Raw genomic sequence first — 46,150 nt, forward strand, 5'->3', positions numbered from 1 at the left:
AGTGTCGCGCAGCACGTCGAGCTTGCCGGCGACCAGCGCGAACAGGTAGGACGGCTTGCGGAAGGGGTCGCTCCACTTTACCCAGTGGCGACCGTTCGCTTCCTCGCCGCTGGCCACCGGATTGCCGTTGGCGAGCAGCACCGGGAAGGTCGCGCGGTCGGCGTGCAGCGTCACGGTGTAGGTGGACATCACGTCCGGCCGGTCCTGGAACCAGGTGATGCGGCGGAAACCCTGTGCCTCGCATTGCGTGAAATAACCGTCCTTGGAGCGGTACATGCCGGACAGGCGGGTGTTGTTGTCGGGCTGGATGCGCACGACCGTGCGCAGCGTGAAGGCTTCGGGCAGGTCGCTCAGGGTCAGTGAAGTGGCGCTGGCGAGGTAGGGGTGCTCGCGACCATCGACCGATACCGCCAGCGTCTCCAGTTCCTCGCCGTCGAGGACCAGCGGCTGGGCAGCCACCGCCGGGTTGCGGTGCAAGGTCTGCGTGGCGCTGACGAGGGTGCCCCCGGCTTCGATCGAAACGTCGAGGACGACGCTGTCGACCAGCCAGGCGGGCGGGGTGTAATCCTTCAGGTAGATCGTTTGGGGGGTGTCAGTTTTCATTGTCTGGTGGGCGTGAAATCAGGTGGCTGATGATACGTGAAATCGGGAGCCGGGCTTGCCGGCGATCTTTGCTCCATGCCATGGAAGTATGAGAAAGCCCTTTTCAATCATCGTGGTGCGTCAATTTGTCACATTCCGGTTTGCGTCCTGATTCCGTACATTCGCGTCCTGTTGCGCGGGGCGGGGGGCCTTGTCGCCATCTCGAAACGGAACATGCATGTTCGAACGCACCAGAACTTCTCTCAGCTTGGCGACTGTTTTCGCTTGCGCATTTCCTGCCACGCTTCTGGCCGCCGAGCTTGATCCGGTCGTCGTCACGGCAACCAAGACCGCGCAGAGCATCCGCGAAGTACCGGCGGCAGTTTCGGTGATTACCCGGGAACAGATCGAAAGATCGCCAGCCAGCACGGTGGACCAACTGCTGTCCGGTGTGCCCGGTCTTTACGCAGCACGGATGGACGCCTCGTCGCCAAACCGCATCGCCCAGACCTATACCCGCGGCCTGCCCGGCAACAGCCGGACCCTGGTGCTGCTCGACGGCATTCCGATGAACGTGCTTTACGACGGCCAGGTCGACTGGTCGCAACTAAGCAGCCAGGACGTCGAGCGGGTCGAGGTGGTGCGCGGCGCCAGTTCCGGCCTGCACGGCGCCAACGCCATGGGCGGCGTGATCAACGTGCTGTCGCGGGCGCCGGAACCCGGTGTCGTGACCCGCGTCGGTGCCGAGTACGGGAGCATGGACAGCAAGCGCTTGAGCGCCTCGCATTCGCATAATTTTGGCCGGACAGCGCTGCGCGTTTCGGCCAGCCACTTCACCAGCGACGGCTACGATATGTGGCGTCCGGACACCACCGTACCGCTCGCCAACCGGGACAAGATCGGCACGGTGAAGGACAATGCCACGCTCCGGTTGACGCATGAAATCGATACCGCCTCCTTTGTCGAAGGCGGCCTCAGTTACATGAAGGACGAGGCGACCGGCTTCTACAAACCTGGCGCCAGTGGCTACCAGCCGTCTACCCGCGAACAGTGGGTGCCGACCCTGCGCTACGTCCGCGACGACGGCGGCGCCCAGAGCAGCGTCACCGCCTACGGTCGCCTCGGCAAGCAATGGGCCGACACGCTCAATCCGGCGAACTACCGGACCATCTCCGAAGAAGGTGTCTACGAGGACCGGACCTTCGGCATGAGCGCCCAGCATTCTCGTGAAATTCTCGTCGGGCACCGTCTTACGGTCGGTATCGATTACATCGACGGCAGCATCCGTAACCATTTCGACTACCCGGGAACAACCCGGCAACGCGACACCCAGGGTGACCTGAGCCGTTACGCCCTGTTCGTACAGGACGAAATCAGTCTGACCGGGCGCTGGAAGCTGAATCTTGCCGGCCGCTACGATCGCTGGAAAACCGGCGGCAACCAGACCGATACCGGCGTCGGGCAACCCAACAGCGCTTACCGGAGCCAGTCGGACGGCATGTTCTCGCCCAAGCTGGCGACGTTGTTCAAGCTCAGCGACAGCGTCAACCTGCGCGCCAGCGCCGGCAAGGCCTTCAACCTGCCCGACATGTTCAATCTCTACGCCAACACCCGTCGCGGGGCCACCACCTATTGGGCCAATCCCAACCTGACGCCGGAGCGGGTCAAGGCCTACGACGCCGGGGTCGATGTCTATTTCGGCCGCCGGGGATCGGTCAAGGCGACGCTCTATTACAACGATGCCGAGGACTTCATCTATTCGGTGCAGCGCAACGCGACCAATGTCGACAAGATCAACGTCGGTGCGGTGACCACCCGTGGCCTGGAACTGGAAGCGGTCTACCGGCCGATCGTCCCGCTGTCCCTGGCGGCGAGCTACACCCTCAATCGTTCGCGGATCGAGGAGAACAAGCGCAATACGGCACTGGAAGGCAAGGACTTGACCAATGTGCCGCGCCAGCACGCGTCGTTGCGGGCCGACTATCAGTTTCCGGCCGGGGCTACCTTGTTCGCAGCGCTCAGGTATGTCGGCAAACGCTATGGCAACGATCTGAATACGACGGTTTACAAAGCCTATACAACGGGGGACATCGGTGGCACTTATCCGATCAGCAAATCGGTCAGTGCGCGACTGACCGTGGCGAATGTCGCCGACAAACGTTATGACGGCATTGGCTACATTGCGCCTGGGCGGACGGTGACCGCCGGAATCGGCGCCAGTTTCTGACGGGAGTGGTGATGCGGCTCTCTCATTGCGTGACTGCCCTTTTCCTGGGTTTGGGCGTGGCAGTGTTCTCGGATACGGTTCAGGCACAGGAACATGCAGAGCACGGTCGCGCCAGGTCAAGCCTGCCAGTCCAGTGGTCCGCCCTACCGTTGCTGCAGTCGCAGGGGCGGCCAAGCGAGCGGGGGGCTGTGGCCTTTCGCGTTGCCGGGATGCCAGAGGCCGAACTGCGGGTGTTTGCACCGGAAAGCCCCGGTCATTCGGTGCTGGCGGACAAGCAGGGGGATGGCTGGCAGCTGGCGGCATTGCCGGGCAGCCAGGGGGGCTATCACTGGCTGCTGGCCGAGCGGGTCGAATCCGGGAAAGTGCTGCGGGCGGCGACGATCTGGTCCTTCCCGGGCAAGGGTTCGTCGCCGCAGGGGCTGTTGCAGACGCCGCTGGCCGGGCTGGACTTGAGGCCGGTACGCGTACCTGACAAGGGCGCGTTTCGCGAGAATTCATCCTGGACGTTCCGTGTTACCTGGGAGGGACTGCCCTTGCCGGGGCAAGAAGTGCTCTTGGAAACGGAAAACGGCAGCCACCAGCGTTTCGTCAGCGGCAGCGACGGCGTGGTCAAGGTGCTGTTCCCGGCCGATTACCCTGCCGACGCCATCGATCCAGCACTCGGCGCGGTGCGTACCCGCAAGGCCTATCTGCTGTCGGTCGCCCATGAACACGAAGGCGTGCAGCACCTGAGCACCTTCAGCCAGTTCTACTCGCCGGCACTGTTGCGCGAGCGCAGTCTGATGTGGGGGGCGGTGTTTGCCGGTGTCGGCATGCTCCTGGCCGTGCCCCTGATTCGTCGTCGGGAGAAAAAGCATGCTTGAGCGTCTGCCTTCGTCCTGGAACCTGGCGCGACTGCGCTTGGTGGTCCAGTTGTTCACGTTCTTCCTGACCGTCTGGGGCAGCACCGTGCTCGGCTACTACGCGGCGGACAAGATATCGACCGCCCTGCCGGCGCTGTCCTGCGCCTACGATCAGCAGAACGGCGGCTACTGCGTGCTGATTCCCCTGCAGCACCAGATGCATCACCGGATCGGCGAGGCCCTGGTGAAGGCGCAGCAGATCTCGCAGCAGGTGCTGTTGCCGACGCTGATTTCGCTGGGCAGCTTCGCCCTGTTCTTCTTCGTGCTCGGCAAGGCCTTCTGCGCCTGGGTCTGTCCGCTGGGCACGGTGCAGGAATGGCTGAACCGCCTCGGCCGGCGCCTGAGCTTGCAGCAGAATGCCATCGCCCCGCGGGCGACGGCCCGGGTGCGCCCATGGAAATGGCTGATCCTGCTGTCGCTGGTGTTCGCCGTGCCGCTCGCCGCCGGCATGGGGGTCGCACCGCACAGCCTGGGCAATCCGTATTGCGACGTCTGTCCCTCGCGCGTGGTGACCACCCTGCTTAGCGGCAACGTCGATGAGTTCGCGGTCAACGAATCGAGCTGGCTGAAGTTCGCGCTCGGGGCAGTGGCAAACACCTTGTTTGGTTTCGTCGTCATCGCTGCCCTGGCGCTGCGCCAGCCCTTCTGTCGCATCTGCCCGATGCTGGCGATGAACGCCATGCTCCGGCACGCTTCGTTGACCCGCCTGGTCAAACGCCAGAGCGACAAGTGCGAAAAATGCGGCATCTGCCACAAGGCCTGCCCGATGGACATCCACGAAATCCATACCGAGCACGGCCGCAAGGCCTTCCACGAGGATTGCACCCTGTGCGGGCGCTGTGTCGAATACTGTCCGGACGATGGCGTGATCAGCATCCGTTTCGGCCCGTGGGCGGTGTTCCAGTCGTCGCGCAACTACTACAAGCAGCGGGTGAAAAACGAGTCGCCCAACGGCGACCCGAAACCGATCCGCTTCGTGCGCAAGAAGGACGTGGCGGATCTTGCCTGACTCGCCGGTAGATCTCTTCTCCGTCTGGCTGCTCGGTCTGGCGCTCGGCCTGACCGCGTGCACCGTCACCTGTCTGCCGTTCATGGCGACGTGGACGCTGGGGCGCGGCGGCAAGCTGCGCGACAACCTGGTCGACACGCTGTTGTTCCTGTCCGGCCGGTTGACGGCCTACAGCGCCCTGGGCGCGATCGCCGGGGCCAGCGGCGGCTGGCTGCTGGCGACCCTGGCCAGCGGTATCGGCAATTTCGTCATCGGCGTGGCCAGCCTGGGTGCCGCCGTCTGGCTGGCGGTGGCGCGCGATGCCAGTGGCACCGGGGGGTGTGCGCTGCGCCGACGAGGGGCGGGGGCTTCGCCTTTCCTGCTCGGGGTGTCTCTGACCCTGATCCCCTGCCTGCCGCTGGCGACGTTGCTGGCGAGTTGTGCGGCAGCGGGCTCGGGCTTGCAGGGTGGCGTCCATGGTGCCGTTTTCGGCCTAGGGGCGCTGATCTCGCCGATGCTGGTACTGATTCCCGCCTGCGGCGGCCTGGGACGGATGCTGCGCGAGCAGGTCGGCTGGATCGTCCCCTGGCTACGCTACTGTGCGGCGGCAGTGCTGCTGTTGCTGGGCGCCCGCCGCCTGCTTCTTGTCGATCTGTCTGTCGCGCTGGGCATGTCGCTGATTGCATTGCTGTGGTTGCTGCTACTCGAGCACCGTCGCACAATGCGGGCTGCGCGCGTGATCGTACTCAGGCAATTGGCTTGATCCGGGTTGAGCGCCGTGTCTTTTTCCGCTGCTTTCCCTTATCCGACAGAGATTCCCCTGGTGCGTCGTTCATCCGCTCCTTCTCCCGTTTCCCGCCCGCTGACCCGCTGGCTAGGCATTGCCTTCGTCCTGATCGCGCACGTTCTGGTCATTGGGTGGCTGATGGCGCAGCGGCTGTTGCCGATGCCTGACGAAGCGGTGACGCTGATGGTCAATTTCATCGCGCCGCCGGCTCTGCAGCAGGCGGCGCCCAAACCGGCGCCGAAGCCGCCTGAACCGAAGCCACTGCCCAAACAGCCGGCACAGCAACTGGTGGCGCAGGCGCCGGTGCTCAGTCCGGCCGAGCCGGTGGCGCCGCCGCTGCCCGAAGTGCCGGTTGTCGAATCGGCGCCGGCAGCACCGGTGATGCCCTTGCCGGTCGGACCGGTGGCCTTGGGCGGCGAGTTGTCGGTGGTCTGTCCCGAGCGCCGGGCGCCGGCTTACCCGCCGATGTCGCGGCGTCTGGGCGAAACCGGCAAGGTGGTGTTGCGGGTGACCTTGAATGCCCAGGGGCGGGTGGCCAAGGCGACGGTCAATCAAAGCAGCGGTTTCAACCGCCTCGACGAGGCGGCGCTGGCGGCGGTGCGCGAATGGCGGTGCACGCCGGCGCAACGCAATGGTCAGGCGGTCGAGTCGACCGCTTTGCAACCTTTCAATTTCGTACTTGAAGGATAGGGTTCATGGAGCAGTCGGTGGTGGTGGAAGGTCTGGGCTTCGCCCATTTTCTCGGGCATCTCGATGGCGTCGGGCGGGTCGTGCTCGGCCTGTTGCTGCTGATGTCGGTGGCCAGCTGGTACCTGATCGTCACCCGCTGGCTGGGAAATTTCCTGGCCCAGCGGCAGGCCGAGGCCTTTCTCCAGCGGTTCTGGCAGGGCGGTTCGCGCAGCGAACTGGCGGCGCGCCTGCACGCCGAGAAGATCGACAATGCCTTCGCCCGGCTGGCGCTCGACGCGGTCGATGCGGCCGAGGAAGCGGCGCGGGGTGAGGACAGCCTGAAGACAGCCGGCGGTCTGGCCGAATACCTGACGCGCACGCTGAACAATTCGATCGACCAGGAAGCCGCTGCCGCCGAGCATGGGCTGACGGTGCTTGCTTCGGCCGGATCGGCGGCGCCCTACATCGGCCTGTTCGGCACCGTCTGGAGCATCTATCACGCGCTGGTGCAGATCGGCCTGTCCGGCCAGGGCACGCTCGACAAGGTCGCCGGGCCGGTCGGCGAGGCGCTGATCATGACCGCACTCGGTCTGGCCGTGGCGATTCCGGCGGTGCTCGCCTACAACGCCTTCAGCCGGCGCAACCGCCTGTGGCTGGCGCGCCTGGAGGGCTTTGCCCACGATCTCTACGTGCTGCTCACCGTCCGCAACGACGGGACGGGCAGGGGCGCCTGATGGCCGGGGGCGATTTCCGCCGCTATCGCGGTCAGGCGCACGACACGCCGAAAGCCGAGATGAACGTCGTTCCGCTGGTCGATGTGATGCTCGTGCTGCTGGTCATCTTCATCGTCACCGCACCGCTGCTCACGCATGCGGTCAAGATCGACCTGCCCAAGGCATCCAGCGCGGTCAACCTGACCAAGCCCGAGCACATCGAGTTCGGGTTGCGCGAGAACGGCGAAATGTTCTGGAACGGCGAGCCGGTGACGCTGGCCGAATTGCCGGCGCGCTGCGCCGCCGCGGCCGGCCAGGAAGTGGCGCCGGAACTGCACATCCGCGCCGACCGGCTGGTGCCCTACGAGCAGGTGGCGCAAGTGATGGCAATCGCTGCGCGTTCCGGGCTGAGCAGGATCGGTTTCGTCAGCGATCCTTCCCACTAGGGGATATTCACCCTTGTGTCCGGCGGCCAGGGCCGGATAATCGGAACAACTCGGTTCGTGGATGAGGTGATGGATGGGCGAACGGCGACACATCGTTGCCCTGGTATTGCTGCCGACTTTGGTGTCGCTGGCGCTGCTCCTGTTTTTCCTGCGCGGTTCGCTGCACGAAAGGGCCGTCGAGCGTTGGGCCGAAGACAACCAGGCTTTTGTCGATGCGCTGGCGGCCAGGTTGGACGCGGAAATCGAACAGCCGCTGCAAATGCTCAAGCTGGCGGCCGGCAATCGGGCTTTCCGGCATCTGGCCGAGCGCCAGGCGATCGACCTGGCCCTGAACGGCATTCCCGAACATCTTGATCCCGAGAAACACGAGATTCTGGAGAGCCTGCGCAAGTCGGGCGGTTTCTCGGTGCTTTTCGTGCTGACGCCGGAAGGCGATCACTACATTTCGCACCCCTACAGCGTGCAATTGGCACTGCGCAAATACAATCTGGCCGACCGTCCTTATTTCCAGCGGGCAACGGCATTCAAGGAAGCCGTGGTGTCCGGCGGCTTCGTCGGTGCCGACGGCGTGCCCGCCGTGGCCATCGACGTGCCGGTGCTCGATGCCGACGGGAAGATCATCCTGCACCTGGGCGGTGTCCTGCATCTGTCCCGGCTGAGCGGTCTGCTGATCGCCGACAAGATCAATCCGTTCGAGCGGGCCGTTTTGTATGACCGGGAAGGCCGGCGGGTGGCGGACTCGCTGCATGGTACGGCGCAGGAACTGATTGTCCAGGACTTGCCGCCGGTGGCGCCGGGCATGGTCCGGGTGAACGATGCCGATGGTGAAACCTGGCTGCGGTTTACGGTCGGGCTGCGCCACGGCTGGGTGCTGTCGCTGGAACGTAGCGAGGCTTCGCTGAACGCGGCCATCGGGCCGCAGGTCTATCGGGTGATGCAACTGGTGGCGTTGATGGTGCTGGTGCCCAGCCTGATCGGCATGCTGCTCGCCTTCAGTTTCAGCCGTCGCTGGCGGCGTGCCGACCGAGCCCTGATCCTGGCCAACCAGGAGCTCGAGCAGCGTGTCAGTGAACGGACGCGAGCCTTGCAGTTGTCCGAGGCGCGTTTCCGGACCTTGTTCGAGTCCACCGGAGAGACGGTGCTGATCCTTGACGGTTTGAGGATCGTCGACTGCAATCCCGCGGCGGTGACTTTGTTTGGCGCCAACGATCAGAGCAGCTTGCTGGGCTGCACGCCGCTCGATTTCTCCCCGGAAAATCAGCCCGACGGCCAATCGTCATTAACGCTTGCCGGGGCGCTGATTGCCCGCGCGCTGGCCGGGGAAAGTCCGCGTTTCGAATGGACGCACCGGCGCATCGACAATCGCCAGCCCTTCATCGCCGAAGTCATGCTGGGGCGCATCAAGCTGGACGAGCGAGTGCTGATCCAGTGCAGCCTGCGCGACATGACGGAGCGTCGGCGCATCGATGCCGAACTCGCGGCGCACCGCGAGCGTCTTGAACAACTTGTCGAGCAGCGCACGGCCGAACTGGCGCAAGCCAAGCAGCAGGCAGAAAGTGCCAGTGTCGCCAAGAGTGCGTTCCTGGCCAACATGAGCCATGAAATCCGCACGCCGATGAACGCCATCCTGGGTATGGCCCGCTTGATCCGCAAGGGGGGGCTGAACGACGAGCAACTCGGGCAGATGAGTAAACTCGAGGCGGCCAGCGACCATCTGCTCGAAATCATCAACGCCGTGCTCGATCTGTCCAAGATCGAGGCCGGGCGGTTTACGCTGGATTCGGCGCCGCTGCGGGTGTCGGCGCTGGTTGCCAACGTGGTGTCGATGATGCAGGAGCGGGCGCGCAGCAAAGGTCTCGTGCTCGATGCCGAGGTCGCCGAAATACCCGGCAACCTGCTTGGCGACGCCACGCGGTTACAGCAAGCCCTGCTCAATTACGTCAGCAATTCGGTCAAATTCACCGAGCGCGGCAGGGTCACTATCCGGGTCGTCGTCGAGGACGACAACGGGGTGGTGGTGCGCTTGCGTTTCGAAGTCGAGGATAGCGGCGTCGGGATCAGCGAAGAGGCGCTGGGCCGACTCTTTTCTGCCTTCGAGCAGGCCGATGCCTCGATCACCCGCCATTACGGCGGTACCGGCCTGGGGCTGGCGATTACCCGCAAGCTGGCCGTGCTCATGGGGGGCGACGCCGGTGCCCGCAGTACGCCGGGGGTCGGCAGCCTGTTCTGGTTCACCGTCAGCCTGCAACGTGACCAGGCTGCCGAGGTGCAGGCCGATCTGCCGGTCGACGACGCGGAGGAAATCCTGCGTCGGGACTTTGCCGGCCGTCGCGTGCTGCTGGTCGAGGACGAGCCGATCAACCGCGAAATTGCCCTGCTGATGCTCGAAGATGCCGGCCTGGCGGTCGATCAGGCCGAGGACGGCGGGCAGGCGGTGGCCATGGCGGCGAACGGCGGCTACGACCTGATCCTGATGGATATGCAGATGCCGACCATGGACGGCATCGAGGCGACCCGGCGGATCCGCGAGTTGCCGGCGTGCCGGGAGGTGCCGATCCTGGCGATGACCGCCAACGCCTTTGCCGAAGATCGTGCCCGCTGCCTGGCAGCGGGGATGGACGATTTCATGGCCAAACCGGTCGTACCCGAGCGGCTGTACGCGATGCTGCTGCGTTACCTGTCCGCGGCTCGCTCGTCCTGACGCCGGCGCCATACCTGCCAGCGTTCGCGGCCGGCGAAGACCGGGATCGAATCGGCGACCGGGCGATCTTCGATACGCTCGAAAGCCGGCAGCAGCAGCGCGTCGAGCTGCTCCGGCTGGATGCCGAACGGTGGCCCCTTCAATTGCTCGCAGACGAAGAAATAGCCGGCCAGCAGGCCACCTGAGGGCAACAGCGCGGCCACCTTGCCGGCCCAGTCCGGCCACAGCTTGCGCGGCAGGGCGCAGAGGAAGGCGCGTTCGTAGATCAGCGTGGGCGGTGTGGCCGGGGTGTAGTTGAAGAAATCGGCGCAGACCAGTTCGACGGCGTGTCCGGCCAGTACCTCACGGGCGCGGGCGACGGCGGTCGGCGAGAAATCCAGGGCGGTGACCGGCCAGCCGGCGGCGGCCAGTCGGGTGGCTTCCCAGCCGCTGCCACAACCTGGAATCAGCGTGTTCATCGGAGTCGGCCGGACGCTGACGAAGGCGTCGAAATCCGCCGGTACGCGGCCGGCATCCCAGGGGGTGATGCCCTCTTCGAAGCGTTTGCACCAGAAATCCGGATGTTCCGGTCGTTGCGCCGCCGGTTTGTCCTGATCACTCATGGTTTGCGTTGCAGTGCACGGGTTGATTGTTCGATGGCCGCCTCGAGGTAGCTCTGGTAGAAATCCGGCAGGCGAGCGCCGACGATGGGTTCGTGGAGTTGCCGGCCGTCCGGCCCGTAAAAGGCGACGACCGGCACCAGGCGGATCTTTTCTGCGGCCGCAAAGCGGGCGTGCGTGGTGTCGCGCCCGGCGAAGTCGGTCAGCGCGGCGTTGCTGTCCTGGGCGACCTCGCGGACGACCACCCGCCCGGCGTAACGCGGATCGACCGCCAGCGGGCCGAGGAAATCGCGCTTGATGGTCTTGCAGAAGCTGCAGTCGGCCCGGCTGTAGAGAATGATCAGCGGACCGCCGGCCTTTGCCGCCTGGCGGGCCTCGGCATCAAGCCGGCTGGCCTGGACAAGCTGGGGCGCGGCGGGGGCGGTCAGGGGCAGGCATGCTAGAATCAGCGCCCCGAACAGCACGCTCCAAGACTTCCAGGATTGCCTCATGTCTGCTCCGTCGAAAATCATCATCGCCTCCCGTGAATCCCGTCTGGCCATGTGGCAGGCGGTGCATGTCCGGGATCGTCTGTCGAGTTTAAATCCCGCTGCGGAAGTTGTCATTCTCGGCATGACCACCAAGGGCGATCAGATTCTCGACCGGCCGCTGGCCGAGATCGGCGGCAAGGGGCTGTTCATCAAGGAACTCGAAGTGGCGATGCAGGAAGGCCGGGCGCACCTGGCCGTGCATTCGATGAAGGATGTGCCCATGGTGATGCCGGAAGGCTTCGTCCTGGCCGCCATTTCGGCTCGCGAAAATCCGCGCGACGCCTTCGTCTCGAACAAGTACGCCGGCCTCGACGAGCTGCCGGCCGGTGCCGTCGTCGGCACCTCCAGCCTGCGCCGTGAGGCCGTCCTGCGCGCCAAATACCCGCAACTGGTGATCAAGAGCCTGCGCGGCAATCTCGATACCCGGCTGAAGAAGCTCGACGCCGGCGAGTACGACGCGATCATCCTGGCCGCCGCCGGCCTGATCCGTCTCGGCCTGAAGGATCGGATCAAGACCGTCCTGACGCCGGAACAGTCGCTGCCGGCACCGGGTCAGGGCGCGCTGGGGATCGAACTGGTCGACGGCGATGCGGCCATGGCCGCCGTCGTCGCGCCGCTCAACGACGCCGAGACGGCGCACTGTGTCAAGGCCGAGCGCGCCTTGTCCCGTGCCCTGGGCGGTTCCTGCCAGGTACCGCTGGGCGGTTACGCGATCATCGACAACGGCCTGTTGTGGCTGCGCGGTTTCGTCGCCAGCGTCGACGGCACGCAGATGGTCAGCGGCGAAGTCCGTGGCAATCCTGCCGATGACGAGGCCTTGGGGCGCCAACTTGCCGACGTCCTGCGTGCCCAGGGGGCGGAAGCCATCCTGGCGGCACTGGACTGTCACAAGTAAGCATGAGCCCGTCCGGCCCGCTTGCCGGGCGCACCATCGTCGTCACCCGGCCGCGCGCCCAGGCGGCGCCGCTGGCCAAGATGATTGCCGCGGCAGGCGGTAATGCCCTGCTGTTTCCCCTGCTGGAAATCGCGCCGGCCGACGATGCCACCGGCCTGACCCAGGCGGCGGCGCAACTGGCGGACTATTCGCTGGCGGTCTTCGTCAGCCCGAACGCTGTCCGCCATGCCTTGCCCGTGTTGCTCGCCGGTCGGGCCTGGCCTGACGGGGTGCAGGCGGCGGCCGTCGGTCCGGGAACCGTCGCCGCGCTGGCCGATGCCGGCGTGCCCGGCTGTCTGATGCCAGCCGCACGTTACGATTCCGAGGGGCTGCTTGAGCTCCCCGAGCTGGCCGCCGACAGGATGGCCGGCCAGCGGGTCGCCATCTTCCGCGGTGACGGCGGTCGCGAACTGCTGGCCGATACCTTGCGTGCCCGCGGGGCGCTGGTCGATTGCATCGTCGCTTACCGGCGCAGCGGGCCGGCCGGCAGCTTCGACGTCCTGCTCGAAGCCTGGCGCGGCCAGCGACTCGATGCGCTGGTGGTGTCGAGCAGCGAGGCCCTGCATTATCTGGTCGCCGGCCTGGACGAGGCCGGGCGGGCTTGCCTGATGGAAACGCCGCTGTTCGTTCCGCATGCGCGGATCGCCGAGACTGCCGAGGTGCTCGGATTGCAACGCATCGTCCTGACGGAGGCCACCGACAGCGGCCTGATTGAAGGATTACTTGCTTATAATTGGTCAGCATGAACGCCGAAATTCCTTCCTCTCCCGTTTCCGATCCGGATCCCCCGCCCGTCGCACCCGCGCGGGCGAGTAGGGCCAGTGCCGTCTGGGTGCTGCCGGTTGTCGTGCTCGCCGGCCTGCTGGCCTGGCACTGGTTCGATACGCGTCAGCAGATCAACGAACTGCGCCACGGCGTCTCGCGGCAACTGGCCGATGCCGCCGTCACCTCGCGCAACGACGCGCAGATCGATCAGCAACTGTTGCAACGGGCCAAGGCGCTTGACGAGCGACTGGCTACCGTCGAACAACGACTGGCCGAAACCCGGGACCAGGAAGCCGTGCTCCAGACCCTGTTCCAGGATGTGGCCAAGGGTCGGGAGGAGGCCGAGTTGCTCGAAATCGAGCAGGCCGTGACGCTGGCGGTGCAGCAGATCCAGCTGGCCGGCAACGTGCCGGTCGCGCTGCTTGCCCTGCGTTCGGCGGATGCGCAACTGGCCCGCCTCGACAAGGCCCGCCATCTGCCGCTGCGCAAGGCTCTGGCTGCCGACATCGCCCGCCTGAACGAGTTGCCGCTGGTCGATGTGCCGGGCATCAGCCTGCGTCTGGAGCAGATCGTCGCCGGCATCGACAAGTTTCCCTTTGCCGTCCATGGTCGGCCGGTGGAAGCTGCGGTCGAAGCGGAAGCCGACGAAGCGCCGGTGCTGCCGTGGTGGCGTCTGGTACTCGCCGACCTGTGGCAGGAAACGCGCAGCATGATCCGCATCCAGCGCTTCGATCGTGAGGAGCCGGCCCTGCTGGCGCCGGGGCAGGGTTTCTTCCTGCGCGAAAACCTCAGGCTGCGCCTGCTCAGCGCCCGACTGGCGCTGTTTGCCCGCGAGCAGCGGACCTTCCGCAACGAGCTGACCGTTGCCGGCAGCTGGCTGGAAAAATATTTCTCGACCGAGGATCGTGCCGTTCAGGCTGCGATCGAGCAGATCAAGGCGCTAGCCGCCGCCGAAATCGTCATCGATCTGCCCGACCTGCGCGCCAGCCAGCAGGCCCTGCTGACCCTGCGTGAAGAAAAGGTGGCGCGGTGAGAGGTTTGTTCTGGGTCATCGCGCTGTTTGCCCTGGCGGTGGCGGTCGCGCTCGGCGCCAGCATGAACGACGGCTATGTGCTGATCGTGCTGCCGCCCTGGCGGGTCGAGGTGTCGCTCAATTTCCTGTTGCTGGCCTTGCTGCTGGCCTTTGTCGTCTTCTACGCGCTGTTGCGCGCCCTGTCGCTGACCTTCGGCATGCCCCGGCGGGTGGCCGAGTATCGCCGGCGGCGCCAGCGCGAAAAGTCCGGACAGATTTTTCAGGATGCCGTGCGTTTACTGTTCGAAGGCCGTTTCGGGCAGGCCCTGAAACGTGCCGGTGAAGCCTACGAGGCCGGCCGCGCGCCGGCGCTGGCGGCCCTGATCGCCGCGCGTGCGGCCCAGCGCCTGGGTGAGCCGAAGCGTCAGCAGGAGTGGCTGGACAAGGCCAAGCAGCAGGATGCGCGCAACGAATCGGCGACGCTGATGCTGGAAGCCGAAATGCTCAACGAAGCGCGTCGTTTCGACGAGGCGCTGCGAGTCCTGCAACGTCTGCAACAGCGCGAGGGCCGGCATATCGCGGCCTTGCGCCTGGAACTGCGTGCCCGCCAGGGCAGCGGCGACTGGGATGGCGCCTTGAAGCTGCTGCGTCAGCTGGCCAAGCGCGATGCCCTGCCGGTCGACATGGTCCGGCCTTTGGCGATCAAGGCCCATCTGGCCAATCTGGCGCGTTGCGGCGACGATCGCGATGCCCTGGTCGCCTATCTGCGCAAGGTGCCGGCCGACGAGCGCGGGGTCGAGGTCGTTCTGGCGGCTGCCCGCGGACTGGCGGCAGCGGCGGCGGATGACGAAGCGCAGCGATTGATCGAGGGCATGCTCGATCAGGCCGACGAGGAAATCTGGCAGAGCGAGCTGGTGGCCATTTACGGTCGCCTGGGCGGCGGCGACCAGATGTCGCGCATCGCCCGGGCCGAAACCTGGTTGCGTCAGCGGCCGGACCATGCCGGATTATTGCTGGCGCTGGGGCGGATGTGCGTCCGCCAGCGCTTGTGGGGCAAGGCACAGAGTTACCTGGAAGCATCGCTGTCGGTCGAGGAGACGCAGGCGGGGCATCTGGAACTGGCACGTCTGGGCGATCAGCTCGAACGGGTCGACGAGGCCAACCGGCATTACCGCGCCGCGGTACGGCCGGAAAATGGCGAAAAATAATACGCAGAGGAGCTGGAAGTGCTGAATATCGACATGCGCAAGATCTACAACTTTTACCCTGTCGAGCCGGCACCCGCGCCCGATGCCTTGCCGACTGGCGGCGACCTCTACTACGAATGCCTGGATTGCACGGTGATCGTCAATTCCGTGCCGCACATCAAGGCCGCCTGCGCCTGCGGTAATCTGCAGGGCGGCGGCGGCAAACTCGAGATCAAGGACCCGGTGCGGGTCCGGGTCGTCAAGGGCAAGCTGAAGTAAGGCTTACGCCCAGTCCTGCGGTTGCAGGAAGACTTCGTAGAGTTCGGCCTCTGGCGTGCCGGCTTCCGGCTGCCAGTCGTAGCGCCATTGGACGATGGGCGGTAGCGACATCAGGATGGATTCGGTGCGGCCGCCCGACTGCAGGCCGAACAGCGTGCCACGGTCCCAGACCAGGTTGAACTCGACGTAACGACCGCGCCGGTAGGCCTGGAAGTCGCGCTCGCGCTCGCCGTAGGGCGTGTCGCGGCGCTTCGCCAGCACCGGCAGATAGGCTTGCGTGAAGGCATTGCCGACGGCCTGGGTCAGGCTGAAGCAGCGTTCGAAACCGCCCTCGTTGAGGTCGTCGAAAAAGACGCCGCCGACACCGCGCGGTTCGTTGCGGTGCTTGAGGAAGAAATACTCGTCGCACCATGTCTTGTATTTCGGATAGACCTCGTCGCCAAAGGGCGCGAGCGCATCGCGGCAGGTGCGGTGGAAGTGCTGCACGTCCTCGCGCTGACCGTAATAGGGCGTCATGTCCATGCCGCCGCCGAACCACCAGACATCGTCCTCGCCTTCCTTGGTGGCGACGAAGCAGCGCACGTTCATGTGTGCCGTCGGGCAGTAGGGGTTGCGCGGATGCAGCACCAGCGACACGCCCATGGCTTCCCAGGCGCGGCCGGCCAGTTGCGGGCGCACGGCGGTGGCCGAGGCCGGCAGCGATTTGCCGGTGACGTGCGAGAAATTGACGCCGCCGCGTTCGAAGAAACCGCCTTCCTCGATCAGTCGGGAAATGCCGCCGCCGCCTTCGGGGCGCGTCCAGGAGTCGGTGCGGAAGGGCTGGCCGTCGAAAGCTTCGAGCTCCCCGACGATGCGGGCCTGCAGGCCGGTGAAGTAATCCTTGAGGCGGGTGGTGTCCATCTTGTCTCCGTGGGGTAAAAAAACGGGCGGCTCATTGGCTGGAATGAGCCGCCCGTCGTCATGGGGTTCAGGCCGTACTTAGCGGTTGATTGCCCGGTAACCGATGTCCTTGCGGTATTGCATGCCGTCCCAGCTGATCTGGACGGCAGCCTCGTAGGCCGCCTTCTGCGCCAGCTTGACGTTCTCGCCCAGCGCCGTGACGCAGAGGACGCGACCGCCGGCGGTGACCACCTTGCCGTCCTGGTCGGCCGTGCCGGCGTGGAAGACGTGCGCATCTTCGCCGAAGCTGTTGCCGGCCGGCAGGCCGATGATGGCATCGCCCTTTTTCGGCGTTTCCGGGTAGTTGGCGGCAGCGAGCACGACGCCGAGCGCGACGCGGCGGTCCCATTCGGCCTCGACCTGGTCGAGCGTGCCGGCGATGCCGTGTTCGAGCAGTTTGACGAAGTCGGACTTGAGGCGCATCAGGATCGGCTGGGTTTCCGGGTCGCCCATGCGGCAGTTGAATTCCAGGGTCTTGACCGAGCCGTCCTTGCCGATCATCAGGCCGGCGTAGAGGAAGCCGGAGAACGGAATGCCATCAGCCGCCATGCCGCGCACCGTCGGCAGGATGATCTCGCGCATCGCCTTGGCGTGGATTTCCGGGGTGACGCAGGGGGCCGGGGAATAGGCGCCCATGCCGCCGGTGTTCGGCCCCTGGTCGCCGTCGAAGATGCGCTTGTGATCCTGGCTGGAGGCCAGCGGCAGGACGTTCTTGCCGTCGACCATGACGATGAAGCTGGCTTCCTCGCCGTCGAGGAATTCCTCGATGACGACGCGGGCACCGGCATCGCCGAGCTTGTTGCCGGACAGCATGTCGTCAATCGCGGCGTGCGCTTCCTCGAGCGTCATGGCAACGACGACGCCCTTGCCGGCGGCCAGGCCGTCGGCCTTGATGACGATCGGCGCGCCCTTCTTGTCGATGTAGGCGTGGGCGGCAGCGGCATCCGAGAAGGTCTCGAATTCGGCTGTCGGGATGTTGTGGCGGGCCATGAAGCGCTTGGCGAAATCCTTCGAGGATTCGAGCTGCGCCGCTGCCTTGGTCGGGCCGAAGATCTTCAGGCCGCGGGCGCGGAAGACGTCGACGACGCCGGCCGCCAGGGGCGCTTCCGGGCCGACCAGGGTCAGGTGGATCTTGTTTTCTTCGGCAAAGTCGGCGAGCGCCTGCGGGTCGGTGATGTTCAGGTTTTCCAGCTCGTGCTCGCGCGCCGTGCCGGCATTGCCCGGCGCGACATAGACCTTCTGCAGGCCCGGCGTCTTGGCCAGGCGCCAGGCCATGGCGTGTTCGCGACCGCCGGAACCGATGACGAGGAGTTTCATGGACTGTCCTTGTTAGTGGCGGAAGTGGCGGGCGCCGGTGAACACCATCGCGATGCCGTGTTCGTCGGCTGCCGCGATGACTTCCTCGTCGCGCATCGAGCCGCCCGGCTGGATGACAGCCTTGGCACCGGCTTCGGCCAGCACGTCGAGGCCGTCGCGGAACGGGAAGAAGGCGTCCGAGGCGACCACCGAACCCTTGAGTTCGAGGCCTGCGTTCTGGGCCTTGATGCAGGCGATCTTGGTCGAGTCGACGCGGCTCATCTGGCCGGCGCCGACGCCCAGGGTCATGCCGTCGCCGCAGAAAACGATGGCGTTGGACTTGACGAACTTGGCGACGCGCTCGGCAAAGAGCAGGTCTTCGATCTGGCGCAGGGTCGGCTGGACCTTGGTCACCACCTTCAGATCCTTGACCTGGGCGGTGAAGTCGTCGGCCGTCTGCACCAGCAGACCACCGCCGACGCGCTTGAGTTCGAGCTTGTTCAGTTCGCGGCCGAGCGGTACCACCAGCACGCGCAGGTTCTGCTTGGCAGCCAGTGCAGCCTTGGCTTCGGCGGTGAAGGACGGGGCGATCAGCACTTCGACGAAGTGCTTGCGTTCATTCATGGCGTTGACGACGTCGATGCCGACTTCGCCGTTGAAGGCGATGATGCCGCCGAAGGCCGAGGTCGAATCGGTCAGGAAGGCTTTTTCATAGGCGCGCACCAGGGCGCTGTCGACCGCCACGCCGCACGGGTTGGCGTGTTTGATGATGACGCAGGCAGGGGCGTCGAAGGCCTTGACGCATTCCCAGGCGGCATCGGAGTCGGCGATGTTGTTGTACGACAGTTCCTTGCCCTGCAGTTGGGTGTAGGCGGCAATGCTGCCGGCCAGCGGCGTGGTGTCGCGGTAAAAGGCAGCTTGCTGATGCGAATTCTCGCCGTAGCGCAGGATTTCGGTGCGGTCGAAGGCCAGTTGCAGCTTGGCCGGGAACACCGACGGCACCGGCGCGGCGGCCTCCGGTTGGGCTTCCGCACCGTCGTCGAGGCCGGTCAGCCAGTTGGCGATCATGCTGTCGTAGCGGGCGGTGTGCGTGAACGCCTTCTTGGCCAGGTTGAAGCGGGTACCCAGTTGCAGGGCGCCACCGTTGGCCTTCATTTCGTCGAGCAGCGGCTGGTAGTCGGTCGGATCGGTGACGATTGCCACACCAGCGTAGTTCTTGGCCGACGAGCGGACCATCGCCGGACCGCCGATGTCGATGTTCTCGATGGCGTCGGCCAGCGTCACGCCGGTCTTGGCGATGGTCGCTGCGAAGGGGTAGAGGTTCACGCAGACCAGGTCGATGGTCGGGATGCCGTGTTCTTCGATGGTCGCCAGGTGTTCCGGCAGGTCGCGACGGGCCAGGATGCCGCCGTGCACCTTCGGATGCAGCGTCTTGACGCGGCCATCGAGCATTTCCGGGAAGCCGGTGTAGTCGCCGATTTCGGTGACGGCGAGGCCGGCGTCACGCAGCATCTTGGCGGTGCCGCCGGTGGACAGCAGCTTGACGCCCTGGGCGGCCAGGCCTTGGGCGAATTCGAGTACACCCGTCTTGTCGGAGACGGAAATCAGCGCTTGCTTGATGGTCATGGTGGTCCGGATTTACAGTAGTTGATGTTCGGTAAGCTTCTTGCGCAGCGTGTTGCGGTTGATGCCGAGCATCTCCGCGGCCAGCGTCTGGTTGGTGCCGGCCTTGGCCAGGACCAGTTCCAGCATCGGTTTTTCCACGCTCTTCAGGACCATGTCGTAGATTGCCGCCGGCTTTTCGCCGTCGAGGTCCCGGAAATACTGCTCCAGTGCGTTGATCACGCACCGCCCCAAGTCATGTTGGCTCATGCTGCCAACGCCTCCTCTAGTGTCTTGTTTTCTTCGTATTGCAGATGATCGTGTTCTTCCGCGTATTGCTGGAAGAACTGGTCAACGGCTTCCCGCTGCGCCTCGACGGTCGGCAGCGTGTTCATCATCTTGCGGAACGCCGCCGAGCCGACCAGACCCTTGGTGTACCAGGAGATGTGCTTTCTGGCGACCTTGACCCCCGTGTCCAGGCCGTAGAAATCGTAGAGGTCCTCGAGATGCGCGAGCAGGATCGCGTGGATCTCGGAAACCGGTGCCGGCGCCATTTTTTCGCCGGTCTTCAGATAATGTTCGATCTCGCGGAACAGCCACGGCCGGCCCTGGGCGGCGCGGCCGATCATGATGCCGTCGGCACCGGTGTGGTCGAGCACATGTTTGGCTTTTTCCGGCGTGGTGATGTCGCCGTTGGCGATCACCGGAATGCGGATCAGCGTCTTGACCATGGCGATGGTGTCGTATTCGGCCTCGCCGGTGTATTGCTGGCAGCGCGTCCGGCCGTGGATGGCGACGGCGCGTACGCCGGCGCTCTCGGCGATGCGGGCGATGGTCGGCGCGTTGCGGTTGGCCAGGTTCCAGCCGGTACGGAATTTCAGCGTCACCGGGGTGTCCGGGACGGCGGCGACGACGGCGTCGAGAATGCGGCCGACCAGGGCTTCGTCCTGCATCAGCGCCGAACCGGCCATCACGTTGCAGACCTTCTTGGCCGGGCAGCCCATGTTGATGTCGATGATCTGAGCGCCGTTATCGACGTTGTGCCGGGCCGCTTCGGCCATCATCTTCGGGTCGGCGCCGGCAATCTGCACCGAGATCGGTGCCACTTCGCCGACGTGGTTGGCGCGGCGCAGCGTCTTGGCGCTGCCGTAGAGCAGCGAGTTCGAGGTGACCATCTCGGAGACGGCCAGCCCGGCGCCCAGCTTCTTGCACAACTGGCGGAAAGGACGATCGGTCACGCCCGCCATCGGTGCAACGAAGAGGTTGTTTCGCAAGGTAAAACCGGCAAATTCCATGGGCGACGAATGGGCGCAGCAGCGGCGCCGGGCAGATCAGGGGAAGCCGCGAATTCTACCTGATCCGGCGCCTAAAAAATAGTCAAATCGTCAGGCTCAGGGTTAACAGCAATGCAAACGCCAGTTGCAGGCCGGCGGTTGCTGCCAGCAAGCCGTTGAAGCCTGGGCCCGGCTTTTCCCGCCAGAAACGGCGGATCAGCCACAGCGCCAGCGGCAGCGACAGCAGCGGCCAGACGGTGCCGCCGAGCAGCAGGTAGGGCGAAAGGAGTTCGCCGGCGTACAGCCAGCGCGTCGCCGGTCGCCCCAGGCGTACGGCCAGCGTGCGCTTGCCGCTGGTGGCATCGCTGTCGAGGTCGCGGTAATTGTTGACGGTGATCACCGCTGCCGCCAGCAGGCCCAGTTGCAGGCCGGCGAGTACCGCCGCCGGGCTCAGCGCCAGGGTCTGCAGGTAGTAGCTGCCGCCGACGGCGACCACGCCGAAGAAGGCGATCACGAAGAGTTCGCCCAGCGGTCCGTAGGCAATCGGCCTCGGGCCGCCGGTATAGGCCCAGCCGGCGGCCAGCGAGCACAGGCCGATGACGACGATGGGCCAGCCGCCGTGGCTGACCAGGTAGATGCCGCAGGCGAAGGCCAGGGCGAAGCTGGCCCAGGCGCCGGCGCGGACCGCGGTCGGCGTCAGCCAGCCCTCGGCGGTGGCGCGCGGCGGGCCGATGCGGCCCGGCTGGTCAGCGCCGCGCAGGAAATCGCCGACATCATTGAACAGGTTGGTGCCGATCTGGATCAGCGCCGCGCCAAGCGCTGCCGCCAGGAGCGGCAGCCATAGGAGATACGCCTGTTGCTGCCAGGCCAGGGCGGTACCGACGAGGACCGGCGCCAGCGAAACGCTCAGGGTTTTCGGACGGCAGGCGAGGAACCAGGCGCCCAGCCGTCCCGGGCTCACGGCCAAGCGCGGGCGCCCCAGATCATGCGTTTGGCGACGAAATGGCGGGCCGGCGGGAAGACGTCGAGCGCCAGCAGGCCGAGACCGCGGGCCAGCCTGAGCGGCGCGCAGTCGTTGGAGAAGGCCTTGACCACCTTGTCGGTGAAGAAGGCGCCGCCCTCGCGGTCGAGTTGGCGGCTGGCGGCGTAGGCGGCGAGGTCGATGCCGGCGACGCCCTCGTTCAGGAGGCTGTCGGCGAGTTGCCAGGCGTCGCGCAGGCCGAGGTTGAAACCCTGGCCGGAAACCGGGTGCAAGGTCTGCGCGGTGTTGCCGATCCACACTTCGCGGCCCCGGTGCAACTGCTCGCGCAGGCGCAGGGCGAGCGGGAAACGGCTGCGCTTGCCCGGCTTGGCGAAGCGCATGCTGCGGCCGAACTGGGCGGTCAGCGCGGCGACGAAGGCGTCGTCGTCGAGCGCCATGACGGCGTCGGCCTTGGCTGGCGGCAGCGTGAACACGATCGAGTATTCCTCGCCGAGCGGCAGCAGCGCCAGCGGGCCGTCCGGGGTAAAGCGTTCCCAGGCGCGGCGGGCGTTCCCCGGCGTCGGCGTGACTTCGCAGATGACCGCGTGCTGGACGTAGTCGCTGACGCTGACGCCGGCTTCATCGCCCGGCGTGCCTTCGGCATGGACCAGCAGGCGGCAGCGGATGCGGCGCAGCTTGCCGGCGTGGCGCAGGGCGACGGTGGCGCCGTCGTTGTCCGCGGTGATGTCGAGGATTTCCGCCTCGGTCAGTCGCGCGTCGTCGGCCAGGCGGGCGGCCAGTGCGGCGGCGAGGTCGCGGTAGCGGACGACGTAGCCGAGCGCCGGCAGCTTGTAGTCGCCGCGGTCGATCAGCGTGCGGCCGAAGCCGCCCTTCTGCGAGACGTGGATGGTCTCGATCGGTGTCGCTGCCCGTGTCGGCCAGCCGCCAAGTTGTTCGAGCAGTTCGCGGGCGCCGTGCGACAGCGCCAGGGCGCGCGGGTCGGCCTGCAACGCGGCCGCTGGGCGCCGGTCGACGAGCAGCGACTGCTGGCCGCCGGCAGCGAGCGCCAGGTGCAGCGTCATGCCGACCGGGCCGGCGCCGACGATCAGGATATCGGTCTGTTCAACGGCTTCAGTCATGGCGCATCACTTCCTCGATTTCGGCCACCGTCTTCGGTGCCGTCGTATAGACATCGCAACCCTCGGCGGTGACGCGCACGTCGTCCTCGATACGGATGCCGATGCCGGCCAGTTCGGTCGGCACGTCGGCGCCTGGGCGGATGTACAGGCCGGGTTCGACGGTGATGGTCATGCCCGGTTGCAGCGTCGTCCAGTCGTTGCCGATCTTGTACTCACCGGCGTCGTGCACGTCGAGGCCGAGCCAGTGGCCGGTGCGGTGCATGTAGAAACGACGGAAGTCGCCCTTCTCGATCAGGGTGTCGACGTCGCCGGTCAGTAGTTTCAGATCGACCAGGCCTCGCGTCAGCACGCGCACGGCGGCGTCGTGCGCTTCCATGAAGTGGCGACCGGGCGCGGTGGCAGCGATGGCGGCGGCCTGGGCGGCGAGGACGATCTCGTAAACGTCCCTCTGAGCTGGCGTGAAGCGGCCATTGACCGGGAACGTGCGGGTGATGTCGGCAGCGTAGCCCTGCACTTCGCAGCCGGCGTCGATCAGCACCAGCGTGTGGTCGTTCAAGAGCTTGTTGTTCTCGACGTAATGCAGCACGCAGGCGTTGGCGCCGCCGGCGACGATGGGTGTGTAGGCGTGGCCGTCGGCGCCGCGTTTGCGAAATTCGTAGGACAGTTCGGCTTCCAGCTCGTATTCGGCCATGCCCGGGCGGCAGGCGCGCATGGCGCGGGCGTGGCCGGCGCTGGCGATGTCAGCGGCGCGCTGCATGGTGGCCAGTTCGGCCTTGTCCTTGTAGAGGCGCATGGCGTCGAGTTCGGCGCGCAGATCATGGATCGCGCGCGGCGCGCGCTTGCCGGCGCGGGCCTGGGCGCGGACTTCGTTCAAGGCCCTGGCGATACGTGCATCCCAGGCGTCGTCGTGGCCGACGGCGTGCCACAGCGTGTCGCGGTCGACCAGCAGCTCGGGCAGCTTCTTGTCGAACTGCTCGATCGAATACGCGGCGTCGAAGCCGAAGGCGCTTTTCGCCGCTTTCGGGCCGTAGCGGTAGCCGTCCCAGATTTCGCGTTCTTCGTGTTTGTCGCGGCAGAACAGGATGGACTTCGGCTTTTTGCCGCCGACCAGCACGATCACCGCTTCCGGTTCCGGGAAGCCCGACAGGTACCAGAAGTAGCTGTCGAAACGGTAGGGATAGTGCGCGTCGCGGTTGCGTACGACCTCAGGTGCCGTCGGGATGATGGCGACGCCGTCGCCTATGGTCTTGAGCAGGCGTCGGCGGCGGGCGATGAAGTGGGCGTGGCTCATGCGGTTCTCAGTTCCTGGTCAAGTTCGGCGAGCCGTTGTGGCGTACCCACGTCGACCCAGCGGCCGGCGTGACGTTCCCCGGTCAGCGTGCCGGCGGCAATCGCCGCGTCGAGCAGCGGGCGCAGCTTCATCGGCTGGTCGGTCGGGACGTGGTCGAACATGGCCGGGGAAAAAACGCCGATGCCGGCGTAGGTGAGCGTTTGCTCACCGTTGGCGGGAACGATCCGTTCGCCGCTCAGCGAGAAGTCGCCGCCGCCGTGGTGCGCCGGGTTGTCGACCAGCAGCAGGCGGGCGCCGCCGGGCGGGCAGCCGCGCGCGGCGAAGCTTGGGAAATCGACGTCGCAGTAGACGTCGCCATTGACCACCAGAAACGGGGCGTCGCCGAGTCGCGGCAAGGCGCGGGCGATGCCGCCGGCGGTTTCCAGCGCGCCCGGCGGTTCCGGGGAATAGGCGATGCTGAGTCCCCACTTCGATCCGTCGCCTAGCGCCGCCTCGATCTTGTCACCAAGGTGGGCGTGGTTGATGACCACTTCGCGGAAACCGGCGGCGGCCAGCTTCTCCAGGTGCCAGACGATCAGCGGCTTGCCGCCGGCGGAAAGCAGCGGTTTCGGCGTGTGGTCGGTCAGCGGCCGCATGCGTTCGCCGCGGCCGGCGGCGAGGATCATCGCTTTCATCGCGGCCTAGCGGCGGTAGCCGATCTGCTCGGTGTTGCCTTCGAGCTTGTCGAGCAGGTTGAGCAGCGGCTTGAGCGGGATGTAGCGGCTGGCGGTCTTGCGCGCGTAGTTCATGAAGCGCGGCAGGTCTTCGCTGTATTTTTCCTTGCCGTCGCGGTACTTGAGGCGGCAGAAGATGCCGAGCACCTTGAGGTGGCGCTGCAGGCCCATCAGCTCGTAGTCGCGCCAGAAATCGCCGAAGTCGGCGCGCACCGGCAGGCCGGCGGCACGGGCTTTTTCCCAGTAGCGGACGACCCAGTCGATTTCCTGCTCTTCCTCCCAGGAGATGAAGGCGTCGCGGAACAGCGAGACGACGTCGTAGGTGATCGGGCCATAGACCGCGTCCTGGAAATCGATGATACCCGGCGTCAGCGTCTGCGCGCTTTCGACGACCATCAGGTTGCGCGGCATGAAGTCGCGGTGGACGAAGACCTTGGGTTGGTTGAGCGCCGAATTGATCAGGAACTTGAAGGTCCGGTCGAGCATCAGCAACTCGTTGGCGTCGAGCTGGACGCCGAGGTGGCGGCCGACGAACCATTCCGGGAAGAGGTCGAGTTCGCGGCGCAGCAGGGTCGCGTCGTAGGGCGGCAAGGTGGCGGCAGTCGACGACAGCTGCCATTTGACCAGCACGTCGAGCACCGGGCGGATCAGCGTGTCGGCCAGCGACAGGTCGGCGTTGAGCGCGTCGAGGTAGCCGATGCGACCGAGGTCGGTGAGCACCAGGAAGCCGTTGTCGAGATCCTGGTCGAGGATGCGCGGAGCCGCCAGGTCGGCCTTGGCGAGCAGGCCGGCGACCTTGATGAAGGGTTTGCAGTCTTCCTTTTCCGGCGGCGCGTCCATCAGGATGCGCGTGCTGCCGTCCGGCCAGGTCAGGCGGAAGTAGCGGCGGAAGCTGGCGTCGGCGGACGCTGGCGTGATGGAAACGGACTGTTCGGGGAAGCGACTGGTAACCCAGTCGGTAACAAGTTGATCGCGCGACATCGAGGAGGGGAAGGTTCGTTGTAAAATGGCGCGATTTTAACACCCGGGCATCGGCCTTTCCGGTCCCGGCTCGCCCAGAATGCTCCGATGACAGGTTTCTCCCGACGTCCGATCGCCGTGCTGGTTTGCTGCCTGTTTGCCGGCACGCAGGGTTTGCACGCAGCAACCGGTGCCACCTCCGTGATTTTTCCGATGGTGGGGAGTTCCGGGCGGGCGCTGGTCGATGATGCTTCGAGCTTGCGCCTCGAAAAGCGCTTCAATCTGCTGGCCAAGAAGAAAAGCGACGAGAAGCTCGCTGCGGCAGGTACCGTCACTTCGGTGCTGAAACCCGCCGACGACTATCCCTTGTTCCTGACCGCCGATCGCATGGAGGGCCAGACCGACGAAGTGGCCGTTGCCGAAGGTAACGTGGAGTTGCGCAAGTCGGGCATGACGCTGATGTCCGACCGGCTGACTTACCGGCCGCTCGACGACGAGGCGGATGCCGTCGGTAACGTGCGTTTGCGTCAGGATGGCGCCGAAATCGACGCCGATCACCTGCGCATGAAGCTCTCCGAGCAGATCGGTTTTGCCGACAAGGCCAGGTATCGGGTCGTCAAGGAAGTCGAGAGCAAACTTTACGAGCAGGATAGATCCGTTGTTGCCGTGGTCAGCGCTAATGGCGTCAGCAGCGGTGTGCCGATGATGCTAAATGTCGCTGAAGTGTATGGGTTGCCGACAGAGTTGCCAGGGCCAAGGCAGACGGAGGCCTCCGGGGTTGCTGAACGCATCGAATTTGCGGGTGAAAATCGTATGCGACTTTCTGCCAGCACCTATTCCACCTGCAAGGCGCCTTCTCCAGACTGGTACGTTAAGGCGGAGCGGCTCGACCTGGATTTCGATGAGAATGTGGGGCGTGCGGACAATACCTCCCTTTGGTTTCAGGGGGTTCCATTGTTCTATACCCCATTGGCTTGGTTTCCATTGAACAACCAAAGGCGTTCGGGACTGCTCACGCCATCTCTCCGGCAATCAACGAAGACAGGTCTGGATGTTTCGTTGCCGTTTTATTGGAATATTGCGCCGAATTACGACGCCACTTTCTATCCTCGAGTGATGAGTAAACGGGGTGGCCAATTTGGCGTTGAAGCGCGTTATTTGGGCGAGGCACACCGCGGAGAAATACGTGCCGAGTACATGGGGGCTGATCGAAGCGAATCTGATCGTCGGCGCTATGCTTATCAGGTTCGTCATCAGCATGATTTAGGGTCTGGTGTATCGGCGGTACTCAACTGGAATGGAGTGTCGGATGACAGATATTGGGAGGATTTGTCTTCACGATTGATGCAGACATCCCAGGTTCAGCTTGAACGTCGTGCCTCCTTGAACTACATCCCTAGCCCCTGGCTGCAGACGTCACTGCAAGTTCTTCGCTATCAGACTTTGCAGCCGGATACCGATCCGGCGAATGCCGTCGAGCGCCCATATTTCCTCGAGCCTCAGCTTAACCTGCTCGGTTACCGCCCGAATCTGCTGCAAGGCATGGATTTCAACTTGTTTGGGCAGTACACACGATTTTCCCATGTCGATAAGGTCAATCTGGACGTTGGGGACCGCTTGGTGGTTTACCCCCAGATCAGCGTCCCCTATGTCTCTCCCGCCTTTCAGATCATCCCCAAGCTTGGTCTGCATATGAGCAGTTATTCGATTGATAGGGCTCAACTGAACGGTGGTAACAGTGACAGAATATCCCGTGTTCTGCCAACGTTCTCGATTGATTCCTCGCTTGTTCTTGAACGCGAGGGTGAGTTGTTAGGGAATGCCTACTTGCAAACCCTGGAGCCGAGGCTCTATTACGTTTACATTCCCTACAGGGATCAGGACGATATTCCGGTCTTTGACACTGGCTTGTCAGATTTCAATTTCGCGCAAGTTTTCTCGGAGAACCGCTACAGCGGCCATGATCGAATCAACGACGCACATCAGTTGACGGCCGCGCTGACCACCCGGATTCTGGATGCCAGCACGGGTGCCGAGCGTTTCCGGGCCATGATCGGCCAGCGCTACTATTTTTCCGGCCAGCGCGTCAGCCTGCCCGGAGAAACCTCGCGCGAAGACAACTTCTCCAACCTGATCGCCTCGATCAGTGGCCTGGTGGCGCCCAAGACCTATGCCGAAGCGACCTGGGAATACAACTACAAAGACCGGATCAACGAGCGCTTCTCGACCGGCGTCCGCTTCCAGCCCGATTACGGCAAGGTGTTGTCGGCCAGCTATCGCTACACGCGTGATCCGCTGACCAACAAGTCCATCGTCGACCAGGTCGATTTTGCCGGCCAGTGGCCGTTGGCGCCGCAATGGTACGCGGTCGGTCGCTACAACTACTCGATGCGCGACCACAAGATGCTGGAAACCATCGGCGGTCTGGAATACAACGCCGGCTGCTGGGCGGTGCGCGGGGTCGTCCAGCGTCTGGCGGCGACTTCCGGGGCGCCCAATACCAGCTTCTTCCTGCAGCTGGAGTTGCAGGATTTCACCAGTATTGGCTCGAATCCCCTGGGTTTGCTCCGGCGCAGCATTCCGGGCTATGGTAAAACCAACGAATTGCCCAATGACCGCAATCTGATCTCCAACCAGTGATACCCATGCAAAAAATTCTCGCAAGCCTGTTTGTTTCCCTGAGTTGCCTGCTTGTTTTTCCCTTACAGGCGCAGGAGCCCATCGAGGCAGATCACATCGTGGCTGTGGTCGGCGACGGGGTGATCACCCGCAACGAACTGCGGGCCCGCTTGGCTGTGGCGCTCAAGCAGCTGGAAAAGCAGGGGACGCCGTTACCGCCTCAGGACGTGCTGGAAGCGCAGATGCTCGAGCGGATGATCATGGATCAGGCACAGTTTGCCTTTGCCAAGGAAAACGGCCTGCGTATCGACGATCTGCAACTGGATCAGGCGATCGGCCGGATCGCGGCCAACAACAACATGAGCCTGTCCCAGTTCCGTGCGGCACTGGAGAAGGACGGCATTGCCTATGCCGAATTCCGCGAGGAAATCCGCGGCGAGATGATCATGGCGCGTCTGCGCGAGCGCGAAGTCGAGAGCCGGATTGTGGTTTCCGACAGCGAAATCGACAACTACCTGACCAACCAGGCGGCCAATGGCGGCGGTGACGAGTACCGACTGGCGCATATCCTGCTGCGGGCGCCGGAGTCGGTGACGCCCGAGCAACTGGCCAAATTGCGCCAGCGCGGCGAACAGGCCCTGGCCCGAGCGCGAGCCGGCGAGAATTTTGCCGAACTGACGGCCGTTTTCTCCGATGCCCCGGACGCCTTGCAGGGCGGAGAAATCGGCTGGCGGAAACTGGACCGTTTGCCGCAGCTCTATGCCGAAGCCGCAGCGCGTCTGCAGGCCGGCGGCGTCAGCGACTTGCTGCGTTCGTCGGCCGGCTTCCACATCGTCAAACTGCTCGACAAGCGCGGCGGCAACGCGCCGGCCTCGGTCATGCAGACCAATGCCCGCCATATCCTGATCCGGGTCAATGAAGTCGTGGCCGAAGCCGAAGCCCGGCATCGTCTGGAAACCGTGCGCGAACGCATCGTCAACGGCATGGATTTCGCCGAGCAGGCACGTCTTTTTTCCCAGGACGGTTCCGCGGCCAAGGGCGGGGATCTCGGCTGGCTGAATCCGGGCGATACCGTGCCCGATTTCGAGCGGGCGATGGATGCGCTCAAGCCGGGCGAGCTCAGCCCGGTCGTTCAGTCGCCGTTCGGCATGCACCTGATCCAGGTCATCGAACGCCGCGAGCGCGACGTTTCGGCCGAGCGTCAGCGCTCGGTTGCCCGCCAGGCGATCCGCGAGCGCAAGCTCGACGACGCCTACCAGGACTGGCTGCGTCAGCTGCGCGACCGCACCTACGTCGAAAACCGCCTGGAGCAGCAATGACCGCACCGGTGATCGCCGTTACCAGCGGCGAGCCGGCCGGTATCGGTCCCGAACTCTGCCTCGAGCTTGCCGGCTGGTCCGGCGAAGGGCGTCCGGTCGTCCTTGGCGACCGCGAGCTGCTGCGTCAGCGTGCCGCCATGCTCGGCCTCGACATCGTCCTGCGCGATTATTCGCCCGCTGTTCCGGCCGCGCCCGGCACGCTCGACATCATTCATGTGCCGCTCGCCAAGCCGGCCGAAGCCGGCATCCTTGATGCCGCCAACGGGCCTTACGTGCTGGCGCTGCTCGACCGCGCGCTGGCCGGCTGCCAGTCCGGCGAATTCGCCGCGATGGCGACGGCGCCGGTGCACAAGGGGGTGATCAACGACGCCGGCGTCGCCTTCACCGGCCACACCGAATACCTAGCCGACAAGACCGGCACGCCGCTGGTGGTGATGATGCTCGCCGGCGATACCGAACGTGGCCCGCTGCGCGTTGCGCTGGCGACCACACACCTGCCGCTCAAGGACGTGCCGGCGGCGATCACCGGCGAACTGCTCGAACGCACGCTGCGCATCGTCGACGCCGACCTGCGCGGCAAGTACGGCATCGCCGAACCGCGCATCCTGGTCGCCGGGCTGAATCCGCACGCCGGTGAAGGCGGTTATCTCGGGCGCGAGGAAATCGAGGTCATCGAACCGGCGCTGGCCCGGCTGCGCGGCGAAGGCCTGCAACTCTCCGGCCCGCATCCCGCCGACACCATGTTCACCCCGCCGGTGCTCGCCGGCGGCGACGCGGTGCTGGCGATGTACCACGACCAGGGCCTGACCGCGCTCAAGTACGCCACTTTCGGCAACGGCATCAACGTCACGCTCGGCCTGCCGATCATCCGCACCTCGGTCGATCACGGCACCGCACTGGCGCTCGCCGGCACCGGCCAGGCCGACGCCGGCAGCCTGTTTGCCGCGGTCAGCGAAGCGGCCAGAATGGCAATGAGGAAGCAAGCATGAAGGGACACGTCGCCCGCAAGCGGTTTGGTCAGAACTTCCTGATCGACCAGGGCATCATCGGCGCCATCGTCTCGGCGATCAATCCGGCGCGCACCGACACCGTTGTCGAGATCGGTCCCGGTCTTGGCGCCATCACCATCCCGCTGCTTGAGCGCGTCGACCGTCTGCACGTCGTCGAAATCGACCGCGACCTGATCGCTCGCCTGAAAAAACAGCACTCGCCCGAGCGCCTCACCATCCACGAAGGCGACGCGCTGGCCTTCGACTTCGCCAGCATCGGCAGCGACCTGCGCCTGGTCGGCAACCTGCCGTACAACATTTCGACGCCGCTGCTCTTCCACCTTGCCAGCTACGGCCAGCAGGTGCGCGACATGCACTTCATGCTGCAGAAGGAAGTCGTCGAGCGCATGGTTGCCGAACCCGGCTGCGCCGACTACGGCCGGCTGTCGGTGATGCTGCAGTACAGCTTCTGGCTGGAATGGCTGATCGATGTGCCGCCGGCCAGCTTCGATCCGCCGCCCAAGGTCGATTCGGCGGTCGTCCGCCTGATTCCCAAGCCGCCGGAACAGCTCAATGCCCGCGATCCGGAGCGTCTCTCGGCGCTGGTCCAGGCCGCTTTCGCCCAGCGCCGCAAGATGCTGCGCAACAACCTCAAGGGCATCCTCGACGATGCCGGTTTTGCCGCGCTCGACATCGCCCCGACGCTGCGCCCGGAAGACCTGCCGGTCGAGGATTACGTGCGCATTGCCAACTACCTGACAAAATAAAACCCGCCGCAGCGGGTTTTGTCGGCGCGGGGCAGCTCAGTCCTTCTTCAGTGGGCAGGTATTCAGCCCGATCAGCGGATACAGCGGGCACCAGCCCATCAGGCCGGTGGCCAGGGGAACGACGCCGATCCACGCCCAGACCGGGCCGCCGGTGAGTGCCCAGGCGATCAGGGCGATGCCGGCCACGATGCGCAGGATTTTGTCGATGCCGCCAACATTGCTTTTCATGATGTGTTCTCCAGTGGTTGAATGACGACGCCAATGTAAGCGCAGCGCGCCGTTCAGTATGTAACTTGGGTCACACAGCGGCAAGTTTGCTCAGGCCGTCGCGGTCGACGACGGTCAGGTGCTCGCGACCGAGCGCTACCAGTCCCTGGGCGGCGAAGCCCTTGAGCAGGCGGCTGACGATCTCGCGCACGCTGCCCAGTTCGTCCGCCAGTTGCTGGTGGGTGACGTTCAGGGTGTCGCTCTGGCGGGCCAGGATCAGCTTGGCCAGGCGCTGGTCGAGACGAGCGAAGGCGACCTCCTCGACCAGTTGCATCAGTTCGCCGATGCGTTCGGCGAACAGGTGGAAGACGAAATCGCGGAAGGGCGTGTGGTCGACCAGCAGCCGGGCGAATTCGCCGACCGGCAGAAGCAGCAGCGACAACGGTGTTTCGGCGATGCCGCGGGCGTTATAGTCGCTGCGGCCGAGCAGGCAGGATGAGGAAATGATGCACGAGCCGCCGGGGACGACCCGGTAGAGCATCAGTTCGCGGCCGCTGGCGGCCTGCTTGACGACCTTGATGCTGCCTGCCAGCAGTAGTGGAAACCCCGCGCAGGGCTGGTTTTCGGAGAACACCGTGGTGCCGGCTGGCAGATTCGCGGTCGGCGCCTGCAGCAGTTGTGCGATGCGCGCTTCGGGCAGGCCGGCAAGTGCCGGGTAGAGCGTCAGCAATTGCTCGCGATCAAGCAGGATCGGCATCGTTTCAGCTCAGCGTTGCCCACACCGGGGCATGGTCGGACGGTCGTTCGCGCTTGCGCGGGCCGCGGTCGACGCCGGCTGCGGTGCACCGCTCGGCGAGCGGGCCGGAGAGCAGGATGTGATCGATGCGCAGGCCGAGGTTCTTCTGGAAGCCGAGCATGCGGTAATCCCACCACGAGAAGGTCTTTTCCGGCTGCTCGAACAGGCGGAAGCTGTCGGACAGGCCGAGTGCCAGCAGGCGGCGGAAGGCGGCGCGTTCCGGCGCGGAGACCAGGATGCAGTCCTGCCAGCGCTTGGGGTCGTGTACATCGCGGTCGTCGGGGGCGATGTTGTAATCGCCGCACAGCGCCAGTTGCGGGTACTGCCGCAGTTCACCGTCCAGCCATTCGGCCAGCGCATCGAGCCAGCGCAACTTGTATTCGTATTTGTCGCAGCCGACTTCCTGGCCGTTGGGCATGTAGGCGCAGACGACGCGAATGCCATCGACGGTGCCGGAGATCAGGCGTTTCTGCTCATCCGGAAACAGCGGATTGCCGCAGACGACATCGGCGATCGGCGAGCGTGCCAGCAGGGCGACGCCGTTGTAGGTCTTCTGCCCGGAGAAGGCGACGTGGTAGCCGGCGGCCTCGATTTCGGCGCGCGGGAAGTTGTGGTCCTCGAGCTTCAGCTCCTGCAGGCAGACGACGTCGGGCGTGGCTTCGGCCAGCCAGTCGAGCAGATGCGGCAGACGGACCTTCAGCGAATTGACGTTCCAGGCAGCGATCTTCAAGGCTTGCCTCCTGCGGCTTTTGGGTACCCAGCGAGGTCGAGCAGGTTGTCGTAGGCGGTACGCGAAAAACCGCGATGGAATTCGCGGCCGACCTTCATCGTCGGTACGAAGACATCGCCGATCAGCCGCTTCAGCTCGTCGAATTCTTCCGGCGTCTTCACCATCTTTTCGCTGTAGGGAATGTTGCGGGTCTTGAGCAGTTCGCGCGCCTGCTGGCATTCCGCCACGCACTCGGCGGCGGTGTACAGCAGCACCGGGTGCTTTTCGGCGGCCAGGCGGGTGGCGAATGGCAGGCCGTCGTCGGGCTGGGCCTTGCCGCCGGCCTTGGCGACATTGCGTGCCTGGCCGGGCGGCGGCGTGTCGGAGACGACGGTGCGGCCGTTGGCATCGGTCCACCGGTAGGTCTGGGCCTGTGCCAGACCGCAACACAGCGCCAGGCAGAGGACGAGCAGTCGTTGCATGGTTTTCTCCCTGAGCGAACTTAGGCGGCAATCATACCGCTATGGCGCAACAGTGCGTCGGGGCTGGGCTCGCGGCCGCGGAAAGCCTTGAAATTCTCCAGCGCCGGGCGTTCGCCGCCGCGCGACAGGATTTCCTCGAGGAAGCGCTTGCCGACGACCGGGTCGAACGGGTCGCCAGCTTCCTCGAAGGCCGCGTAGCAGTCGGCCGACAGCACTTCCGCCCACTTGTAGCTGTAGTAGCCGGCCGCGTAGCCGCCACCGAAGATGTGCGAGAAGCTGTTGGGGAAACGGTGCCACTCGGGCGGAATCAGCACGGCGACTTCGCGGCGGACTTCGTCGAGCACATCCATCACCGTCTTCTCGCCGGCAGGGTTGAATTCGTAGTGCAGGCGCATGTCGAAGATCGAGAATTCGAGCTGGCGCACGGTCATCATCCCGCTCTGGAAGTTCTTCGCCGCCAGCATCTTGTCGTAGAGCGCGCGCGGCAGCGGCTCGCCGCTGTCCACGTGGGCGGTCATCCCCTGCAGCACGTCCCATTCCCAGCAGTAGTTCTCCATGAACTGCGACGGCAGTTCGACCGCGTCCCACTCGACGCCGTGGATGCCGGAGACGCCCAACTCCTCGCCGCGCGCCAGCAGATGGTGCAGGCCGTGGCCGGTTTCGTGGAACAGGGTGATCACCTCGTCGTGGGTGAAGGTCGCCGGTTTGCCGCCGACCGGGCGGGCGAAGTTGCAGTTGAGGTAGGCGATCGGCTTCTGGATGCCGCCGCCCGCCCGCTTGCGCGAGCGCGCCTCGTCCATCCAGGCGCCGCCGCGCTTGGTCTCGCGGGCGTAGAGGTCCAGGTAGAACTGGCCGACCAGGTCGCCGGCCGGCGTCTCGATGCGGTAGAAGCGCACGTCCTCGTGCCACACCGGCGCCTGGTCTTCCTTGACCTTGACGGTGAACAGGCTTTCGATGACCTTGAACAGGCCGGCGATCACCTTGGGTTCGGTGAAGTACTGCTTCACTTCCTGCTCGGAGAAGGCGTAGCGCGCCTGCATCAGTTTTTCGGAGGCGTAGGCGGCGTCCCAGGGCTGGAAGTCGGTCAGGCCGAGTTCGTCCTTGGCGAAGGCCTTCAGTTCGGCGATGTCCTTCTCGGCAAAGGGCTTGGCCTTCTTCGCCATGTCGCGCAGGAAGTCGAGCACCTGTGCCGGCGTGTCGGCCATCTTGGTGTACAGCGAGACTTCGGCGAAGTTGTTGAAGCCGAGCATGGCTGCATCCTCGGCCTTGAGTTCGAGGATGCGCTTGATCAGCGGGCCGTTGTCCCATTCCGGCTTCGAGTAGCCGTTGTCGATCTCGGCGGCGCGCGTGGCGTAGGCGCGGTACATGCGTGCGCGCAACTCGCGGTTTTCGGCGTATTGCATCAGCGGGCCGTAGGACGGCGCGTGCAGCGTGAATTTCCAGCCGTCGACACCGGCTTTCTCGGCCGCTTCGCGGGCGGCGTCCCTGGCGTAGCTGGGCAGGCCGGCGAGCAGGCTTTCGTCGGTGACGATCTCGGAGAAGGCGTTGGTCGCGTCGAGCAGGTTTTCCGAGAACTTGGCGGAAAGCTGCGACAGCTCTTCCATGATTGCCTGGAAGCGCGGTTTCTGGTCTTCCGGCAACTCGGCGCCGCCGAGGCGGAAATCGCGGATCTCGTTATCGACGATCTTCTTGCGTTCGGCGGAGAGCGTGGCGTATTCCGGGCTCTGCTTGAGCGCCCGGTACTTGTCGAATAGCTTCAGGTTCTGGCCGAGTTCGGTATAGAAGCGCGAGACTTCCGGCAGCATCTCGTTGTACGCCTCGCGCCAGGCCGGCACATCGTTGACCGAATGCAGGTGGCCGACGACACCCCAGGCGCGGCCGAACCCTTCCAGGCCTTCGCTCAGGGCGCCGGCGAAGTCGGCCCAGGTGGCGGGCGTCGCGTCGTCGGTCAGGCGTTCGACCAGAGCGCGGCCATCGGCCAGCAATTGCGTGATCGCCGGTTTGACGTGTTCCGGCTGGATCAGGTCGAAGCGGGGGAGGTCGGTGAAATCGAGCAGGGGATTGGCGGTCGTCATGATGGTCCGGGGCAAGAAAAAAGGGGCGGTCGTGGCCGCCCCGGGTTATTGGCGTCAGCGTCCTATTCTACTAGCTCGCGGTAAGCGTGCCACGAAGCATGACCGAGCATCGGCATCAGCACGATCAGGCCGAACAGCAGCGTGGCGAAGCCGGTCAGTGTCAGGATCACGATCAACACCGCCCACAGTGCCAGTGGGCCGGGGTTGGCGGCGACCGCGCGCAGACTGGCAGTCATCGCAGTGACCGGCTCGCAGTTCCGGTCCATGATCATCGGAACCGAGACGACCGCCAGCGAGAAGACGAAGGCGGCGAGCAGGGCGCCGAGCATGGCCCAGGTGGCGACAAAGGCCAGGTGTTCGCCACCGATCAGGATTTCGCTGAGCAGCGCGCTGCCGGCAAAGGCGCCGCCGCCGCTGAGCAGGGCGAAGGCAATCGCCGTGAAGCGTTCCCAGAGTAGCGCGGTCAGCGCCAGCAGCAGACCGAACAGCGCCAGCGACTGGCCGTTGCGCCGGAAGGCGCGCAGCGATTCGATGAACAGCGGTTTCTCGCCCTGTTCGCGGGCACGGCTGAGTTCGTACAGGCCACCGGCGAGTAGCGGGGCGACCAGGAAGAAACCGGAAATGGCGAAGGTCAGCAGGTGCGGGTGGCTGACCAGCGAGAGCAGGATCAGGTCGCCGCCGAGCGCGAACAGCAGGCCGTAGGCCAGCGAGGGCAGGGGGTTGTGCCGGATGTCCTGCCAGGCGGCCTCCAGCCAGCGGCTGGGGGCACGCGCATCGATGCGGCGGATGGCGACGTCGGTGTCGCTACGGTTCGAAAAGGCGGTGTGCATGGCTGGACTCCTCGGTCGAATCAGACACACCTGTCGGACTGTGGCGGCCGGGAACGGTTCCCGGCGCTTTGTTACAGTGTTTTACCGGTCAGCTTCTCGTAGGCCTCGATGTACTTGGCGCTGGTCCGGGCGACGACTTCGGCCGGCAGCTTCGGCCCGGGGGCAACCTTGCCCCAGTCCAGAGTTTCCAGGTAGTCGCGGACGTACTGCTTGTCGTAGGACGGCGGGTTGCTGCCTTCGGCGTACTGGTCGGCCGGCCAGAAGCGCGACGAATCCGGGGTCAGCGCCTCGTCGATCAGATGCAGCGTGCCGGTGGCGTCGATGCCGAACTCGAACTTGGTGTCGGCAATGATGATGCCGCGCGTCGCCGCGTAGTCGGAGGCTTCCTGGTACAGGCGGATGGCCGCGTCGCGCGCCTCGGCGCACAGTTGGGCGCCGGTCTTGCCGGTGCCCTTGAGCATTTCGTTGAGCGTCGCGTCGCAGTTGGCGGCGGCTTGCGCGAAGGAAACGTTTTCGTCGTGATCGCCGACTTCGGCCTTGGTTGCCGGCGTGAAGATCGGCTGCGGCAGCTTCTGCGCCATCTTCAGCCCGGCCGGCAGCGCGATGCCGCAGATGGCGCCGGTCTGCTGGTAATCCTTCCAGCCGGAGCCGATCACGTAGCCACGGACCACGGCTTCGATCGGCAGCGGCTTGAGGCGCTTGACGACGACGGCACGGCCGCGCACCTGCTCGCGTTCGTTCTCGGCCACCACCGATTCCGGATCGACGCCGGTGAGCTGGTTGGGAACGATGTGAGCGAGCTTGTCGAACCAGAAATTGGCGACGGCCTGCAGGACTTCGCCCTTCTTCGGAATCGGGTCCGGCAGGATGACGTCGAAGGCCGACAGGCGGTCGGTGGTGACGATCAGCAGCTTGTCGGCGTCGACCGCGTAGATGTCGCGGACCTTGCCCTTGGACAGGAGCGGCAGGCTGGTGATGGAAGATTCGAAAAGCGGAGCGGTCACGGTCGTGGTCCCGAAAGATCAAAGGGCGAATTATAAGGGAGGGGCGCGGTCAAGGCACCGGGCAGCGATTGATGCATAATCGCCGCATGAGCACACCGTCCACGCATGGTGCCGTTGGCGCCGATCTCCGTTCCGTCATCTACGCCCTGTCGGATGCCCTCGATCTGGTCGGTATCGACGATCTGGCACACGGCAAGCGCGTCGGCATCATGGCCGCCGAGTGCCTGCGCTGCCAGGGGGCGGGGGAGGAAGAGACGCGCTTTGTCTTCGATCTCGGCCTGCTGCACGATATCGGCGTGTCGTCCACGGTCACCCATGGTCATCTGGTCAAGGAGTTCGACTGGGAAAGCTCGCAGACACATTGTCTGACCGGCTACGAACTGCTGCGCGATTTTGTACCGCTTGCCGACATGGCCTTGCCCGTCCGCCTGCATCACACCCATTGGGTGGATCTGGTCGCCATCGATGTTGACCGGCAGGTGGCCTTGCGGGCCAACCTGATCTACCTCGTCGACCGGGTCGATGCGCTGTCCGCACCGCATTACGCCGACGGCAGCCTGCTGATGAACACCGAGCGCATCCGCGGTGAAATCGGTGCGCGTGCCGGCAGTTTCTTCGCGCCGGAACTGGTCGAACTGTTCCTTGAAGCGTCGCGTTCGGAATCCTTCTGGCTGAATCTGGAGCCGCGCAGCATCCAGACCTACCTCAACGACATGCGCACGCGCGGGCGCCGCCATGCGATGACAATCGGTGAGCTGAAGCAACTGGCGACCATCTTCTCGCGCATCGTCGATGCCAAGAGTCCGTTTACCGCCGAACATTCGCTCGGTGTCGCCCGCCTCGCTCGTCTCCTCGGCGAGCGTTGCGATTTGCCGGCGGCGCGTTGCGATCAGCTGGAAATTGCCGGCCTGCTGCACGATATCGGCAAGCTGCGGGTGCCGGATGAAATCCTCGACAAGCCGGCCAAACTGGACGAACGCGAGCGCAAGGTGATGAATGCGCACAGTTTCGAAACCTACCAGATCCTCAAGCCGATTCCCGGGTTTGACGAGATCGCGCTGTGGGCAGCGTATCACCATGAATCACCGGGCGGCGACGGCTATCCCTTCCGGGTGAGCGCCGAGCGTCTGTGCCTGGAAGCCCGGATACTGCGCGTCGCCGACATCTTTCAGGCAATGGCCCAGGATCGCCCGTATCGTGCCGGGCTGCCGGCGGAAAAGGTTGCAGCGTTCATGCAGGAGCTGGCCGACCAGGGGCGGGTCGATGCCGGGCTGGTGGCCTTGGCCTTGGCCGACCTGCCGGCAGCAATGGCAGCGGCCAGACCGGCGAACCGAGTCGGCTAGCGGCCGCCGGTTTCCTCGGCGGCGAGCTTCCGGCGCATGCGCCGCGTGCCCCAGGCGACCAGGCCGGCGATCACCGGGATCGAGATCGCGGTGACGATGTCCGGGTTGAGGTGGTGCAGGTCCTTGCTGCCCTTGGCCAGGTACTGCACCAGTTGCGAGCCGTAGTAGGTGAGCACGACCACCGACAGGCCTTCGACCGTTTCCTGCAGGCGCAACTGCAGTTTGGCGCGGCTGTTCATCTGGGTCAGCAGTTCCTGGTTCTGGCGCTCGAGTTCGATGTCCACGCGGGTCCGCAGCAACTGGCTGTTACGGGCGACGCGTGCCGACAGTTCCTCCTGGCGGCGACTGATCGCCTCGCAGGTCTTCATCGCCGGCTGCAATCGGCGTTGCATGAATTCGTAGAGCGTCGGCAAGCCGGGAATGCGCGTCTCACGCAGTTCCTCGATGCGTTGCGTGACCAGGCCGTGGTAGGCGCGCGAGGCGCCGAAGCGGAAAGTGGTGCGGGCGACCGAGTTCTCGACGTCGGCGGCCAGCGCCGACAGCGCGGCGAGGACGCTGCGTTCGTCTTCCGGGGTCCTGGCCTGGCCGATCCGTTCCATCAGTTCGGCCAACTGCTTTTCACCGGTGTACAGCCAACGGCCGACCTCCTTGGCCACCGGCAGGCCGAGCAGCGCCATCATCCGGTAGGTCTCGATCTCGACCAGGCGTTGTACGGTACGGCCGGCCTGGCGCTGGGTCATGCTGTCGTTGAGGACGAGGAAGCGCGAGAAACCGTTATCGATCATGAAGTCGGTGAACACCCAGGCCGCATCGTCGGCGACGCGGGCGCCGCCGAGCGTGCGTCCATTCGGGGCCAGTCCGGCGAGGACCGATTCCGGCTGGATTTCCTGCGTCGAGCGCAGTTCGACCTGAGTCGCCACCATCAGCTTGCCGGGGATGCCGCGCAGCCATTCCGGATGTACCGCGTCGAAAGCGGTGGCGTCCGGATGCAGCGTTTCGCCCGGTGTCAGTTCGCGGTAGAAGGTGTAGGTCGAGAACTCGGTATGCAGTTCCCAGCGCATGCGGAAGGCACCGGTCTCGATCATCAGGTGCGAGTCGGAACTGTCGATGGCGTTGCAGACGTGGCCCTGGCACAGCTTGGAGAGGTTTTCCCGTTCGGCCTCGCCGGTTGTCGCGGCGTGCTTGAAGACCAGGTGCGAGACCAGTACGGCGCCGCTGAGCGCAGTCGATGGACGAGCGTGGAACTCGTTGTTCAGGCGCTGGCGGAGCGGGTGTTCTTCCAGTTCGGCGAGTATCAGGCGCGGGTGCATGACCGTCTCGAGGCAAGGGATTGGTGCGGTGCAGCAGATTGTAGCACCGGGTTTTGCCGCCGTGCCCGCTTCCCCGAGAAAAGACAAAGGCATGCGAAAGCGCGCCGCCGGCGCCAACGGGCTTTAGAATGGCGGCCGAATCCACGGAGAGTTTCGATGGCCATCATCCGCACCCTGTTTTTCTTCGTCGGCCTGTTGCCGGCTTTCGCTCAGGCGCAGGGGCTGGCTTTGCCCGCCGGGGTCGAGACGCCGCGTCTCAGTGCGGTCGCCGATCCGGGCGCGGATTACCGGATGGCCTTGCGGTTTTTTGCCGGCGAAGGAGGCGCTCCCGACAATGCGCGCGGACTCGAATACCTGCGCAAGGCGGCCGAGGCCGGCCATGCCGAGGCGCAGTTCAACCTGGGCAACTACCTCAACATGTTCCAGGCCGATTACGCCGGCGCTGCCCACTGGTGGCGACTGGCTGGGCGCCAGAATCATCCGGCGGCCTTGTTCAACCTCGCCGAACTGCTGGCTGCCGGGCTGGTTCCGGCGCAAGCCGGTGAAAGTTCGGCAGCTTACTACCAACGGGCGACCGCGCTGGGGTTTGTCGCCGACGCGCCGGCGCCGGCCGCCGAGGTCAAGGTGCCGCCGGCAGAACCGACAAGGGCCGTAGTCAGCGCCCCGCCAACGGTCGTCGAAGCACCGGTGAACCCACCGCCCGAACCCGAACGGATCTCGGCTCAACCGGTGCCACCGGCAGGCGATCCGGCCACCGCCGCCTGGTTGGCTGCACCCGCCGACGCGGCAACGATCCAGGTTTTTGCCTCGATCAGCCAGGCCGAGACGCGGGCTGTCGCCCGGCGTCATCCCTGGCAGCGTGAGCTGGCCTTGCTGACCTTCGAACGCGACGGTCAGCGCTGGTACGCGCTGCTGTACGGGCGCTTTGCCGACGTTGCTGCGGCCCGCCGGGCGATGCCGGAATTGCCGGCGGCCCTGCGTGCAGGCAAGCCGTGGTCGCGCCGGCTCGGCGACGTTCGTGCGCAAACGCAGATGACGCTGCAGGCGCTGCCGGGAATGCAGAAATGAGCAACGACCCGATTGCCGATCGCCTGCACGAGGACGCCGCCGCCCGCCGGCGCGCGCTCGACCTCGCTTCCTTCATCGTCGAAGCGCCGGCCGGCGCCGGCAAGACCGAGCTGCTGACCCAGCGCACGCTGCGCCTGCTGGCCATCGTCGACGCCCCGGAAGAAGTGCTGGCGCTGACCTTCACCAACAAGGCGGCGACCGAGATGCGCGACCGCATCCTCGGCAGCCTCGAAGCGGCCACCCGCGACGCCGGCGAGCTGGCGCCGCACAAGCTTGAAACGCGCAAGTGGGCGCTCGCTGTCCTGGCTCGCGACCGCGAGCTGGGCTGGAACCTGCTGGCGCATCCCGGCCGGCTGCGCGTCACCACGCTCGACGCGCTGTGCGCCGGGCTGGCCCGGCAGATGCCTTTCCTCTCCCGCTTCGGCGCCCAGCCGGCGGTCACCGACGATGCCGAGGCGCACTACGCGACGGCGGCGCGGCGGACGCTGGCCATGGTCGAGGCGGATACGCCTGACGCCGCCGTCGTCGCCGCCGCGCTGGCCTTCATGGACAACGACGCCGGCCGCCTCGAACGCCTGCTGGTGAGCATGCTCGGCCGGCGCGACCAGTGGCTGCAGCATGCCGCCCGCGTCGACGGCGGCGTCCTGCGCGACGAGGTCGAAGCCGGTTTCGCCGCGCTGGTCGAGCGCGAACTGGCCCGTGCTGCCGACCTGCTCGACGCCGCCTGGCAGGCGCGGCTGATGCCGCTGGCCCGTTTCGCCGCCGCCAACGCGCCGGAGGCGCTGGCGCCGCTGCTCGACTGGCAGCAGCCCTTGCGCCCGCAGAGCGCCGACCTCGCCGCCTGGCGCGCGCTGGCCGGCCTGCTGCTGACCGCCGACGGCAGTTTCCGCAAGGCGTTGAACAAGAACGTCGGCTTCCCGGCCGGCAAGGAATTTGCCGAGCAGAAAGCGGCGATGGCCGGCCTGCTCGCCGAACTGGCCGAAGTGCCCGGGCTGGAAGCCGCGCTCGCCGGCATCGGCGGCCTGCCGGCGCCGGTTTTGAGCGATTCCGAGTGGTCGACCGTCGAAGACTTCTCGCGTCTGCTGCGGCTCGCCGCCGGCCAGTTGTGGCTGGCCTTCCAGGAGGCCGGCGAAGTCGACTTCATCGAGATTGCCGCCCGCGCCGGGCTGGCGCTCGGCGACGACGAGGCGCCGACCGACCTCGCCCAGGCGCTCGACTACCGCATCCGCCACCTGCTGGTCGACGAGTTCCAGGACACCAGCCCCGGCCAGGTCGCCCTGATCGCCCGGCTGATGCGCGGCTGGACGCCGGACGACGGGCGCACGCTGTTCGTCGTCGGCGACCCGATGCAGTCGATTTACCGCTTCCGCAAGGCCGACGTCGGGCTCTTCCTCAATGTCCGCGCCCGCGGCATCGGCGACCTGCGCCTCGAACACCTGCGCCTGTACCGCAACAACCGTTCGCACCCGGCCATCGTCGATTGGGTCAATGGCGCCTTCCCGGCGATTTTCCCGCCCGCCGACGACCCGGCCGCCGGCGCCGTCTGCTACGCCGAATCGACGGCGACCAAGGTGGCGGTCGCCGACAGCGGCGTCGTCCTGCACCCGGTGTTCGAGCGCGGCGACGGCGCTGCCGCCGAGGCGGCGCTGACGCTCGAACTGATCCGCGCCGCCCGGGCGGCCGACCCGCAGGGCCGCATCGCCGTGCTGGTACGCGCCCGCCGCCACCTCGATGGCCTGGTCGAGGCGATCCGCCGCCAAGCACCGGAATTGCGCTTCCAGGCAGTCGAGATCGAAGGCCTGGCCGAGCGCCAGCACATCCAGGACCTGCTCAGCCTCTACCGTGCGCTCAGCCACCGCGCCGACCGCGTGCACTGGCTGGCGATCCTGCGCGCGCCGTGGTGCGGGCTGACCCTGGCCGACCTGCACGCGCTCGCCGGCAACGACCGTCAGCGCACCGTCTGGCAATTGATCAACGACGAGGCGCGGCTGGCCGCGCTCAGCGCCGACGGTCGCCAGCGCCTGCAGCATCTGCGTACGGTCGTCGGCCTGGCGCTGGCCGAGCGCGACCGCCAGCCGCCGCGGCGCTGGCTCGAAGGCGTCTGGCTGATGCTCGGTGGCCCGCGCTGCCTGGAAGCGCCGGCGGCGCTGGCCGATGTCGAGGCCTTCTTCGCCCTGGTCGAACAGCTCGCCGCCGCTCACCGCCTCGATCCGGAGACGCTCGCCGCGCGTGTCGGCGAACTCTACGCGCCGGCCGACCCGCTCGGCGACGCGGTGCAGATGATGACCATCCACAAGGCCAAGGGGCTGGAATTCGAAACGGTGATCGTGCCCGGCCTGCATCGCGACACCGGCAACAACGACAGCCCGCTGCTGCTCTGGGACGAAGTGCTCGGCGCCGACGGCCGCGAGCGCCTGCTGGTCGCGCCGCTGCGCGCACGCGGCGAACGCGCCGACGAGCCGACCGTCTACGATACCCTGCGCCGCCTGGAAAACGCCCGCGCCGCGCACGAAACCGAGCGCCTGCTCTACGTCGCCGCGACCCGGGCGATCCGCCGCCTGCATCTGGTCGGGGTTGCCGAACTCAGCGACAAGAGCGACGACGGGCTGCGCCAGCCGCCGTCCGGCAGCTTCTTGCGCCTGCTCTGGCCGGTCGCCGGCCAGGCCGTTTTCGCCGCAGCGCTGGCCGGCGATGCGCCGGCGGAGGTTGTCACGGCCGAGGATGGTTCGACCTTTGTGTCGCCGCTGCTGCGCCTGGCCGAGCCGGCGATCCCGGCCGAACTGGCGCGACCGCCATCGCGCCCGGCCGCCAACCGCATCGACACGGCCGACGCCGCAACCGCCGCCACGTCGGAAGCGGCCGTCGGCACGCTGGTGCATCGCTGCCTCGAACTGATCGTCCGCCAGGGCCTTGCCGCCTGGCCACCCGAGCGCCTGCCCGCGCTGGTCGACGGCTGGCGCCGCTGGTTGCGCGCCCAGGGGCTGGACGCCGCCCAGGCCGAAGCCGGCGCCGACGAAGCGCTGAGCGCGCTGCAGACGACGCTGATCTCTGCCACCGGCCGCTGGCTGCTCGCCGACCATCCCGGCGGCGGCGCCGAACAGGCGTGGACCAGCCGCGACGGCGAACTGACCGTCAAGCACGTGATCGACCGCGTGTTCATCGCCGACGGCGTGCGCTGGATCGTCGATTACAAGACCGTGCGCGCCACCCCGGAAGAACTCCCCGCCCGCGCCGAAGACTTCCGCCCGCAACTTGAGCGCTACGCGGCGCTGTTCGCCAACGATCCCTTGCCGCTCAAGCTGGCGGTGTGGTTCGTGCTGCAGGGGCGGTTGGTCGAGTTGTTGCCTGCCTCGTAACCTTGCTTGCGCGCAGTACCGGGGCAGCGGTATTTCCTGACATATACTTCCCCCGACAGCCGTTCCGGCAAATTGCCAATCTGCGTGATTCACAAGGAGTCTGATTTTGGGTTACTTCCCCGCTGTGCTTGGCCTGGCGGCCGTGATTGGCTTGATCGTCTTCTTCTGGCGGCAATATGGACCGACGTCGGGTCACGCCGTCGGCAACCGGGTGGCGGCGCATTTCGGCATCTCGCGCAGTGTCTTTTACGCGCTGCTGGAAAATGGCGTTCGGGACGTGTCGTCCCGCGATCTGCTGTTGTCGCTGGAACGCTCCGGCTTGAGCCTGGAAGAGATCGGCGTCCGGCTGGCGCCGTCGCTGAGCCGGGGGATCGAGCGGCTGGAGAAACGCTTCGGCCCGCAGGACATCTACGCCGACGCAAAAGTCGTCGTGGCCCGGCTGCTTGCCGCTGCCGAGCCAGGCGACGACGCGGCGTCAGGCGAGCAGCGTTAAGGCCACAGCACGCAGGCCCAGACTGTCGCCGCACTGATCAGCGACAGCAGCACCGCAGCGCTGCCCATGTCCTTGGCCTGCTTGGCGAGTTGGTGTTTTTCCGGCGAAGCCTTGTCGACGATGGCTTCGAGGCCGGAGTTGAGGATCTCGACGATCAGGATGAGCAGGATGCTGCCGATCAGCAGCGCCCGGTCGACGCCGGTTTCGCCGAGAAAAACGGCGAGCGGGATGGCGACGATGGCGAGCAGGACTTCCTCGCGAAAGGCGGCCTCGTTCTTCCAGGCGGCGGCGAGGCCGTCGCGCGAGTAGCCCAGCGCGTTGAACAGCCGGACGAGACCCTGCTTGCCCTTGAATTCCTTGTAATCGCTCATTTTTTCTTGTCCAGCAGGGGTTTGAGGAAGCGGCCGGTGTGGCTGGCCTTGCATTTCGCGACCTGTTCCGGCGTGCCGGCGACCAGGATGCGGCCGCCGCCGCCGCCGCCTTCGGGGCCGAGGTCGACGATCCAGTCGGCGGTCTTGATCACGTCCAGGTTGTGCTCGATCACCACCACGGTGTTGCCGTGGTCGCGCAGGCGATGGAGCACGTCGAGCAGTTGCTGGATATCGGCGAAGTGCAGGCCGGTGGTGGGTTCGTCGAGGATGTACAGGGTCTTGCCGGTGTCGCGCTTGGACAGTTCGCGCGACAGCTTGACCCGCTGCGCCTCGCCACCGGACAGGGTGGTCGCCGACTGCCCGAGCTTGATGTAGGACAGGCCCACGTCCATCAGCGTCTGCAGCTTGCGGGCGATGGCCGGCACGGCATCGAAGAAGGCGCGGGCGTCCTCGATGGTCATGTCCAGCACCTCGGTGATGCTCTTGCCCTTGTACTTCACCTCCAGGGTTTCGCGGTTGTAGCGCTTGCCCTTGCACACGTCGCACGGCACATAGATGTCCGGCAAGAAGTGCATTTCCACCTTGATCACGCCGTCGCCCTGGCAGGCCTCGCAGCGCCCGCCCTTGACGTTGAAGGAGAAGCGGCCCGGGCCATAACCGCGCGAACGCGACTCCGGCACGCCGGCGAACAGCTCGCGGATCGGGGTGAACAGGCCGGTGTAGGTGGCCGGGTTGGAGCGCGGCGTGCGGCCGATCGGGCTCTGGTCGATATCCACCACCTTGTCCAGGTGCTGCAGCCCGTCGAAGCTGTCGTAGGGGGCTGCCTCCAGGGTGGTCGCACCGTTCAGCGCCGTCGCGGTGATGGGGAAAAGGGTGTTGTTGATCAGCGTCGACTTGCCCGAACCGGACACGCCGG

43 protein-coding genes and 1 pseudogene (1 of these 44 running past the window's edge) are annotated in these 46,150 nt (G+C 65.7%); 21 read left to right on the forward strand and 23 right to left on the reverse strand.

Translation table 11 applies throughout. The features are described from left to right. Positions 1 to 603, reverse strand: partial view of an aminopeptidase N gene (gene pepN, locus Q0799_RS14595; protein ID WP_298399643.1) — the 5' end (the start) only. It extends 1,998 nt beyond the left edge of the window; only the first 603 of its 2,601 coding nucleotides appear in the window; its start codon is at positions 601 to 603; its stop codon lies off the left edge, out of view. Positions 604 to 850: 247 nt separating this feature from the next. Between pepN and Q0799_RS14600 the strand changes: the two genes are divergently transcribed. The 8 genes from Q0799_RS14600 to Q0799_RS14635 all read left to right on the forward strand — a co-directional run bounded on the left by Q0799_RS14600 (position 851) and on the right by Q0799_RS14635 (position 10,015). Next, positions 851 to 2,809 carry a TonB-dependent receptor gene (locus Q0799_RS14600; protein ID WP_298399645.1) on the forward strand — a complete coding sequence of 653 codons (1,959 nt, stop codon included), beginning with the start codon at positions 851 to 853 and terminating at the stop codon, positions 2,807 to 2,809. A gap of 209 nt (positions 2,810 to 3,018) precedes the next feature. Then, entirely contained in the window at positions 3,019 to 3,672 is a 654-nt protein-coding gene (locus tag Q0799_RS14605; RefSeq protein ID WP_298399647.1) for a hypothetical protein, read from the forward strand. After that, complete coding sequence (locus Q0799_RS14610; protein WP_298399648.1) at positions 3,665 to 4,720, forward strand: 4Fe-4S binding protein; 1,056 nt, start codon at positions 3,665 to 3,667, stop codon at positions 4,718 to 4,720. Before Q0799_RS14605 ends, Q0799_RS14610 begins: the two co-directional genes overlap by 8 nt. Next, entirely contained in the window at positions 4,713 to 5,462 is a 750-nt protein-coding gene (locus tag Q0799_RS14615; RefSeq protein ID WP_298399650.1) for a sulfite exporter TauE/SafE family protein, read from the forward strand. The genes Q0799_RS14610 and Q0799_RS14615 overlap by 8 nt, the downstream gene beginning before the upstream one ends. 60 nt (positions 5,463 to 5,522) lie before the next feature. Next, on the forward strand, positions 5,523 to 6,176 hold the full coding sequence (locus tag Q0799_RS14620; RefSeq protein WP_298399652.1) for an energy transducer TonB: 654 nt from the start codon (positions 5,523 to 5,525) through the stop codon (positions 6,174 to 6,176). Positions 6,177 to 6,181: 5 nt separating this feature from the next. Then, on the forward strand, positions 6,182 to 6,889 hold the full coding sequence (locus Q0799_RS14625) for a MotA/TolQ/ExbB proton channel family protein (protein ID WP_298399654.1): 708 nt from the start codon (positions 6,182 to 6,184) through the stop codon (positions 6,887 to 6,889). Then, entirely contained in the window at positions 6,889 to 7,314 is a 426-nt protein-coding gene (locus tag Q0799_RS14630; RefSeq protein ID WP_298399656.1) for a biopolymer transporter ExbD, read from the forward strand. The genes Q0799_RS14625 and Q0799_RS14630 overlap by 1 nt, the downstream gene beginning before the upstream one ends. Before the next feature lie 73 nt (positions 7,315 to 7,387). Next, positions 7,388 to 10,015 (forward strand): response regulator, encoded by a 2,628-nt coding sequence (locus Q0799_RS14635; RefSeq protein ID WP_298399658.1) that lies wholly within the window; start codon positions 7,388 to 7,390, stop codon positions 10,013 to 10,015. Here the strand turns inward: Q0799_RS14635 and Q0799_RS14640 are convergent. Then, entirely contained in the window at positions 9,988 to 10,617 is a 630-nt protein-coding gene (locus Q0799_RS14640) for a methyltransferase domain-containing protein (RefSeq protein WP_298399660.1), read from the reverse strand. The genes Q0799_RS14635 and Q0799_RS14640 overlap by 28 nt on opposite strands. After that, the gene (locus Q0799_RS14645) at positions 10,614 to 11,105 is read right to left on the reverse strand and encodes a thioredoxin family protein (RefSeq protein ID WP_298399661.1); all 492 of its coding nucleotides are present in this window, start codon (positions 11,103 to 11,105) and stop codon (positions 10,614 to 10,616) included. Before Q0799_RS14645 ends, Q0799_RS14640 begins: the two co-directional genes overlap by 4 nt. On the opposite strand from Q0799_RS14645, the gene hemC reads away from it, so the two are divergent. The 5 genes from hemC to Q0799_RS14670 all read left to right on the forward strand — a co-directional run bounded on the left by hemC (position 11,104) and on the right by Q0799_RS14670 (position 15,321). Beyond that, positions 11,104 to 12,039: a hydroxymethylbilane synthase gene (gene hemC, locus Q0799_RS14650; RefSeq protein ID WP_298399662.1), complete on the forward strand. Its 936-nt coding sequence runs from the start codon at positions 11,104 to 11,106 to the stop codon at positions 12,037 to 12,039. The two genes, Q0799_RS14645 and hemC, sit on opposite strands and share 2 nt — an antisense overlap. A gap of 2 nt (positions 12,040 to 12,041) precedes the next feature. Then, positions 12,042 to 12,824 carry a uroporphyrinogen-III synthase gene (locus Q0799_RS14655; RefSeq protein WP_298399664.1) on the forward strand — a complete coding sequence of 261 codons (783 nt, stop codon included), beginning with the start codon at positions 12,042 to 12,044 and terminating at the stop codon, positions 12,822 to 12,824. A gap of 86 nt (positions 12,825 to 12,910) precedes the next feature. Further along, positions 12,911 to 13,876 (forward strand): uroporphyrinogen-III C-methyltransferase, encoded by a 966-nt coding sequence (locus Q0799_RS14660; protein ID WP_298399666.1) that lies wholly within the window; start codon positions 12,911 to 12,913, stop codon positions 13,874 to 13,876. After that, the gene (locus tag Q0799_RS14665; RefSeq protein ID WP_298399668.1) at positions 13,873 to 15,063 is read left to right on the forward strand and encodes a heme biosynthesis HemY N-terminal domain-containing protein; all 1,191 of its coding nucleotides are present in this window, start codon (positions 13,873 to 13,875) and stop codon (positions 15,061 to 15,063) included. The genes Q0799_RS14660 and Q0799_RS14665 overlap by 4 nt, the downstream gene beginning before the upstream one ends. An 18-nt stretch (positions 15,064 to 15,081) precedes the next feature. Next, positions 15,082 to 15,321, forward strand: a complete 240-nt coding sequence (locus Q0799_RS14670) for a hypothetical protein (RefSeq protein WP_298399670.1) — start codon at positions 15,082 to 15,084, stop codon at positions 15,319 to 15,321. Between the two features lie 3 nt (positions 15,322 to 15,324). On the opposite strand, the gene hemF is transcribed toward Q0799_RS14670, so the two are convergent. The 10 genes from hemF to Q0799_RS14720 all read right to left on the reverse strand — a co-directional run bounded on the left by hemF (position 15,325) and on the right by Q0799_RS14720 (position 25,517). Next, entirely contained in the window at positions 15,325 to 16,221 is an 897-nt protein-coding gene (gene hemF / locus Q0799_RS14675; RefSeq protein ID WP_298399672.1) for an oxygen-dependent coproporphyrinogen oxidase, read from the reverse strand. A gap of 78 nt (positions 16,222 to 16,299) precedes the next feature. Beyond that, positions 16,300 to 17,577, reverse strand: a complete 1,278-nt coding sequence (gene purD, locus Q0799_RS14680; RefSeq protein ID WP_298399674.1) for a phosphoribosylamine--glycine ligase — start codon at positions 17,575 to 17,577, stop codon at positions 16,300 to 16,302. Positions 17,578 to 17,589: 12 nt separating this feature from the next. Next, entirely contained in the window at positions 17,590 to 19,182 is a 1,593-nt protein-coding gene (purH, locus tag Q0799_RS14685) for a bifunctional phosphoribosylaminoimidazolecarboxamide formyltransferase/IMP cyclohydrolase (RefSeq protein WP_298399676.1), read from the reverse strand. Positions 19,183 to 19,194: 12 nt separating this feature from the next. Further along, positions 19,195 to 19,428, reverse strand: coding sequence for a Fis family transcriptional regulator (locus Q0799_RS14690; protein ID WP_028994262.1), 234 nt, complete (start codon positions 19,426 to 19,428; stop codon positions 19,195 to 19,197). Then, complete coding sequence (gene dusB / locus Q0799_RS14695; RefSeq protein WP_298399680.1) at positions 19,425 to 20,453, reverse strand: tRNA dihydrouridine synthase DusB; 1,029 nt, start codon at positions 20,451 to 20,453, stop codon at positions 19,425 to 19,427. The genes Q0799_RS14690 and dusB overlap by 4 nt, the downstream gene beginning before the upstream one ends. Positions 20,454 to 20,535: 82 nt before the next feature. After that, positions 20,536 to 21,393, reverse strand: a complete 858-nt coding sequence (locus Q0799_RS14700) for a 1,4-dihydroxy-2-naphthoate polyprenyltransferase (RefSeq protein WP_298399682.1) — start codon at positions 21,391 to 21,393, stop codon at positions 20,536 to 20,538. After that, on the reverse strand, positions 21,390 to 22,532 hold the full coding sequence (locus Q0799_RS14705) for an FAD-dependent monooxygenase (RefSeq protein ID WP_298399684.1): 1,143 nt from the start codon (positions 22,530 to 22,532) through the stop codon (positions 21,390 to 21,392). The genes Q0799_RS14700 and Q0799_RS14705 overlap by 4 nt, the downstream gene beginning before the upstream one ends. After that, a complete protein-coding gene (locus Q0799_RS14710) occupies positions 22,525 to 23,823 on the reverse strand; it encodes an aminopeptidase P N-terminal domain-containing protein (protein WP_298399686.1) in 1,299 nt (432 codons plus the stop codon). The genes Q0799_RS14705 and Q0799_RS14710 overlap by 8 nt, the downstream gene beginning before the upstream one ends. Further along, a complete protein-coding gene (gene murU / locus Q0799_RS14715; protein WP_298399688.1) occupies positions 23,820 to 24,497 on the reverse strand; it encodes an N-acetylmuramate alpha-1-phosphate uridylyltransferase MurU in 678 nt (225 codons plus the stop codon). The genes Q0799_RS14710 and murU overlap by 4 nt, the downstream gene beginning before the upstream one ends. Before the next feature lie 6 nt (positions 24,498 to 24,503). After that, complete coding sequence (locus Q0799_RS14720) at positions 24,504 to 25,517, reverse strand: phosphotransferase (RefSeq protein ID WP_298399690.1); 1,014 nt, start codon at positions 25,515 to 25,517, stop codon at positions 24,504 to 24,506. Between the two features lie 87 nt (positions 25,518 to 25,604). Here Q0799_RS14720 and Q0799_RS14725 point away from each other — a divergent pair, with 87 nt between their 5' ends. From Q0799_RS14725 to rsmA, 4 genes are read left to right on the forward strand one after another with little or no spacing between them, the layout of a single operon-like run. Then, on the forward strand, positions 25,605 to 28,136 hold the full coding sequence (locus Q0799_RS14725) for an LPS-assembly protein LptD (RefSeq protein WP_298399692.1): 2,532 nt from the start codon (positions 25,605 to 25,607) through the stop codon (positions 28,134 to 28,136). Positions 28,137 to 28,141: 5 nt separating this feature from the next. After that, positions 28,142 to 29,434 carry a peptidylprolyl isomerase gene (locus tag Q0799_RS14730; protein ID WP_298399694.1) on the forward strand — a complete coding sequence of 431 codons (1,293 nt, stop codon included), beginning with the start codon at positions 28,142 to 28,144 and terminating at the stop codon, positions 29,432 to 29,434. Further along, positions 29,431 to 30,423: a 4-hydroxythreonine-4-phosphate dehydrogenase PdxA gene (gene pdxA / locus Q0799_RS14735; RefSeq protein WP_298399695.1), complete on the forward strand. Its 993-nt coding sequence runs from the start codon at positions 29,431 to 29,433 to the stop codon at positions 30,421 to 30,423. Before Q0799_RS14730 ends, pdxA begins: the two co-directional genes overlap by 4 nt. Further along, positions 30,420 to 31,190, forward strand: coding sequence for a 16S rRNA (adenine(1518)-N(6)/adenine(1519)-N(6))-dimethyltransferase RsmA (rsmA, locus tag Q0799_RS14740; RefSeq protein ID WP_298399697.1), 771 nt, complete (start codon positions 30,420 to 30,422; stop codon positions 31,188 to 31,190). Before pdxA ends, rsmA begins: the two co-directional genes overlap by 4 nt. A 36-nt stretch (positions 31,191 to 31,226) precedes the next feature. Here the strand turns inward: rsmA and Q0799_RS14745 are convergent, their stop codons facing one another. The 7 genes from Q0799_RS14745 to Q0799_RS14775 all read right to left on the reverse strand — a co-directional run bounded on the left by Q0799_RS14745 (position 31,227) and on the right by Q0799_RS14775 (position 37,293). After that, entirely contained in the window at positions 31,227 to 31,418 is a 192-nt protein-coding gene (locus Q0799_RS14745) for a DUF2892 domain-containing protein (protein WP_298399699.1), read from the reverse strand. 70 nt (positions 31,419 to 31,488) lie between these two features. Then, positions 31,489 to 32,154 carry a Crp/Fnr family transcriptional regulator gene (locus Q0799_RS14750; RefSeq protein ID WP_298399701.1) on the reverse strand — a complete coding sequence of 222 codons (666 nt, stop codon included), beginning with the start codon at positions 32,152 to 32,154 and terminating at the stop codon, positions 31,489 to 31,491. Positions 32,155 to 32,158: 4 nt separating this feature from the next. After that, the gene (gene xth, locus Q0799_RS14755; RefSeq protein WP_298399703.1) at positions 32,159 to 32,923 is read right to left on the reverse strand and encodes an exodeoxyribonuclease III; all 765 of its coding nucleotides are present in this window, start codon (positions 32,921 to 32,923) and stop codon (positions 32,159 to 32,161) included. Beyond that, the gene (locus Q0799_RS14760) at positions 32,920 to 33,384 is read right to left on the reverse strand and encodes a glutaredoxin family protein (protein ID WP_281983635.1); all 465 of its coding nucleotides are present in this window, start codon (positions 33,382 to 33,384) and stop codon (positions 32,920 to 32,922) included. The genes xth and Q0799_RS14760 overlap by 4 nt, the downstream gene beginning before the upstream one ends. A 20-nt stretch (positions 33,385 to 33,404) precedes the next feature. Further along, on the reverse strand, positions 33,405 to 35,459 hold the full coding sequence (locus tag Q0799_RS14765; protein WP_298399706.1) for a M3 family metallopeptidase: 2,055 nt from the start codon (positions 35,457 to 35,459) through the stop codon (positions 33,405 to 33,407). A gap of 62 nt (positions 35,460 to 35,521) precedes the next feature. After that, on the reverse strand, positions 35,522 to 36,289 hold the full coding sequence (locus Q0799_RS14770; protein WP_298399708.1) for a DUF2189 domain-containing protein: 768 nt from the start codon (positions 36,287 to 36,289) through the stop codon (positions 35,522 to 35,524). A 71-nt stretch (positions 36,290 to 36,360) separates the two neighbouring features. After that, positions 36,361 to 37,293, reverse strand: a complete 933-nt coding sequence (locus Q0799_RS14775; RefSeq protein WP_298399710.1) for a phosphoribosylaminoimidazolesuccinocarboxamide synthase — start codon at positions 37,291 to 37,293, stop codon at positions 36,361 to 36,363. 86 nt (positions 37,294 to 37,379) lie between these two features. Here Q0799_RS14775 and Q0799_RS14780 point away from each other — a divergent pair, with 86 nt between their 5' ends. After that, positions 37,380 to 38,636 carry an HD domain-containing phosphohydrolase gene (locus tag Q0799_RS14780; RefSeq protein WP_298399712.1) on the forward strand — a complete coding sequence of 419 codons (1,257 nt, stop codon included), beginning with the start codon at positions 37,380 to 37,382 and terminating at the stop codon, positions 38,634 to 38,636. Here Q0799_RS14780 and Q0799_RS14785 read toward each other — a convergent pair. Next, positions 38,633 to 39,946 carry a DUF3422 family protein gene (locus tag Q0799_RS14785; protein WP_298399714.1) on the reverse strand — a complete coding sequence of 438 codons (1,314 nt, stop codon included), beginning with the start codon at positions 39,944 to 39,946 and terminating at the stop codon, positions 38,633 to 38,635. The genes Q0799_RS14780 and Q0799_RS14785 overlap by 4 nt on opposite strands. A gap of 156 nt (positions 39,947 to 40,102) precedes the next feature. Between Q0799_RS14785 and Q0799_RS14790 the strand changes: the two genes are divergently transcribed. From Q0799_RS14790 to Q0799_RS14800, 3 genes are all read left to right on the forward strand, one after another. Next, positions 40,103 to 41,014 (forward strand): SPOR domain-containing protein, encoded by a 912-nt coding sequence (locus tag Q0799_RS14790; RefSeq protein WP_298399716.1) that lies wholly within the window; start codon positions 40,103 to 40,105, stop codon positions 41,012 to 41,014. Further along, entirely contained in the window at positions 41,011 to 44,370 is a 3,360-nt protein-coding gene (locus tag Q0799_RS14795; protein WP_298399718.1) for a UvrD-helicase domain-containing protein, read from the forward strand. The genes Q0799_RS14790 and Q0799_RS14795 overlap by 4 nt, the downstream gene beginning before the upstream one ends. 106 nt (positions 44,371 to 44,476) lie before the next feature. Continuing rightward, positions 44,477 to 44,863, forward strand: a complete 387-nt coding sequence (locus Q0799_RS14800; RefSeq protein ID WP_298399720.1) for a hypothetical protein — start codon at positions 44,477 to 44,479, stop codon at positions 44,861 to 44,863. On the opposite strand, the gene Q0799_RS14805 is transcribed toward Q0799_RS14800, so the two are convergent. Both Q0799_RS14805 and Q0799_RS14810 read right to left on the reverse strand, forming a co-directional pair. Then, positions 44,860 to 45,234, reverse strand: coding sequence for a diacylglycerol kinase (locus Q0799_RS14805; protein ID WP_298399722.1), 375 nt, complete (start codon positions 45,232 to 45,234; stop codon positions 44,860 to 44,862). The two genes, Q0799_RS14800 and Q0799_RS14805, sit on opposite strands and share 4 nt — an antisense overlap. Next, a pseudogene (locus tag Q0799_RS14810) lies at positions 45,231 to 46,150 on the reverse strand (excinuclease ABC subunit UvrA); the annotation flags it as partial. The gene Q0799_RS14805 and the pseudogene Q0799_RS14810, both read right to left, overlap by 4 nt.

Origin of the sequence: uncultured Azonexus sp., from assembly GCF_937982035.1 — a bacterium.
GTDB lineage: Bacteria > Pseudomonadota > Gammaproteobacteria > Burkholderiales > Rhodocyclaceae > Azonexus.

Excerpts from the sequence above, each read along its gene's own strand:
- Q0799_RS14605 (WP_298399647.1), top strand. The coding sequence starts at position 3,019 with ATGCCAGAGGCCGAACTGCGGGTGTTTGCACCGGAAAGCCCCGGTCAT.
- Q0799_RS14610 (WP_298399648.1), top strand. The coding sequence starts at position 3,665 with ATGCTTGAGCGTCTGCCTTCGTCCTGGAACCTGGCGCGACTGCGCTTG.
- Q0799_RS14625 (WP_298399654.1), top strand. The coding sequence starts at position 6,182 with ATGGAGCAGTCGGTGGTGGTGGAAGGTCTGGGCTTCGCCCATTTTCTC.
- Q0799_RS14630 (WP_298399656.1), top strand. The coding sequence starts at position 6,889 with ATGGCCGGGGGCGATTTCCGCCGCTATCGCGGTCAGGCGCACGACACG.
- Q0799_RS14635 (WP_298399658.1), top strand. The coding sequence starts at position 7,388 with ATGGGCGAACGGCGACACATCGTTGCCCTGGTATTGCTGCCGACTTTG.
- Q0799_RS14640 (WP_298399660.1), bottom strand. The coding sequence starts at position 10,617 with ATGAGTGATCAGGACAAACCGGCGGCGCAACGACCGGAACATCCGGAT.
- hemC (WP_298399662.1), top strand. The coding sequence starts at position 11,104 with ATGTCTGCTCCGTCGAAAATCATCATCGCCTCCCGTGAATCCCGTCTG.
- Q0799_RS14645 (WP_298399661.1), bottom strand. The coding sequence starts at position 11,105 with ATGAGGCAATCCTGGAAGTCTTGGAGCGTGCTGTTCGGGGCGCTGATT.
- Q0799_RS14655 (WP_298399664.1), top strand. The coding sequence starts at position 12,042 with ATGAGCCCGTCCGGCCCGCTTGCCGGGCGCACCATCGTCGTCACCCGG.
- hemF (WP_298399672.1), bottom strand. The coding sequence starts at position 16,221 with ATGGACACCACCCGCCTCAAGGATTACTTCACCGGCCTGCAGGCCCGC.
- purD (WP_298399674.1), bottom strand. The coding sequence starts at position 17,577 with ATGAAACTCCTCGTCATCGGTTCCGGCGGTCGCGAACACGCCATGGCC.
- purH (WP_298399676.1), bottom strand. The coding sequence starts at position 19,182 with ATGACCATCAAGCAAGCGCTGATTTCCGTCTCCGACAAGACGGGTGTA.
- Q0799_RS14690 (WP_028994262.1), bottom strand. The coding sequence starts at position 19,428 with ATGAGCCAACATGACTTGGGGCGGTGCGTGATCAACGCACTGGAGCAG.
- dusB (WP_298399680.1), bottom strand. The coding sequence starts at position 20,453 with ATGGAATTTGCCGGTTTTACCTTGCGAAACAACCTCTTCGTTGCACCG.
- Q0799_RS14705 (WP_298399684.1), bottom strand. The coding sequence starts at position 22,532 with ATGACTGAAGCCGTTGAACAGACCGATATCCTGATCGTCGGCGCCGGC.
- Q0799_RS14710 (WP_298399686.1), bottom strand. The coding sequence starts at position 23,823 with ATGAGCCACGCCCACTTCATCGCCCGCCGCCGACGCCTGCTCAAGACC.
- murU (WP_298399688.1), bottom strand. The coding sequence starts at position 24,497 with ATGAAAGCGATGATCCTCGCCGCCGGCCGCGGCGAACGCATGCGGCCG.
- Q0799_RS14720 (WP_298399690.1), bottom strand. The coding sequence starts at position 25,517 with ATGTCGCGCGATCAACTTGTTACCGACTGGGTTACCAGTCGCTTCCCC.
- Q0799_RS14725 (WP_298399692.1), top strand. The coding sequence starts at position 25,605 with ATGACAGGTTTCTCCCGACGTCCGATCGCCGTGCTGGTTTGCTGCCTG.
- Q0799_RS14730 (WP_298399694.1), top strand. The coding sequence starts at position 28,142 with ATGCAAAAAATTCTCGCAAGCCTGTTTGTTTCCCTGAGTTGCCTGCTT.
- pdxA (WP_298399695.1), top strand. The coding sequence starts at position 29,431 with ATGACCGCACCGGTGATCGCCGTTACCAGCGGCGAGCCGGCCGGTATC.
- rsmA (WP_298399697.1), top strand. The coding sequence starts at position 30,420 with ATGAAGGGACACGTCGCCCGCAAGCGGTTTGGTCAGAACTTCCTGATC.
- Q0799_RS14745 (WP_298399699.1), bottom strand. The coding sequence starts at position 31,418 with ATGAAAAGCAATGTTGGCGGCATCGACAAAATCCTGCGCATCGTGGCC.
- Q0799_RS14750 (WP_298399701.1), bottom strand. The coding sequence starts at position 32,154 with ATGCCGATCCTGCTTGATCGCGAGCAATTGCTGACGCTCTACCCGGCA.
- Q0799_RS14760 (WP_281983635.1), bottom strand. The coding sequence starts at position 33,384 with ATGCAACGACTGCTCGTCCTCTGCCTGGCGCTGTGTTGCGGTCTGGCA.
- Q0799_RS14765 (WP_298399706.1), bottom strand. The coding sequence starts at position 35,459 with ATGACGACCGCCAATCCCCTGCTCGATTTCACCGACCTCCCCCGCTTC.
- Q0799_RS14770 (WP_298399708.1), bottom strand. The coding sequence starts at position 36,289 with ATGCACACCGCCTTTTCGAACCGTAGCGACACCGACGTCGCCATCCGC.
- Q0799_RS14780 (WP_298399712.1), top strand. The coding sequence starts at position 37,380 with ATGAGCACACCGTCCACGCATGGTGCCGTTGGCGCCGATCTCCGTTCC.
- Q0799_RS14785 (WP_298399714.1), bottom strand. The coding sequence starts at position 39,946 with ATGCACCCGCGCCTGATACTCGCCGAACTGGAAGAACACCCGCTCCGC.
- Q0799_RS14790 (WP_298399716.1), top strand. The coding sequence starts at position 40,103 with ATGGCCATCATCCGCACCCTGTTTTTCTTCGTCGGCCTGTTGCCGGCT.
- Q0799_RS14795 (WP_298399718.1), top strand. The coding sequence starts at position 41,011 with ATGAGCAACGACCCGATTGCCGATCGCCTGCACGAGGACGCCGCCGCC.
- Q0799_RS14805 (WP_298399722.1), bottom strand. The coding sequence starts at position 45,234 with ATGAGCGATTACAAGGAATTCAAGGGCAAGCAGGGTCTCGTCCGGCTG.